This is a genomic window from Streptomyces sennicomposti, assembly GCF_019890635.1.
Classification (GTDB): Bacteria; Actinomycetota; Actinomycetes; order Streptomycetales; family Streptomycetaceae; genus Streptomyces; species Streptomyces sennicomposti.
Window position 1 is genome coordinate 114,141 of record NZ_JAIOAB010000008.1, and the last position, 48,868, is coordinate 163,008.

Annotated in this window: 38 protein-coding genes and 2 pseudogenes (1 of these 40 running past the window's edge); 21 read left to right on the forward strand and 19 right to left on the reverse strand. The window is 73.2% G+C overall.

The features are described 5' to 3' along the window. Positions 1 to 1,348 carry the 3' portion of an AlkA N-terminal domain-containing protein gene (locus tag K7787_RS07570; protein WP_282107233.1) on the forward strand. It extends 200 nt beyond the left edge of the window, so the window shows 1,348 of its 1,548 coding nt (coding positions 201-1,548); its start codon lies off the left edge, out of view; its stop codon occupies positions 1,346 to 1,348. Positions 1,349 to 1,357: 9 nt separating this feature from the next. Beyond that, on the forward strand, positions 1,358 to 1,843 hold the full coding sequence (locus K7787_RS07575) for a methylated-DNA--[protein]-cysteine S-methyltransferase (RefSeq protein ID WP_223000917.1): 486 nt from the start codon (positions 1,358 to 1,360) through the stop codon (positions 1,841 to 1,843). A gap of 33 nt (positions 1,844 to 1,876) precedes the next feature. Here the strand turns inward: K7787_RS07575 and K7787_RS07580 are convergent, their stop codons facing one another. Then, positions 1,877 to 2,308: a DUF7144 family membrane protein gene (locus K7787_RS07580; protein ID WP_223000918.1), complete on the reverse strand. Its 432-nt coding sequence runs from the start codon at positions 2,306 to 2,308 to the stop codon at positions 1,877 to 1,879. Positions 2,309 to 2,483: 175 nt separating this feature from the next. Between K7787_RS07580 and K7787_RS31645 the strand changes: the two are divergent. Further along, positions 2,484 to 2,620, forward strand: a pseudogene (locus K7787_RS31645) (DUF2191 domain-containing protein); the annotation flags it as partial. 86 nt (positions 2,621 to 2,706) lie between these two features. Here the strand turns inward: K7787_RS31645 and K7787_RS07585 are convergent. Beyond that, positions 2,707 to 3,207, reverse strand: a complete 501-nt coding sequence (locus K7787_RS07585; RefSeq protein ID WP_164391609.1) for an NUDIX domain-containing protein — start codon at positions 3,205 to 3,207, stop codon at positions 2,707 to 2,709. Between the two features lie 188 nt (positions 3,208 to 3,395). On the opposite strand from K7787_RS07585, the gene K7787_RS07590 reads away from it, so the two are divergent. Continuing rightward, entirely contained in the window at positions 3,396 to 4,532 is a 1,137-nt protein-coding gene (locus tag K7787_RS07590; protein WP_078625032.1) for a glycerate kinase, read from the forward strand. 262 nt (positions 4,533 to 4,794) lie between these two features. On the opposite strand, the gene pssA is transcribed toward K7787_RS07590, so the two are convergent. From pssA to K7787_RS07635, 9 genes are all read right to left on the reverse strand, one after another. Then, a complete protein-coding gene (gene pssA, locus K7787_RS07595; RefSeq protein WP_019985128.1) occupies positions 4,795 to 5,613 on the reverse strand; it encodes a CDP-diacylglycerol--serine O-phosphatidyltransferase in 819 nt (272 codons plus the stop codon). Between the two features lie 22 nt (positions 5,614 to 5,635). Next, positions 5,636 to 6,292, reverse strand: a complete 657-nt coding sequence (locus tag K7787_RS07600) for a phosphatidylserine decarboxylase (protein WP_009191445.1) — start codon at positions 6,290 to 6,292, stop codon at positions 5,636 to 5,638. Positions 6,293 to 6,463: 171 nt separating this feature from the next. Continuing rightward, complete coding sequence (locus tag K7787_RS07605; protein WP_223000919.1) at positions 6,464 to 7,669, reverse strand: acyl-CoA dehydrogenase family protein; 1,206 nt, start codon at positions 7,667 to 7,669, stop codon at positions 6,464 to 6,466. Positions 7,670 to 7,671: 2 nt separating this feature from the next. Continuing rightward, complete coding sequence (locus K7787_RS07610; RefSeq protein WP_009191447.1) at positions 7,672 to 8,184, reverse strand: MaoC family dehydratase; 513 nt, start codon at positions 8,182 to 8,184, stop codon at positions 7,672 to 7,674. 5 nt (positions 8,185 to 8,189) lie between these two features. Continuing rightward, positions 8,190 to 9,155 (reverse strand): HpcH/HpaI aldolase/citrate lyase family protein, encoded by a 966-nt coding sequence (locus tag K7787_RS07615; RefSeq protein WP_009191448.1) that lies wholly within the window; start codon positions 9,153 to 9,155, stop codon positions 8,190 to 8,192. After that, on the reverse strand, positions 9,152 to 11,200 hold the full coding sequence (locus tag K7787_RS07620; protein WP_169439175.1) for an ethylmalonyl-CoA mutase: 2,049 nt from the start codon (positions 11,198 to 11,200) through the stop codon (positions 9,152 to 9,154). The genes K7787_RS07615 and K7787_RS07620 overlap by 4 nt, the downstream gene beginning before the upstream one ends. A gap of 16 nt (positions 11,201 to 11,216) precedes the next feature. Then, a complete protein-coding gene (gene ccrA / locus K7787_RS07625; protein WP_009191450.1) occupies positions 11,217 to 12,554 on the reverse strand; it encodes a crotonyl-CoA carboxylase/reductase in 1,338 nt (445 codons plus the stop codon). A 589-nt stretch (positions 12,555 to 13,143) separates the two neighbouring features. Beyond that, complete coding sequence (locus K7787_RS07630) at positions 13,144 to 13,971, reverse strand: TetR family transcriptional regulator (protein ID WP_009191451.1); 828 nt, start codon at positions 13,969 to 13,971, stop codon at positions 13,144 to 13,146. A gap of 136 nt (positions 13,972 to 14,107) precedes the next feature. Then, entirely contained in the window at positions 14,108 to 15,913 is a 1,806-nt protein-coding gene (locus K7787_RS07635) for a 3-hydroxyacyl-CoA dehydrogenase family protein (RefSeq protein ID WP_223000920.1), read from the reverse strand. Between the two features lie 436 nt (positions 15,914 to 16,349). Here K7787_RS07635 and K7787_RS07640 point away from each other — a divergent pair, with 436 nt between their 5' ends. Next, a complete protein-coding gene (locus K7787_RS07640) occupies positions 16,350 to 16,925 on the forward strand; it encodes an adenylosuccinate lyase (protein ID WP_043261493.1) in 576 nt (191 codons plus the stop codon). 4 nt (positions 16,926 to 16,929) lie between these two features. Here the strand turns inward: K7787_RS07640 and K7787_RS07645 are convergent, their stop codons facing one another. The 4 genes from K7787_RS07645 to K7787_RS07660 form a co-directional block, all read right to left on the reverse strand. Next, the gene (locus tag K7787_RS07645) at positions 16,930 to 17,430 is read right to left on the reverse strand and encodes a GNAT family N-acetyltransferase (RefSeq protein WP_223000944.1); all 501 of its coding nucleotides are present in this window, start codon (positions 17,428 to 17,430) and stop codon (positions 16,930 to 16,932) included. 247 nt (positions 17,431 to 17,677) lie between these two features. Next, positions 17,678 to 19,288: an alpha/beta hydrolase gene (locus K7787_RS07650; protein ID WP_223000921.1), complete on the reverse strand. Its 1,611-nt coding sequence runs from the start codon at positions 19,286 to 19,288 to the stop codon at positions 17,678 to 17,680. 198 nt (positions 19,289 to 19,486) lie between these two features. Beyond that, positions 19,487 to 20,014 carry a DUF3761 domain-containing protein gene (locus K7787_RS07655; protein WP_019985138.1) on the reverse strand — a complete coding sequence of 176 codons (528 nt, stop codon included), beginning with the start codon at positions 20,012 to 20,014 and terminating at the stop codon, positions 19,487 to 19,489. Between the two features lie 228 nt (positions 20,015 to 20,242). Continuing rightward, positions 20,243 to 21,442: an Rv2578c family radical SAM protein gene (locus K7787_RS07660; protein ID WP_247720651.1), complete on the reverse strand. Its 1,200-nt coding sequence runs from the start codon at positions 21,440 to 21,442 to the stop codon at positions 20,243 to 20,245. Positions 21,443 to 21,644: 202 nt separating this feature from the next. Here K7787_RS07660 and K7787_RS07665 point away from each other — a divergent pair, with 202 nt between their 5' ends. The 7 genes and pseudogenes from K7787_RS07665 (at position 21,645) to K7787_RS07695 (ending at position 32,899) form a co-directional block, all read left to right on the forward strand. After that, complete coding sequence (locus tag K7787_RS07665; protein WP_019985139.1) at positions 21,645 to 22,088, forward strand: SRPBCC family protein; 444 nt, start codon at positions 21,645 to 21,647, stop codon at positions 22,086 to 22,088. Between the two features lie 158 nt (positions 22,089 to 22,246). After that, the gene (locus K7787_RS07670) at positions 22,247 to 24,709 is read left to right on the forward strand and encodes an MFS transporter (protein ID WP_223000922.1); all 2,463 of its coding nucleotides are present in this window, start codon (positions 22,247 to 22,249) and stop codon (positions 24,707 to 24,709) included. Between the two features lie 245 nt (positions 24,710 to 24,954). Beyond that, a pseudogene (locus tag K7787_RS07675) lies at positions 24,955 to 25,788 on the forward strand (hypothetical protein); the annotation flags it as partial. 604 nt (positions 25,789 to 26,392) lie between these two features. Further along, the gene (locus K7787_RS07680; protein WP_223000923.1) at positions 26,393 to 29,269 is read left to right on the forward strand and encodes a bifunctional glycosyltransferase/CDP-glycerol:glycerophosphate glycerophosphotransferase; all 2,877 of its coding nucleotides are present in this window, start codon (positions 26,393 to 26,395) and stop codon (positions 29,267 to 29,269) included. Beyond that, positions 29,266 to 30,399: a glycosyltransferase gene (locus K7787_RS07685; RefSeq protein WP_223000924.1), complete on the forward strand. Its 1,134-nt coding sequence runs from the start codon at positions 29,266 to 29,268 to the stop codon at positions 30,397 to 30,399. Before K7787_RS07680 ends, K7787_RS07685 begins: the two co-directional genes overlap by 4 nt. Positions 30,400 to 30,508: 109 nt before the next feature. Next, positions 30,509 to 31,939, forward strand: coding sequence for a glutamate decarboxylase (gad, locus tag K7787_RS07690; protein WP_223000925.1), 1,431 nt, complete (start codon positions 30,509 to 30,511; stop codon positions 31,937 to 31,939). 90 nt (positions 31,940 to 32,029) lie between these two features. Next, a complete protein-coding gene (locus tag K7787_RS07695; protein ID WP_223000926.1) occupies positions 32,030 to 32,899 on the forward strand; it encodes a class II glutamine amidotransferase in 870 nt (289 codons plus the stop codon). 194 nt (positions 32,900 to 33,093) lie between these two features. On the opposite strand, the gene K7787_RS07700 is transcribed toward K7787_RS07695, so the two are convergent. Next, complete coding sequence (locus K7787_RS07700) at positions 33,094 to 34,182, reverse strand: C40 family peptidase (protein WP_223000927.1); 1,089 nt, start codon at positions 34,180 to 34,182, stop codon at positions 33,094 to 33,096. Between the two features lie 229 nt (positions 34,183 to 34,411). Between K7787_RS07700 and K7787_RS07705 the strand changes: the two genes are divergently transcribed. From K7787_RS07705 to K7787_RS07730, 6 genes are all read left to right on the forward strand, one after another. Then, complete coding sequence (locus tag K7787_RS07705; protein WP_009191469.1) at positions 34,412 to 35,245, forward strand: M55 family metallopeptidase; 834 nt, start codon at positions 34,412 to 34,414, stop codon at positions 35,243 to 35,245. Continuing rightward, positions 35,238 to 36,542 (forward strand): M20/M25/M40 family metallo-hydrolase, encoded by a 1,305-nt coding sequence (locus K7787_RS07710; RefSeq protein ID WP_223000928.1) that lies wholly within the window; start codon positions 35,238 to 35,240, stop codon positions 36,540 to 36,542. The genes K7787_RS07705 and K7787_RS07710 overlap by 8 nt, the downstream gene beginning before the upstream one ends. A 131-nt stretch (positions 36,543 to 36,673) precedes the next feature. Further along, positions 36,674 to 38,626, forward strand: a complete 1,953-nt coding sequence (locus tag K7787_RS07715; protein WP_223000929.1) for a prolyl oligopeptidase family serine peptidase — start codon at positions 36,674 to 36,676, stop codon at positions 38,624 to 38,626. After that, the gene (locus K7787_RS07720) at positions 38,623 to 39,546 is read left to right on the forward strand and encodes a S66 peptidase family protein (protein WP_019985150.1); all 924 of its coding nucleotides are present in this window, start codon (positions 38,623 to 38,625) and stop codon (positions 39,544 to 39,546) included. Before K7787_RS07715 ends, K7787_RS07720 begins: the two co-directional genes overlap by 4 nt. A 141-nt stretch (positions 39,547 to 39,687) precedes the next feature. Next, positions 39,688 to 41,484: a CocE/NonD family hydrolase gene (locus K7787_RS07725; protein ID WP_223000930.1), complete on the forward strand. Its 1,797-nt coding sequence runs from the start codon at positions 39,688 to 39,690 to the stop codon at positions 41,482 to 41,484. Between the two features lie 28 nt (positions 41,485 to 41,512). Next, on the forward strand, positions 41,513 to 42,064 hold the full coding sequence (locus tag K7787_RS07730; protein WP_009191474.1) for a GNAT family N-acetyltransferase: 552 nt from the start codon (positions 41,513 to 41,515) through the stop codon (positions 42,062 to 42,064). Here K7787_RS07730 and K7787_RS07735 read toward each other — a convergent pair. Further along, positions 42,036 to 42,383 (reverse strand): DUF6204 family protein, encoded by a 348-nt coding sequence (locus K7787_RS07735; RefSeq protein WP_009191475.1) that lies wholly within the window; start codon positions 42,381 to 42,383, stop codon positions 42,036 to 42,038. The genes K7787_RS07730 and K7787_RS07735 overlap by 29 nt on opposite strands. A 163-nt stretch (positions 42,384 to 42,546) precedes the next feature. On the opposite strand from K7787_RS07735, the gene K7787_RS07740 reads away from it, so the two are divergent. After that, positions 42,547 to 44,511 (forward strand): DUF5107 domain-containing protein, encoded by a 1,965-nt coding sequence (locus K7787_RS07740; RefSeq protein WP_223000931.1) that lies wholly within the window; start codon positions 42,547 to 42,549, stop codon positions 44,509 to 44,511. A 12-nt stretch (positions 44,512 to 44,523) separates the two neighbouring features. On the opposite strand, the gene K7787_RS07745 is transcribed toward K7787_RS07740, so the two are convergent. Beyond that, positions 44,524 to 44,871 carry a VOC family protein gene (locus tag K7787_RS07745; protein ID WP_009191477.1) on the reverse strand — a complete coding sequence of 116 codons (348 nt, stop codon included), beginning with the start codon at positions 44,869 to 44,871 and terminating at the stop codon, positions 44,524 to 44,526. Positions 44,872 to 44,981: 110 nt separating this feature from the next. On the opposite strand from K7787_RS07745, the gene K7787_RS07750 reads away from it, so the two are divergent. After that, the gene (locus K7787_RS07750) at positions 44,982 to 45,515 is read left to right on the forward strand and encodes a phage holin family protein (protein ID WP_223000932.1); all 534 of its coding nucleotides are present in this window, start codon (positions 44,982 to 44,984) and stop codon (positions 45,513 to 45,515) included. A gap of 101 nt (positions 45,516 to 45,616) precedes the next feature. Here the strand turns inward: K7787_RS07750 and K7787_RS07755 are convergent, their stop codons facing one another. After that, positions 45,617 to 46,573 carry an LLM class F420-dependent oxidoreductase gene (locus tag K7787_RS07755; protein ID WP_019985155.1) on the reverse strand — a complete coding sequence of 319 codons (957 nt, stop codon included), beginning with the start codon at positions 46,571 to 46,573 and terminating at the stop codon, positions 45,617 to 45,619. Positions 46,574 to 46,809: 236 nt separating this feature from the next. On the opposite strand from K7787_RS07755, the gene K7787_RS07760 reads away from it, so the two are divergent. After that, positions 46,810 to 48,868 (forward strand): NAD(P)/FAD-dependent oxidoreductase (locus K7787_RS07760; RefSeq protein WP_247720669.1); only part of this gene is annotated, 2,059 nt, incomplete at its 3' end.

Below are 48,868 nucleotides of genomic sequence, written 5' to 3' on the forward strand. Positions count from 1 at the left end.
GGCCTGCAAGCGCTGCCGGCCCGACACCAGCCCCGGCTCCCCGGAGTGGAACCACCGCGCCGACCTCGTGGCCCGCGCCATGCGGCTGATCGCCGACGGCGTCGTGGACCGCGACGGCGTCCCCGGCCTCGCCGCCCGCCTCGGCTACAGCACCCGCCAGATCGAACGCCAGCTCCTGGCCGAACTCGGCGCCGGACCCCTCGCGCTCGCCCGCGCCCAGCGCGCCCAGACCGCCCGGCTGCTGATCGAGACCACCGCCCTGCCGATGGCGGAGATCGCCTTCGCCGCCGGCTTCTCCTCCATCCGCTCCTTCAACGACACCGTGCGCGAGGTCTTCGCCCTGTCACCCAGCGCACTGCGCACCCGCGCACCCCGGCCCACCGCCACCGACCTCCCGAGTCGGCCCGCCGCCGCCGACCTGCCGCGCCGGCCCGCCGCCGGCCGGCCCCGCGCCGCCGTCCCCGGCACCCTCTCCCTGCGCCTCCCCTTCCGCGCCCCCCTCAACCCGGACAACCTCTTCGGCCACCTCGCGGCCACCGCCGTCCCCGGCGTCGAGGAATGGCGCGACGGGGCGTACCGGAGGACCCTGCGCCTGCCCCACGGACCCGGCATCGCCGCGCTCACCCCGAGGCCGGACCACGTGGCCTGCCGGCTCACCCTCGCCGACCTGCGCGACCTGCCCGTGGCCATCAGCCGCTGCCGCCGCCTGCTCGACCTGGACGCCGACCCGGTCGCCGTCGACGACCAGCTGCGCACCGACCCCGTACTCGCCCCGCTGGTCGACAAGGCTCCCGGCAGACGCGTGCCGCGCACGGTGGACGAGGCCGAGTTCGCCGTCCGGGCCGTCCTCGGCCAGCAGGTCTCCACGGCCGCCGCCCGCACCCACGCGGCCCGCCTGGTCACCGCCCACGGCGAACCGGTGGACGACCCCGAGGGCGGCCTCACCCACCTCTTCCCCGCCCCCGAGGCGCTGGCCGCGCTCGACCCCGAGTCGCTGGCCATGCCCCGCACCCGGCGCACCACGTTCACCACCCTCGTGCGCGAACTGGCCGGCGGCGGCATCCGCCTGGGTGTGGAGAGCGACTGGCAGGAGACCCGCGCCCGGCTGCTGGCGCTGCCCGGCTTCGGCCCCTGGACGGTCGACGTCATCGCCATGCGCGCCCTCGGCGACCCCGACGCCTTCCTCCCCACCGACCTCGGCATCCGGCGCGCGGCGGCCGAACTCGGCCTGCCCGCGACGCCCGCCGCCCTCACCGCACGCGCGGCGGCCTGGCAGCCCTGGCGCGCCTACGCCGTGCAGTACCTGTGGGCCACCGACAGCCACCCGATCAACTTCCTGCCCGTCTGAGGACGCACCATGAAGCAGCACACCGTCATCGACAGCCCCTACGGCCCGCTCACCCTCGTCGCCGACGACGGGGTCCTGTGCGGCCTCTACATGACCGACCAGCGCCACCGGCCCCCGCAGGAGACGTTCGGCCGTCCCGCCGCCACGGCCGCCTTCCACGCCGCCGGGGAACAACTGGCGGCCTACTTCGCGGGCGAGTTGAGGGAGTTCACCCTCGAACTCAGCCTGACCGGCACCCCGTTCCAGCGCCGGGTGTGGGAGGAGCTGCGCCGCATCCCCTACGGCGCGACCCGCTCGTACGGCGAACTGGCCACCGCACTCGGCGCGCCGGGCGCCTCGCGCGCCGTCGGTCTCGCCAACGGCCGCAATCCCGTCGGCATCATCGTCCCCTGCCACCGCGTGGTCGGCGCGAACGGCAGCCTCACCGGCTACGGCGGCGGGCTGCCCCGCAAGCAGCGCCTGCTGGACCTGGAGACCGGCTCGGCCCTCTTCTGACCGACCGGCCTCCCGGCCGCGCGGGGGCCGTGCTCACCGGCCCCCGGCCGCCCCGGCGGCGCCCCTGGCCAGGGCCCACACGATCACCAGGTCCAGGACCATCACGACGATGGACCACACCGGGTAGTACGGGATGAACATGAACTGGGTGATCAGGCTGACCCCCGCCACCGCGATGCCGGCCCCCCGGCCCCAGCTCCTGCCGGCCAGGATCCCCATGCCGGCGACGACCAGGGCCAGCCCGATCGCGAGATGGAGCCAGCCCCAGGAGGTCAGATCGAACCGGTACGCGTAACCGGGCGGGGAGAACAGGGTGTCCTGCGCGATGCCGGTGACGCCGAGGAGGATGCTGAGCGGGCCGCTCAGCATGAGCGCCGCCCCGGCGAACAGGGCCGCGCTGTCGATCGTCCCGCCCCTGCCGGGCCCGTCCCGCTCCGGGCGCGTCCTGCCGGAAGTCGTTGCCATGGTCTTCGCCCTCCTGTCCTGCGCGGCCGCCGTGGCACACGGCTCTGCGCGAGGCGAACCACGCTCCCTTGCCAGCCTGACCGCGATTCCCCGCCGCCGCGACCGGGCGGGGCGGCCAGGTGCGCGAAACCGCGCTCGGGAGGCCCTTCCCGGCCACAGCACCAGCGTCCCGGGCATGGCCAAGGCCTCTGTCCCGCTCGACGCCGATCTCGTCGTCGAGGCCATGGTGCTCGCCGGTGCGGGCAGGCCCCAGGACGCCGTCGAGCCGGCCGTCCGCGCCCTGCGTCGCACGCGGGCATCGCACGCGGGCCAGGACCGGGACCGCCGCGCACGACGAGGCGCTGCGCGAGGTGGACGGCAAGCCCCGCCAGGTGGACGGCCGACGCCGGGCCTGCCGGTCAGCCGGCGCGGTGGCCGTTCTCCAGCTCCGCCGTGCCGCCGCCCTCGGTGAGGACCTCCAGAGCGGCCAGGACGCGGCGGCCGGTGGCGCCCGGCAGATGGGCGGCGAGGTCGCCCCGGTCGACCAGCCGCCAGGACAGCAGCTCCTCCTCCTGGAGCCGGATCGCCTTCAGCTCCTCCTCGGCGAGCACGCCGCCGTCGAAGAGGTACGCCACCAGCGGCGGCCGGCCGGCGCCGGGCACCCAGTCCACGGCGAGCAGACGGCCCAGCTCGCGGTCGAGGCCGATCTCCTCCAGGGTCTCGCGGCGCGCGCCCTGGCGCGGGGTCTCGCCCGTGTCCGACTCGATCGTGCCGCCCGGCAGCGCCCACCCCTCCCGGTAGTTCGGTTCGACCAGCAGCACCCGCCCCCGCTCGTCGCGGAAGAGGGCGGCGGCGGCGGAGAGGACACGGGGCAGGCCCGCGATGTACGTGGCGTAGTCCGGGATGTCTGGAGTGCTCATCCTGGAAGGGTATCCAGCCGGACCCCCCGCCCCACCTGCTTGTGCCGGCCCGCACGCTGTCCGCGCTTCTCAGGGGGCGGGCGGGGCATGACGGCGGGGGCGGTCGCCGGTTATGGTCGCAGCGGCGCGACTGGCCCCCGTGTGCGGGGCCCGGAGAGCAAGGGGAACGCAAGGTGGCGGACGCTGCAGTGCACGGCACCCGTGGGGTGCTGATTGCCGCGGACAAGTTCAAGGGCTCGCTGACGGCCGTGCAGGTCGCCGAGCGGGTGACGGCCGGGCTGCGCCGGGTCGTGCCGGACCTGGAGGTGGAGGCGCTGCCGGTCGCCGACGGCGGCGACGGCACGGTGGACGCGGCGGTCGCCGCCGGGTTCGAGCGCCGGGAGGTACGGGTCGCCGGTCCCCTCGGCGACGAGGTGACGGCCGCGTTCGCGCTGCGCGGCGACACGGCCGTGGTGGAGATGGCCGAGGCCAGCGGGCTGCAGCGGCTGCCCGCCGGGGTCTTCGCGCCGCTCACCGCCTCGACGTACGGCTCCGGAGAGCTGCTGCGGGCCGCGCTGGACGCGGGCGCGCGGACGATCGTGTTCGGCGTCGGCGGCAGCGCGACCACCGACGGCGGCGCGGGCATGCTGGCGGCGCTCGGGGCGCGGTTCCGCACCGCGTCCGGAGAACCCGTCCCGCCCGGCGGCGGGGGACTGGCGTCCCTCGCGAGCGCGGATCTGTCCGGGCTGGACGAGCGGCTCGCCTCGGTCGAGTTCGTGCTCGCCAGCGACGTGGACAATCCGCTGACCGGGCCGAAGGGCGCGCCCGCGGTGTACGGGCCGCAGAAGGGCGCCTCGCCGGACGACGTGGCGGCGCTGGACGCGGCGCTCGCGCACTACGCGAAGGTGCTGGAGGAGACGATCGGGCCGAAGGCCGCCGAGTACGCCGCCTCGCCGGGGGCCGGCGCGGCGGGCGGCATCGGGTACGGCGCGCTGATCCTCGGGGCGCGGTTCCGCGCCGGGATCGACGTGATGCTGGACGTGCTCGGCTTCGCGCCGGCGCTGGAGCGGGCCTCGCTGGTGATCACCGGGGAGGGGTCGCTGGACGAGCAGACCCTGCACGGCAAGGCCCCGGCCGGGGTGGCCGCGGCCGCGCGGGCGGCGGGCAAGGAGGTCGTCGCGGTGTGCGGGCGGCTGGCGCTGCCGGCGGAGGCGGTGGGGCGGGCCGGGATCCGCCGGGCGTATCCGCTCACGGCCGTCGAGCCGGACGTGGCGAAGTGCATCGCGGACGCGGGCCCCATCCTGGAACGCGTCGCGGAACAGATCGCCCGGGACTTCCTGAGCTGAGGGGGGGGGCTGGGCGCCGGGGATTCTCGCCCCCGCCGCCCCTACCTGTCCCGTACCCGGGGGCTGCCGCCCCCAGCCCCCGCCGTTCAGGGCGCGCGCTGAGTGTGCCAGGGCGCGCCGGAGACTCAGCGAGTCGGGTGGCGGTGGGCATAGGCCGGGGGTCTGGGGGGCGGAGCCCTCAGGGACGAGCACGCGCCACGCAGAAGGGCCCCGGACCGAACCGGTCCGGGGCCCTTCTCAGGTGTGCGTCACGAGCGGAGCGTCACGGCAGCTGCGCCGCCCGCGCCTCGCGACGGTTGTCGCGGAAGTTGTTCACCCGGCGTGCCGTGGCGAACAACGGGATCACCGCGCCCATGACCAGCTGCAGCGCACAGCCGGTCTGCAGGAGCAGCTGCCCGCTGGGGGCGTCGAACGCCCACCCGGCGAGCAGCCCCATCGACAGCACGATCCAGGCGAGCATCGCACCGGCGAGCCGGCCCCGCGGCTTGGGGTACTCCACGCGGCTCACCATCAGCCACGCCGTGCCGAGGATCGCCAGCAGCGTCGCCACGAAGGGCAGCTCCAGCAGCACGATGGAGACCACCGTCAGCGCCCCGAAGGGCGAGGGCATGCCCTGGAACATGCCGTCCTTCAACGTCACGCAGGAGAATCTCGCGAGCCGCAGCACCACCGCCAGCAGCACCACGATCGCCCCGAGCGCGGCCACCCTCTGGTGCGCGTCGTCGGCGACCATGCCGTAGACGAGGACGAAGTACGCCGGGGCCAGACCGAAGCTGATCAGGTCGGAGAGGTTGTCCAGTTCCGCGCCCATGGGGGAGGAGCGCAGCTTGCGGGCCACCAGTCCGTCGAACAGGTCGAAGACGGCCGCGCACAGCATCAGGATGACCGCCGTGGCGGCGCTGTGCCGGGCCATGCCGTTCTCCTGGCTCCCGGTGAGGTGCGGGATCAGGATGCCGGTGGTGGTGAAGTACACGGCCATGAAGCCGCAGGTCGCGTTGCCCAGGGTGAGGGTGTCCGCTATCGACAGCCGGAGCGAGAGAGGCATCTCCTCCTCGTCGTCCAGCTCGTCGGCCTCGGGCACCCAGCCGGCCTGGGTGTCTGGATCAATCACGGTCAATGCGAGTCACCCCAGCCACGGTCTTCTGACCGACCTCGACGGCGACCTCCACGCCCTCGGGCAGATAGAGGTCCACCCGCGAGCCGAAGCGGATCAGGCCGACCCGCTCGCCCTGCTCGACCTTGGTGCCCGACGGGATGTACGGGACGATGCGGCGGGCCACGGCGCCGGCGATCTGGATCATCTCGATGTCACCGAGTTCGGTGTCGAAGTGCCAGACCACCCGCTCGTTGTTCTCGCTCTCCTTGTTGAACGCCGGGACGAACCCACCGGGGATGTGCTCGACCGAGGTGACCGTGCCGGCGAGCGGGGCGCGGTTCACGTGGACGTTCAGCGGGCTCATGAAGATGGCGACGCGGGTGCGGCCGTCCTTCCACGGCATGATGCTCTGCACCACTCCGTCGGCGGGCGAGACGACCCGGCCCTGGGTGATCTCGCGCTCGGGGTCGCGGAAGAACCACAGCATCCCCGCCGCGAGCGCGGTGGCGGGGACGGCCACGGCCTTGGCCACGCCCGAGCGGCGGGCGCGGACAAGGCTGACGGCTGCGGTGGCGACGGTCGGCAGAAGCCACGGCGATGCTCCGCGCGCGAGGCGTACGCCGGCGAGGCTGTCGCGAGGTGCAGAGGTTTGGCTGTGGGGCATGGATGACCTTCGTAGCGGATGATGCCGCGCTGTTCGACGGGGGACGGCGGCTTTCCGCGATCGTAGCGGTTAAGGGCCACAACTGGGTAAGCCGGGAAGCCGAGTCGGCGGCCGGTAACCGCTGACGGGGTGTGATCTTCTTCTCGGCGAAAACACCCCGTACGCGGACAATCAGCCTTGGAACCGATACTCTTCGAGCAGCCTGCGGCCGATGATCATTTTCTGGATCTCGGCGGTACCTTCACCGATGAGCAGCATCGGCGCCTCGCGGTAGAGGCGCTCGATCTCGTACTCCTTGGAGAAGCCGTATCCGCCGTGGATACGGAAGGCGTCTTCCACGACCTCCTTGCAGTACTCCGAGGCCAGGTACTTGGCCATACCGGCCTCGAGGTCGTTGCGCTGCCCGGAGTCCTTCTTGCGGGCCGCGTTCACCATCATGGCATGCGCGGCCTCGACCTTGGTGGCCATTTCGGCCAGTTTGAACTGAATGGCCTGATGCTGGGCGATCGGCTTGCCGAAGGTGCTGCGCTGCTGGGCGTACCGCACACCCAGCTCGAAGGCACGCTGCGCGACACCGCAGCCACGGGCCGCCACGTTCACCCGGCCGACCTCGACGCCGTCCATCATCTGGTAGAAGCCCCGGCCGGTGACCCCGCCGAGCACGCGGTCCGCGGGAATGCGCAGGCCGTCCATGATCAGCTCGGTGGTGTCGACGCCCTTGTAGCCCATCTTGTCGATCTTCCCGGGGATGGTGAGGCCGGGCCGGACCTCGCCGAAGCCGGGCTCCTTCTCCACCAGGAAGGTCGTCATGGACCTGTGCGGCGCGGTGCCCTCGGGGTGACCTTCGTCACTTCGGACCAGGACCGCGACGAGCGACGAGGTGCCGCCGTTGGTCAGCCACATCTTCTGGCCGGTCAGGACGTACTCGTCGCCGTCCTTGACCGCCTTGGAGGAGATGGCCGACACGTCCGAGCCGAGCGCCGGCTCCGACATCGAGAACGCGCCCCGGATGTCGCCGGCCGCCATCCTCGGCAGGAAGTGGTCCTTCTGCTCCTGCGTGCCGTGCTGCTTGAGCATGTACGCGACGATGAAGTGGGTGTTGATGATTCCGGACACCGACATCCAGCCGCGGGCGATCTCCTCCACGCACAGCGCGTACGTCAGCAGAGACTCGCCCAGGCCCCCGTACTCCTCGGGGATCATCAGGCCGAAGAGGCCGAGTTCCTTCAGTCCGTCCACGATCTGCTGGGGGTACTCGTCGCGGTGCTCCAGCTCGGTCGCGACCGGGATGATCTCCTTGTCCACGAAGTCGCGGACGGTGGAGAGGATCTCCTGCTGGACGTCCGTGAGGCCGTGGGTCTGGGCGAGACGGCTCATCTCTACTTCTCCTGCGCCTTCAGCTCCGGGCGGCCGGGCTGCTCGCCGCCGCGCTCCTTGATGTACGTCTCGGTCGGCACCATCACCTTGCGGCGGAAGACGCACACGAGGGTGCCGTCCTGCTTGTAGCCCTTGGTCTCGACGTGCACGATGCCGCGGTCGTTCTTCGACTTCGACGGCCACTTGTCCAGCACGGTCGTCTCGCCGTAGATCGTGTCGCCGTGGAAGGTCGGCGCCACGTGCCTGAGCGACTCGATCTCCAGGTTGGCGATCGCCTTGCCGGAGACGTCCGGGACGGACATGCCGAGCAGCAGGGAGTAGATGTAGTTGCCCACGACGACGTTCTTGCCGAAGTCGGTCGTCGACTCGGCGTAGTTCGCGTCCATGTGGAGCGGGTGGTGGTTCATGGTGAGCAGACAGAAGAGGTGGTCGTCGTACTCCGTGACCGTCTTCCCGGGCCAGTGCTTGTAGACGGCCCCGACCTCGAACTCCTCGTAGGTGCGTCCGAACTGCATCGCGCTCAGGCCTCCGGGATCTCGAACTTCGACGTGCGCCGCATGCCGGCCGCCCGCCCCTTGCCCGCGATGACCAGGGCCATCTTGCGGCTGGCCTCGTCGATCATCTCGTCGCCGAGCATCGCCGAGCCCTTCTTGCCGCCCGCCTCGGACGTGCAGTACTCGTACGCGTCCAGGATCAGCTCGGCGTGGTCGTAGTCCTCCTGGGAGGGCGAGAACACCTCGTTGGCCGCGTCCACCTGGCCGGGGTGCAGCACCCACTTGCCGTCGAAGCCGAGCGCGGCGGCGCGGCCGGCCACCTCGCGGAAGCCGTCGACGTTGCGGATCTGGAGGTAGGGGCCGTCGATCGCCTGGAGGTCGTTGGCGCGCGCGGCCATCAGGATCTTCATCAGGATGTAGTGGTAGGCGTCCGCCGGGTAGCCGGGCGGCTGCTCGCCCACGACCAGCGACTTCATGTTGATCGACGCCATGAAGTCGGCCGGGCCGAAGATGATCGTCTCGATGCGCGGGGAGGCCTGCGCGATCTCGTTGACGTTGTTGAGGCCCTGGGCGTTCTCGATCTGCGCCTCGATGCCGATCCGGCCGACCTCGAAGCCCATGGTCTTCTCGATCTGGGTGAGCAGCAGATCGAGGGCGACGACCTGCTGGGCGTTCTGCACCTTCGGCAGCATGATGCAGTCGAGGTTCGGGCCGGCCCCCTCGACCACCGTCACGACGTCCCGGTACGTCCACTCGGTCGTCCAGTCGTTGACGCGCACGACCCTGGTCTTGCCCGTCCAGTCGCCCTCGTTGAGGAACTTGACGATGGTGTGCCGCGCCTCGGGCTTGGCCAGCGGCGCGCAGGCGTCCTCCAGGTCCAGGAAGACCTGGTCGGCGGGCAGGCCCTGCGCCTTCTCCAGGAAGCGCGGGTTGCTGCCGGGGACCGCCAGACACGAGCGCCGCGGGCGCAGGCGGTTGACAGGCGTCGTCATGCGGGGACCTCCAGGGGGTCGAGCTTGTTCGCTTTCCGGATCTCGTCGACGATCGCGCCGATGATGCCGGTGATGTCGAAGTCCTTCGGGGTGAAGACGGCGGCCACGCCGGCGGCCCGCAGGTCTTCGGCGTCACCGTTCGGGATGATGCCACCGGCGATCACCGGAATATCTGTGGCACCGGCCACACGCAGCCGCTCCAGCACGTCCGGCACCAGCTGCGCGTGCGAGCCGGACAGGATGGACAGGCCCACCGCGTGCACGTCCTCGGCCAGGGCGGCGTCCACGATCTGCTCCGGGGTGAGCCGGATGCCCTGGTAGACCACCTCGAAGCCGGCGTCGCGGGCCCGCACGGCGATCTGCTCGGCACCGTTGGAGTGGCCGTCCAGGCCCGGCTTGCCGACCAGGAAGCGCAGTTTGCCCACCCCGAGGTCCTGGGCCGTCAGCTCCACCTTGCGGCGCACCTCCGACAGGGCCGAGCCCGCCTCGGCGGTGACCGCCACCGGCGCCGAGGACACCCCGGTCGGCGCCCGGAACTCGCCGAACACCTCGCGCAGCGCCCCGGCCCACTCGCCGGTCGTGACGCCCGCGCGGGCGCACTCCAGGGTGGCCTCCATCAGGTTCTCGGTGCCCTTGGCGGCCTCCTTCAGCCGCTCCAGCGCCTTGCAGGGGCGCGGGTGGTTGAAGGGCGGCTGGTAGCGGGTGTCGCGCCAGTTCTGCAGCGCGGCGATCACCCGTGCCTCGACCGCCGGGTCGACCGTCTGGATCGCGGTGTCCAGATCGGCCGTGAGCGGGTTGGGCTCGGTGCCCTCGAAGATGTTGACGCCGACGATCTTCTCCTGGCCCGACTCGATCCGGGCCCGGCGCTCGGCGTGCGAGGCGACCAGCTGGGACTTGAGGTAGCCGGACTCCACGGCGGCCATCGCGCCGCCCAGCTCCTGGATGTGGTCGATCTCGGCGAGCACCTCCTCGACCAGGCCGGCCACCTTCGCCTCGATCACCTTCGAGCCCTCGAAGATGTCGTCGTACTCCAGCAGGTCGCTCTCGTAAGCGAGCACCTGCTGGATGCGCAGGGACCACTGCTGGTCCCAGGGGCGGGGCAGGCCGAGCGCCTCGTTCCAGGCGGGCAGCTGCACGGCGCGTGCGCGGGCGTCCTTGGAGAGGGTGACGGCCAGCATCTCCAGCACGATCCGCTGGACGTTGTTCTCCGGCTGCGCCTCGGTCAGCCCGAGGGAGTTGACCTGGACGCCGTAGCGGAAGCGGCGGTGCTTGGGGTTCTCGATGCCGTACCGCTCGCGGGTGATCTTGTCCCAGATGCGGCCGAACGCCCGCATCTTGCACATCTCCTCGACGAAGCGCACGCCCGCGTTCACGAAGAAGGAGATCCGCGCCACCACGTCGCCCATGCGCTCCTCGGGCACCTGGCCCGAGTCGCGCACGGCGTCCAGGACGGCGATCGCGGTGGACATCGCGTACGCGATCTCCTGCACCGGCGTGGCCCCGGCCTCCTGCAGGTGGTAGCTGCAGATGTTGATCGGGTTCCACTTCGGGATGTGGGAGACCGTGTACGCGATCATGTCCGTCGTCAGCCGGAGCGACGGCCCGGGCGGGAACACGTGCGTCCCGCGCGAGAGGTACTCCTTGACGATGTCGTTCTGGGTCGTGCCCTGGAGCTTGGTGATGTCCGCGCCCTGCTCCTCGGCGACGACCTGGTAGAGCGCCAGCAGCCACATGGCGGTGGCGTTGATCGTCATCGAGGTGTTCATCTGCTCCAGGGGGATGTCCTGGAACAGCCGGCGCATGTCACCGAGGTGCCCGATCGGCACACCCACCCGGCCGACCTCGCCGCGGGCGAGGATGTGGTCGGAGTCGTAGCCGGTCTGCGTCGGCAGGTCGAACGCCACCGACAGACCCGTCTGACCCTTGGCGAGGTTGCGCCGGTACAGCTCGTTGGACGCCTCGGCCGTGGAGTGACCGGCGTACGTGCGCATGAGCCACGGCCGGTCCTTCTCCCGCCGGTCCCCGGCAGGCTGACGCTCAGTCATGTATGACCTCGGTGTCTCAGATGTTCCGGAAGCGGTTGATGGCGTCGAGGTGCTCGGCGCGCATCTCCTCGTCGCGCACGCCCAGGCCTTCCTCGGGCGCCAGGCACAGCACGCCGACCTTGCCCTGGTGGACGTTGCGGTGCACGTCGTGGGCGGCCTGGCCGGTGTCCTCCAGGGAGTACACCTTCGACAGGGTGGGGTGGATCTTGCCCTTGGCGATGAGGCGGTTGGCCTCCCAGGCCTCGCGGTAGTTCGCGAAGTGCGAGCCGATGATCCGCTTCAGCGACATCCACAGGTAGCGGTTGTCGTACTCGTGCATGTAGCCCGAGGTGGACGCGCAGGTGGTGATGGTGCCGCCCTTGCGGGTGACGAAGACGGAGGCGCCGAAGGTCTCGCGGCCGGGGTGCTCGAAGACGATGTCGATGTCCTCGCCGCCGGTCAGCTCGCGGATGCGCTTGCCGAAGCGCTTCCACTCCTTGGGGTCCTGGGTCTTCTCGTCCTTCCAGAACTTGTAGCCCTCGGCGTTGCGGTCGATGATCGCCTCGGCGCCCATCGACCGGCAGATCTCCGCCTTCTGCGGGCTGCTGACCACGCAGATCGGGTTGGCGCCGCCGGCCAGCGCGAACTGGGTGGCGTAGGAGCCGAGGCCGCCGCTGGCGCCCCAGATCAGGACGTTGTCGCCCTGCTTCATGCCGGCGCCGTTGCGCGAGACGAGCTGGCGGTAGGCGGTGGAGTTGACCAGGCCGGGCGCCGCGGCCTCCTCCCAGCTGAGGTGGTCCGGCTTCGGCATCAGCTGGTTGGACTTGACGAGGGCGATCTCGGCGAGGCCGCCGAAGTTCGTCTCGAAGCCCCAGATGCGCTGCTCGGGGTCGAGCATGGTGTCGTTGTGGCCGTCGGACGACTCCAGCTCGACGGACAGACAGTGCGCGACGACCTCGTCGCCGGGCTTCCAGGCGTTGACGCCGGGGCCGGTGCGCAGGACGACGCCCGCGAGGTCGGAGCCGATGATGTGGTATGGCAGGTCGTGCCGCTTGGCCAGCTCGTTGGTGCGGCCGTAGCGCTCCAGGAAGCCGAACGTGGACAGCGGCTCGAAGATCGAGGTCCACACGGAGTTGTAGTTCACCGAGGAGGCCATGACGGCCACCAGGGCTTCGCCCGGGCCGAGTTCGGGCAGCGGCACCTCGTCCAGGTGCAGCGACTTGCGCGGGTCCTTGTCGCGGGTGTCCAGGCCCGCGAACATCTCCGTCTCGTCCTTGTGCACGGTGATCGCGCGGTACGACTCGGGGAGCGGCAGAGCGGCGAAGTCGGCGGACGTGGCGTCCTTCGACTGGATCGCGTCCAGGATGTCCTTCACGGTCACGGTGTTGCCTCCGGCGATGAGCGCCCTGAGGGAGGGGCGCTGAGGGGTACGTCGGTGCTGCTGGGTGTTTCGGGAGGGGCGCCGTCGGTTCGGCTCGGTGGTGCGTGGCAGCGCTTTGTGGCGCGGGAGGGTGCCTGTGACGCAGGCGTCCGGGCGGGCAGGCCATCGGTCTGCCGGGACAGCCGGCGTGCGTGCGGTTCGCCGCACTCCGGCCGCTCGGACCTCTTCAACGTATGACACCGCGTGTCAGCTGGCAAGGCACTGAGTGCCAGGAATTCCGCTCAGGCGAAATCTTTACGTAACAAATGAGCGATGATCGATCGAACGGCATGTCGGAGCCCCCAGAAAAGGGCCTCTGACATGCCAAAACGGCCACCCGGAGGGGTGGCCGTCATCACAGCGGGGGTGGGTATTCGGGCGGGGACTTGCGCGGGAACTTCCGGCGGCGGGCCGGCGGGTGGCAGGGCCGCAGGCCCGCCGCCTGCCAGGGGCGCGGGGAACTGCGCGCCCAGCCACAGACCACCCGCACCCGCCCACGAAACCGGACCCCACCGCCCCCTGGGCGCCCGGCGGACAACACCTCTCAGCGGCTCTTCAGAGCCTCCTCGATCGTCCGCATGACCTCGTCCAGCGGAGCATCCGTACGGGCCACCGTGACCAGCACCTCGCCCTGGTGGGACACCGTCGCCCCGGAGGGCCCCGCGGGGGCCGCCGACGCCGGCGGAGTGCTGCGCCCCGCCCCGATCCCGGTGCCGAACGTCTTGCGGACGATCGCGAAGGCGTGGTCGAGCTGCGCCTCCACGTCGCCCTGCCCGTCCGCCCTGAGCCAGCGCCGCAGCACGTGGTTGTGCGCGGTGACCACCGCGGAGGCGGCGACCTCGGCCAGCAGCGGGTCGTCGTTGGCGTCGTCGGCGTGCGCGCGCTCGTCGAAGTGGCCCAGCAGATAGCGCGTGAACAGCCGCTCGTAGCGGGCCACCGAGGCGATCTCCGCCTCGCGCAGCGTCGGGACCTCGCGGGTCAGCTTGTAGCGGGCCACCGAGATGTCCGGCCGCGCCGCGTACATCTTCATGACCTCCTTGATCCCCCGGCACACCGTGTCGAGCGGGTGCTCGTGCGCGGGCGCGGCGTTCAGGACCGCCTCGGCGCGGATCAGGGTGTCGTCGTGGTCCGGGAAGATCGCCTCTTCCTTGGAGCGGAAGTGGCGGAAGAAGGTGCGGCGGGCGACCCCGGCCGCCGCGGCGATCTCGTCGACCGTGGTCGCCTCGTACCCCTTCGTCGCGAACAGCTCCATCGCGGCGGCGGCCAGCTCCCGGCGCATCTTGAGCCGTTGGGCGGCGGCGCGGGAGCCGGCGGCGCTCTCCGGCGCGTCGGACGTGGCGGGGGTGCGTGAGGACTTGGCGGGCTGGGGCATGACCCGAACGTACTGCATGTGCGCGGCCCGGTGCGCGGCTCCCCGGCTTCCGCCGCCCCCGGCGGCCGGGGGCGGGGCGGCTGGCTCCAGCAGACCACCCCACTCCCGGCCGTCCGGCGGCCGGTCGCCGGACGGCTCAGCGGCGGGCATATTCGCGGAAGCCGCGGCCCGTCTTGCGGCCGAGGCAGCCCGCGGCGACCAAGTGCTCCAGCAGCGGCGCCGGCGCCAGGCCCGGGTCGCGGAACTCGCGGTGCAGCACCTTCTCGATGGCCAGCGAGACGTCCAGGCCGACCACGTCCAGCAGCTCGAACGGCCCCATCGGGTAGCCGCCGCCGAGCTTCATCGCCGCGTCGATGTCGTCCAGCGTCGCGTAGTGCTCCTGCACCATCTTGATCGCGTTGTTCAGGTACGGGAACAGCAGCGCGTTCACGATGAAACCGGCCCGGTCGCCGCAGTCCACGGGGTGCTTCCTGATCCGCCCGCACACCTCGCGGACCGTGGCGTGCACGTCCTCGGCGGTCAGCACCGTGCGCACGACCTCGACCAGCTTCATGGCCGGGGCCGGGTTGAAGAAGTGCATGCCGATCACGTCCTGGGGACGCGAGGTGGCGCGGGCGCAGGCGACCACCGGCAGCGAGGAGGTGGTGGTGGCGAGCACCGCGCCCGGCTTGCAGACCTTGTCCAGCGTCGCGAACAGCTGCTGCTTGACGGCCAGGTCCTCGGCGACGGCCTCCACGGCCAGGTCCACGTCGGCGAAGTCGTCGTAGGAGCCCGTCGCCGTGATCCGGTCCAGGGTCTGCGCGGCGGCCTCGGCGGTCAGCCGGCCCTTGTCGACGGAGCGCGAAAGCGACTTGCCGATACGGGCCTTGGCGGTCTGGGCCTTCTCCGCGCTGCGCGCGGCCAGCACCACCTCGTAGCCGGCCTTGGCGAAGACCTCGGCGATGCCGGAGGCCATGGTGCCCGACCCGGCCACGCCCACCGAGCGCACCGGGCGGCCGGCGGCGAGCGCGCCGCCCTCCAGCGGGGTCAGCGCGTCCCGCACGACGGTGGCGCTGCCCGGGGCCTCGTAGGTGTAGAAGCCGCGGCCCGCCTTGCGGCCGGTCAGCCCGGCCTCGCTGAGCTGCTTGAGGATCGGCGCGGGGGCGTGCAGCCGGTCGCGCGACTCGGCGTACATGGCCTCCAGGACCGTACGCGCGGTGTCCACGCCGATCAGGTCCAGCAGGGCCAGGGGGCCCATCGGCAGACCGCAGCCCAGGCGCATCGCGGCGTCGATGTCCTCGCGGGAGGCGTACTTCGCCTCGTACATCGCGGCGGCCTGGTTGAGGTAGCCGAACAGCAGCCCGTCGGCGACGAACCCGGGCCGGTCGCCCACCGCGACGGGCTCCTTGCCCAGTTCCAGGGCGAGGTCGGTGACGGCGGCGACGGCCTGCGGCGCGGTGAGCACCGAGGAGACCACCTCGACCAGCTTCATCGCCTGCGCCGGGTTGAAGAAGTGCAGGCCGAGGACGCGCTCGGGGTGCGCGGAGTCGGCGGCCAGGCGGGTCACCGACAGGGCGTTGGTGCCGGTGGCGAGGATCGCGCCGGGCCGCACGACGGTGTCCAGCTCGCGGAAGATCTGCTGCTTGATCTCGTACGACTCCGGGGCCACCTCGATGACCAGGTCGGCGTCGGCGGCGGCGGACAGTTCGGTGGCGGTGCGCACACGGGCGAGGACGTCCGCGCGCTCCTGCCCGGTCAGCCGGCCGCGCTCCACGGCGCGGGCGGTGGAGGCCTCCAGGGCGGCGACGCACTTGGCGGTCGCGGCCTCGCTGACGTCGATGCCGACGACCTCGCGGCCGGCCCGGGCGAGGACTTCGGTGATGCCGGCGCCCATGGTGCCGAGACCGACCACGGCGATCGTCTTCAGCGGGGACAGAGGGCTGTCGGAGAGGGGAGCGGCCATCGCGGGACTCCAGGAATGAGGGGTGACGACTGGGAACGCGACCGGGTGCGCCGAGGGGCGCACCGGGTGCGTGAGGGAATTTCGGGTGCGGGTGTTCCGGGCTACGAGCGCACACGCCCGGCGCCGGTCGCCGCGGGCGCGCACACGCCCGGGCAGCGGCGGGAAGCCGACCGGCTCTGTCCCGAAGCCGGGTCGTACTGCGGTACAGCGGTACTTGTCGTACGAGTCCTGCGGAGTCGTACGCCGTACCTGGTGCACCGAACCGACAGCACTCGCGGCGGCTGCGTCACCAGGCCGCTGCGAGGCGGTGCGAGTGGGTAACTCGCTCGTCTGAGCTTAACCCGTGGGTAACGAGCGCGCCACCCCCCTGACTTCGCGGTCCGGGTCTTCGTCATCCGGGTCCCGCGCCGCCCGCCGCGCCCCTACGCTGGCCTTCGTGGACGAAGAGTTGCGATCACTCACGGAGCGCTTACGGCAGGAGTCCGGCGACACGGCCGCCTTCCGGCATCTGGCGGCCGCCGAGGACCCGGACGAGCTGGCCGAGGTCCTCACCGCGCCCGGGCAGCCGCTGTGGGCGCGCGAACTGGCCGCCGTCCGGCTGGGGGCCGCGGGCGACCGGCGGTCCTTCGAGGCCCTCGTCCTGCTGCTGAACCACCGCGACCCGCAGCGCTGCGCCGCCGCCGCGTACGCCCTGGCCCGCCTCGGCGACCCGCGTACGGCCCGGGCGGCGGCGGCCCTGGCCACCAACGAACTGCGCGTCGCCTACGCCCTGCACCCGGTGCGCCTGCTGACGCGCCTGCGCGCGCCCGAGTCCGTGCCCGCGCTGATCACCACCCTCCAGCGCCGGCTGCGCCCCCACGACCCCTACCGCCGGGTCGCCCTCGCCTGCGTGGAGGGCCTGGGCGCCCTGGGCGACCCCCGCGCCCGCCCCGTCCTCACCGAGGCCCTGGCCCACCCCGCCCTTGCCGAGGCGGCGGTGCGCGCCCTGGCCGTCCTCCCGGCGCGGGGGTGAGGGCTCAGCCCCGCAGGTCCGTCGCGTACCGCACCTCGGGCACGGTGACGCCGTCCGCCTCGAACGGTTCCTCGGCGCCGTCCGCCCGGAACCCGGCCCGCTCGTAGAAGCGCCGCGCCCGGGTGTTCCCCTTGAGCACCCACAGGAACATACGCGGACGGCCGTCGGCCGCGCAGCGGCGCACCGCCTCCGTCAGCAGCGCCCGCCCGGCCCCCCGGCCCTGGTGCCCGGGGGCCACGTAGAGGGCGTACAACTCGGCGTCCTCGGTGCGCACTTCGCCGTCCCGGTACGGCCCGTGGCAGGCCCAGCCGACGACCCGTCCGGCCTCCTCGGCGACGAGGTCCACCCGGTGCGCGTCACCCCGCGCCACCCGGGTGCGATGGCGCTCGGCGTCGCGCTCGACGCTCAGCGCGTCGAGGTACGACCGGGGTATCAGCCCCCGGTAGGCGTCGCGCCAGCCCTGGACGCGTATCTCGGCCACGCGCTCGCAGTCGGTGGCCGTCATCCTCCGGACGGCAGGGGAGAGCCCCGCGGCGGGGGAGACGCCGGAGGGGGCGGGGAACCTCGTCGGACCGGTCATGGGTCCATGGTGGACCACGGGTCTGACAACGGGTCTGACAGCGGGTCAGTGGTCGACCACGGACCCGGACGCGACGACGGTCCCCGCGCCCTGCGCCCCCGACGGGCCGCCAGGCCCAGGTCTGACGGCCCGTCGGGGGCGGGGTCGTGGGCGGGGGTGGCCGGAGGGGCGCTCAGCCGTGGAAGCGGACCAGGGTGTGCAGCAGCGCGCCCGGTGAGGTCTCGCCCTGGCCGCCGGCGGCCGTCTTGGTGGCCGTGGTCTTCGCCGCCCCGGGTTTCGGGTCGGGGAGCTTCTGGCAGACCGCGTCGGCCGTCGCGCCGGCGCGGCCGCGCGGCACCGTGCCGTCGGTCAGATACGCCGTCAGGTACTGGTCCAGGCAGGAGTTTCCGCTGAGCGTGATGCCGTGGTTGCCGCCGCCCTGCTCGACGACCAGGCTGGAGCGGGCCAGCAGACGGTGCGCCGTCACGCCGCCCTGGTAGGGGGTGGCCGCGTCGTTCGTCGCCTGGAACAGCAGCACCGGCGGCAGCTCGGCGTTGGCGATGTCCACGGGGCGCTCGGGGGCGGTCGGCCAGAAGGCGCAGGGCGCGTTGTACCAGGCGTTGTTCCAGGCCATGAAGGGCGCCTTGGCGTACACGGCCGCGTTGTCCTTGCGCCACTGCCGCCAGTCCCGCGGCCAGGACACGTCACGGCACTGCACGGAGGTGTAGACGCTGTAGCCGTTGTCGCCGGAGGCGTCCACGGCGCCGTAGGTGTCGTACGCGTCGACCAGCGGGCCGGTCTTCTTGTCGTTCACGTACGCCGCGAACGCCTTCGCGAGGTCGGGCCAGTAGCCGTTGTAGTAGCCGCCCGGCATGAAGGTGTCCTCCAGCTCCGAGGCGCCGACCTTGCCGCCGGCCGGCTTCTCGGCGAGCGCCGCGCGCATGGCGTACCACTTGGCCTCGACCCGGGCCGGGTCCGTGCCGAGGTGGTACGTCGCGTCGTACTTGGCGATCCAGGCCATGAGGGCGCGGTGGCGGGCGTCGAAGGCGTAGTCCTGCTGGATGTTGTCGTCGTACCAGACGCCGGTCGGATCGACCACGGAGTCCAGGACCAGCCGGCGCACCCGCTGGGGGAAGAGCTTCGCGTACACCGCGCCGAGATAGGTGCCGTAGGAGTAGCCGAAGTAGTTGATCTTCTCGGCGCCGAGGGCGCGGCGGATGGAGTCCATGTCGGTCGCCGCGTTGACCGTGTTGATGTACGGCAGCAGGTTCGCGTGCTTCTTGCCGCAGGCCGCCGCGTAGTTCTTCACGCGGTCGAGGTTGGCCCGCTCCAGGGCGGGCGTGCTCGGCACCGAGTCCGGGCGCACCGGGTTGAAGTAGCCGGGCGCGCAGTCCAGCGCGGGCTTGCTCGCGCCCACGCCGCGCGGGTCGAAGCCGATGACGTCGTACTGGGCGGCGACGGACTTCGGCAGCGAGGACGCCACGAAGGCGGCGAGCGAGAGCCCGCTGCCGCCGGGCCCGCCGGGGTTGACCAACAGGGGGCCCTGGTACGTCTTCGCGGTGTGCGGCACGCGCGACAGGGCCAGGGTGATCTTCTGCCCGGAGGGGCGCGCGTAGTCCAGCGGCACCTGGACGGCCGCGCACTCCAGGGTCGGGTAGTCGGCGGTGCCGCACTTCTTCCAGCCGGCCCTGAGGGCGGGGGCGGCGACCGCGGCGTGCGACGGGCCGGCCTCGGCGGGGGCGGCCGTGACGGAACCGGCCAGGACGACGACGGCACCGCACAGCACGGCAGCGCGTTTTCTCATGGGTCCTCCGGGGGCGGGGCGGCTGCGGACCGCGGGGCTCGCGATCCTCGCCGCATCGTCCCGGAAACGACCCCCGGAAGAACGTGTTCCGACCATTCTTGACCCGATCGCTCCGAGCGATGCGCTCGAACGATCTCAGCTGACCGCGTGTCGAAACGGTTCAGACGAGTAGTGGGCCCACTCGCCGGACGAGGGTGCCTACTTGTAGAAGATGGCCACGCCGCCGTGGTGCGAGCAGGCGCCCTGGTGGTGGGCGGCGTACGAGTAGGTGCCGTCGTTGCACTTGGCGGTGGCCCCGTTCCCGCCGCCGGAACCGCCCGACGAACCGGAGCCGCCCCCGGACCCTCCCGACGACCCCGAGCCGCCGCTCCCGGACGAACCGCCGCTGCCGCCCGAGTTCGCGGCGGCCGCGTGCGCGGTGACGGTCACCTTCACCTCGACCGTCTTCGTCGCGGTCACCGTCGGCACGGCCGTCGGCGTGGCGGTCACCGTCTCGGTCGCGGTGGCGGTGGGAGCGGCGGTGGCCGTGGCCGTGGTGGTGACCGTGGCCGCCGGCTGCACCTTGGCGGCGGCGGGCTTCGCGTCCTTCCCGCTGTCCTGCCCGCCGGCGCCGATGCCCGCGCCGACGAAGAGGGCGAGTCCGAGCGCGGGCAACGCGTACCGCTTGCGCGCCCACTTGGGCGCTGGCCGGACCGGCTGCGGCGGCATGGCGTACGGATTGGTCATGTGTCCCCCCAGGGAAGGTGACCGGCGCCGACGGGGCCGGTGGCTGGGCACGCCGCGTCGGTACGGCGGCCACCCGCGCACGGCGTCCGGGCACCTCGACGCCCCGGCGACACCGGCGAGCGTCCATACTACCCGCACTATCTCCACATCATCTACACAACGCTGGTACCCGGTGGCCCCTCTGAATCGGCGTCACTCCCGAGGCGTGGCCGCCGCCGTTCCTCGCCGTCAGATCAGCGAGAGCTGCACCGGCTCCGGGGAGGCGGGGGCGGGGGGCGACGGGGGGATGCGGCGGTGGGAGGTGCGGTGGGTGGGGCCTATGCCGTATTCCTGGGCCAGGTCGTGGACCTGGCGGGTGATGCGGCGCTGGTACCACTTGGGGGCGTAGGCGCCGTCGGCGTAGAGGCGTTCGTAGCGGCGGACCAGGTGGGGGTGGTGGTGGGTGAGCCAGGCCGTGAACCACTCGCGGGCGCCCGGGCGCAGATGCAGGGTCAGCGGGGTGACGGAGGTGGCGCCGGCCGCCGCGATCGCCCGTACCGTCGCCCGCAGCTGGTCCGGGTGGTCGCTCAGGAAGGGGATCACCGGGGCCATCAGCACACCGCAGCCGATGCCGTGCTCGCCGAGGGTGCGCACCACGTCCAGGCGGCGTTCCGGGGCCGGGGTGCCCGGCTCCACGGTGCGCCACAGCTCGGGGTCGGTGAAGCCGACCGAGACCGAGACGCCCACGTCGGTGACCTCGGCCGCCTGGACGAGCAGGTCCAGGTCGCGCAGGATCAGGGTGCCCTTGGTCAGGATCGAGAAGGGGTTCGCGTAGTCGCGCAGCGCGGACAGGATGCCCGGCATCAGGCGGTAGCGGCCCTCGGCGCGCTGGTAGCAGTCGACGTTCGTGCCCATCGCGATGTGCTCGCCCTGCCAGCGGCGCGAGGCGAGCTGGCGGCGCAGCAGCTCGGGCGCGTTCACCTTCACCACGATCTGGCTGTCGAAGCCGAGGCCCGTGTCCAGGTCCAGATAGCTGTGCGTCTTGCGGGCGAAGCAGTAGACGCAGGCATGGGTGCAGCCGCGGTACGGGTTGACCGTCCATTCGAACGGCATCCGGGAGGCGCCCGGCACCCGGTTGATGATCGAACGGGCCCGGATCTCGTGGAAGGTGATCCCGCGGAACTCGGGTGTGTCGAAGGTGCGGGTCGTGACCGCGTCCGCGCCGAACAGCGCGGCGTCGGCCGGGCGGCCGCGTCCGGTCTCCGGCCTGTCGTCGGGGTCGGCGGTCTCGGGCCTGCCGTCGGGGTCGGCGGTCTCGAGCCTGCCGTCGGGGTCGGCGGGGTCGCCGGGGGCCGCGGAGTTCGCGGGGGCGGCCCGGTCCCGGGGGCCCGCGTGGTCGGCGGGGCGGTCGGAGTCCGCGGGGTTCGCTGTGAGGTTGTCCCAGCGCATGACGCCTCCTCGGTTGCACTGGCCTCAGAATAGAACACTTGTTCCCTTGATCGTGCGGACGACCGTTCGGGCGCTGTTCGGACGCCGTTCGCGACCGTCCCGCAAGGCACCGCGATCACTTGCCGCACCCCGATTTGGGCGGCCGGGGAGCGGGGTGGTTGGCTTGGTCCAACCCTGACAACGGATGTCCTGGAGGAACCCCATGGCGCAGGTCGAGGCCACTACGGAGCGGGTCGTCGCGGCGGACGCGGAGAAGGTGTTCGACGCCCTCGCCGACTACAGCGGCACCCGCGAGAGGCTGCTGCCCGAGCAGTTCAGCGAGTACGAGGTGCGCGAGGGCGGCGACGGCGAGGGCACCCTCGTCCACTGGAAGCTCCAGGCCACCAGCAAGCGCGTGCGCGACTGCCTGCTGGAGGTCACCGAGCCCACCGACGGCGAGCTGGTGGAGAAGGACCGCAACTCCTCCATGGTCACCACCTGGCGGGTCACCCCGGCCGGCGAGGGCGGTTCCCGCGTCGTCGTCACCACCACCTGGCAGGGCGCCGGCGGCATCGGCGGCTTCTTCGAGAAGACGTTCGCCCCCAAGGGCCTCGGCCGCATCTACGACGCCCTGCTCGCCAAGCTCGCCGCCGAGGTCGAGAAGTAGTTCCGCGCCTCAACTCCCCGTAGAAAAGCCTCTGTTGGGCCGTCACCGGTTCGGGTGATCTCACCGTTGTCCGGAGATATGCCGTAACTCGTCGCACCTGCCCGTAGTTGTCGCTTCACGCGCGGAAATTGCGCGGCAGGTCGACGAGGGAGAGGTACGTGGGCGGGATCACTCTGGTGCAGGACGAACCGGTGGCGGCGCCCCCGGACACCGGCGCCACCCCACCGGACACCCCCTCCGCGCCCCCCGATCCCCGCGCCGAAGCGCCTGAGGCCGCCCCCGCCCTCAGCCCCCGCCGGGTGCGGCTCGTCTTCGTCGGGCTGATGCTCGCGCTGCTGCTCGCCGCGCTCGACCAGATGATCGTGGCCACCGCCCTGCCCAAGGTGGTCGGCGAGCTGCACGGCCTGGACAAGATGTCCTGGGCCATCACCGCCTATCTGCTCACCGCCACCGTCGGACTGCCCGTCTACGGCAAGCTCGGCGACCTCATCGGCCGCAAGGGCGTCTTCCAGTTCGCCATCCTGGTCTTCGTCATCGGCTCCGCGCTCGCCGGCCGCGCGCAGACCATGGACCAGATGATCGCCTTCCGCGCGGTGCAGGGCATCGGCGCGGGCGGGCTCATGATCGGCGTCCAGGCCATCATCGCCGACATCGTGCCGCCCCGGCAGCGCGGCCGGTTCATGGGCCTCATCGGCGCCGCCTTCGGTCTCGCCTCCGTCGCCGGCCCCCTGCTCGGCGGCTACTTCACCGACCACCTCTCCTGGCGCTGGTGCTTCTACGTCAACGTGCCCTTCGGCCTGATCACCCTGGCCGTCGTCACCGCCGTGCTGAAACTGCCCAGGCCGCGCGTCAGGGCGCGCTTCGACGTCCTCGGCGCGCTGCTGCTCGCCGCCGCCTCCACCTGCCTGGTCCTGCTGACCAGCTGGGGCGGCACCGAGTACGCCTGGAACTCGCGCGTCATCTGGGGTCTCGGCGCGGGCGCCGCCGCGGCCGCCGTCCTCTTCGTCGTCGCCGAGCACTTCGCCGCCGAACCCCTCATCCCGCTGCGGCTCTTCCGCGACTCCGTCTTCAACGTCAGCGCCCTGGTCGGCCTCGTCATCGGCGTCGCCCTGTTCGGCGCGGCCAGCTACCTGCCGACCTTCCTCCAGATGGTGGACGGCGCCTCGGCCACCGAGTCCGGCCTGCTCATGCTGCCCATGATGGGCGGCATCGTCGGCGCCTCCATCGTCTCCGGGCAGCTCATCAGCCACACCGGCCGCTACCGGCTCTACCCCCTGCTCGGCGGAGCCCTCTCCGCCGTCGGCATGTGGCTGCTGTCCCGGCTGGAGACCGACACGCCCCGCCTGCACTACAGCCTCTGGATGGCCGTGCTCGGCGCCGGCATCGGCCTGGTGATGCCCGTCCTGGTCCTCGCCGTGCAGAACTCCGTGCGCCCCGCCGACCTCGGCACCGCGACCAGCGCCAACAACTACTTCCGGCAGATCGGCGGCAGCGTCGGCGCCGCCGTCTTCGGCACCCTCTTCGCCGGCCGCCTCACCGACGCCCTGCGCGACCGCCTCCCCGCCCGCGCGGGCGCGGCCCTGCCCGACGCCGAGTCGATCACCCCGCAGGCGGTGCGCGCCCTCCCGGCGGGCCTGCGCGACGCCTACATCCAGGCGTACGCCGACGCCATGCCGCGGATCTTCCTCTACCTCGTGCCGGTGCTCGTCCTCGGCACGGTCATCGCCTTCTTCCTCAAGGAGAAACCCCTGGTGTCCCACAACACCCCCGCCCCGTCCGCCTTCGAGACCGACACCGCGCCGCTGCACACCGCCGCCCCCGTCCGCGACAACGCGGTGCCGCCGGCCCGCGCGCCGTACCCGGCGGGCGTCCCCGTGTGCGGCACCGTGCAGCACGCCGACGGCACCGTCGTACCGCGCGCTGCGCTCACCCTGATCGACATCGCGGGCCGGCAGATCGGGCGCGGCGCGAGCGGCGAGGACGGCCGGTACGCGCTGTCCACGCCCGGCACCGGCTCGTACGTGCTGATCGCCGCCGCCGGCGGGCACCAGCCGCAGGCGGTGTCCGTGACCGTCGGCGAACGGCCCGTCGAACTCGACGTCGTCCTCGGCGGCGCCGGACGCCTCGCCGGCACCGTGTGCACGGCCGACGGCACCCCCGTACGGGACGCCACCGTCACCCTCACCAACGTGCACGGCGAGGTCGTCGCCACCACCCGCAGCGGACGCGAGGGCGGCTACGTCATCACCGAGCTGGTCGCCGGCGAGTACACCCTCGCCGCCAGCGCGCCCGCCTTCCGCCCGGCGGCGCTGCCCGTCAGCGTCCAGGCCTCGCGCGAGACCCGCCAGGACGTGGAGCTGGCGGGCGGCGCCGTGCTGCGCGGCACCGTCCGGGCCAGCGGCGGCCGGCCGGTCGAGGAGGCGCGGGTGACGCTGCTCGACGCCGCCGGGAACGTCGTCGACACCCTCACCACCGGCGCGGACGGGACGTTCCGGTTCGTGGACCTGTCCTCCGGCGAGTACACCGTCATCGCGGCCGGCTACCCGCCGGTCGCCACGGTGCTCCAGGTGGCGGGCGGCGGCCGTACGGAGCGGGACCTGCAGCTCGGGCACGAGGACTGAGCCGGCCGGCGGCGGGGCGCGACCGCTCCGTGCGGCACGCCCGGCCGGCCCGGCGCGCGACGCCCGGCCGGCCCGTGGAATTGCACGGTGGGCGCGTGAAATCGCACGGTCGGCGTGCGGTTGACGGCGGCCGGAGCGGGCCGCGGCCAATTCCGGAAATCGCCGCGCGTCGCGACCCGGCCGCGCCGTACCGTGGTGGGCGGGGGAGCAGATCGTGCGGAGCCGTGGGGAGAGGGGCCTGCGCCATGGACCGTGGCACCGAGAGCAACGCGCCTCGCGGCCGCCCGGAGGGGAGCGTCGCCGTCGCGGGGCGCCCCGCCGCCCGCCGGGTCGCGCCGGCCGTGGCCGTGGTGGGCCGTGACCGCCTGGTGTCGCACTGGAGCCGGGGCGCCCGGGAGATGTTCGGCTTCCCCGAGGAGGAGGCGATCGGCCGCCCCGCCACCGATCTGCTGCCCGTCTCCGGCGCGCTGCCCGACGAGGACGACGAGCCGCCGGACCCGTGCCGCCGCGCCTACGGCGGACTCGGGTCCGCATGGGGGCTCTCGCCGGACGGACTCCGGTCAGGACCGGCGCTCTCCCTGGACGGACTCCGGTCAGGACCGGAGTTTTCCCTGGACGGGCTGGGGCCAGGACCGGAGCTTTCTCTGGACGGGCTCGGGTCCGGACCGGCGTTCTCTCGCGGCGGGCCGCTGTCCCGTCCGGCCGCGGGCCGTGCCCGGCTGACCGTCCCCGGGCGGGACCGCCTCGACGTCCTGTGGTGGGCGTACCCGCTGGTGGGTCCGGGCCGCGCACGGCTGCTGGTGCTCGCCGCCGACGCGGACGGCCTGCGCGGCGACCCGGCCGCCGGGGCGTCGCGGGCGCACGGCGCCGCGTGGGACCGCTGGGCCGTCGAGCGGGTCGTCCCAGCCTTCGCCCCGCACACCGACTTCCCCCGCGCCGGGGAACCGGCCCGCGGGCTCCCGGAGGCCCTGCCCGGCCTGAGCGTCGGCGAGAGCGCCCGCATCGCCTCCCAGGTCCTCGAACTCGGCTGCCCGGTCCTGGAGTTCCGTCACGGCGACCGGGTGCCCGTCGTCTGGGACCCGGACGTCCGGGCGGCCACCGGTTCGCCGCGTTAGCCGCCCGGCCCCCGCCGGTCCCCCCTCCAGCGGGCGGGCGGCCCGGGCCGGATTCACATGTCTCTCCGTCCTTCCTCGCCCGCCGGGCACCTCGGCCGAGGCGTGCACCGCGTCGGACGAGGTGTGCGTTCGGTGCGGGTTCGTCGTGGGGTGTGCGTCAGATGTGTGAAGGCGGATGTGTGAAGGCGAACGGGAAGCCGTGGAGCGAGGAGCCCGAGCGGGGGCTCGCGAGGGTCGGCGGCGCAGCGCGCCCGGCCCTTGGCAGTCGCCGCCGAGCCGAGAATCCCGTGCCCATGACGCCGCCGGCCGGGGCGGTGCGGGCGGCGGGGCCGCCGTCCCGGCTCGCCTTCCGCGCCGCGGGACCGGTGGGACGGCCGGCCAGGCGCCGCGTGGCCGTGCGCGTACGGTGATGGTCCGGCGGCGACAGGGGGGCTCAGCGTGTCCGGCCAGTGGCGTATTGTCGCATTGACGTAGTTTGAGGGGGGTGGGGGAAGGTCGCTCCCCCTACTGCCTGTAGGGTTACGTCCACCCCGCCACACCCCGAACGGAACAGAGACGAGAGGTGGCCGTGTCGACCGTCGCGCCCGATCCGGACGTCAGTGTTGTCGTCATCGTCTACAACGACCAAGACAGACTTCCGACGGCCGTAGGTTCCGTCCTCGAGCAAACTTTGCGCAATGTCGAGGTGGTCATCGCCGACGACTGCTCGACGGACGGCTCCTTCGAGGTCGCCCAGGCGCTCGCCGCCGCCCACCCCGGCAAGGTCCGCGCGATCCGGCTGCCGGAGAACAGCGGCGGCTGCGGAGAGCCCCGCAACCAGGGCGTCAAGGTCGCCCGCGGCCGGTACGTGATGTTCCTCGACAGCGACGACACGCTGGAGCAGAACGCCTGCCGCAACATGGTCGACGCGGCCGACCGCACCGGCGCCGACCTCGTCTCCGGCCTGTGTGTGCGGGTTCACACCGACAACCGGCACGGCAAGCGGACCCCCTGGTACCCGTGGCTGTACCGCAGCACCCGCACCCTCGACTCCGTCGCCGAGCTGCCGGACCTGTTCGTCTTCGACACCCTGTCCACGAACAAGTGCTACCGGCGCGGCTTCCTGCTCGACAACGACCTCGCCTTCCCGCGCGGCATCCACTACGAGGACCTGCTCTTCTCCGCCCAGGCCTATCTGGCCGCCGAGCGGATCACCCTCATCCCCAACACGGTCTACCACTGGAACGTCGTCCAGAAGACGGCCGTGAAGTCGATCAGCAACCGCCGCGGCGAGATCAGCAACTTCGCCCACCGGGTCGAGATCCACCGCCGGATCGACGCCATCCTGGACCGCCAGGGCCAGGACGAGCTGAAGCTGCGCAAGGACATCAAGTTCCTCAAGCACGACCTCGTGCTCTACCTGCGCGAACTGCCCTTCCTGGACGACGACTACCGGCACCGCTTCGCCGAACTGGCCCGCGACTACATCCAGGACTTCCCCGAGGCGGCGTACGCCGAACTCGACAAGATCCACGCCATCTGCGCCCAGTTGCTGCTGCGCGAGGACTGGACCGACCTGATGCCGGCCATCGACGCGCTGCTCAACCGCGGCAAGATCGCCACGCCGCTGGTCGAGCGCGACGGCCGCGTCTACTGGACCGGCCGCCACCTCGAGGACCCCGAGATGCGCGCCGTCCTCGACGTCACCCCGCTCGGCTACCACGCCAAGCGGCTGAACCAGATGTTCCTGCGCAACCGGCTCACCGAGTACACCGTCCACGGCGGCGAGGTCACCCTGGCCGGCCGGATCGTCAACCCGCTGCACACCATCCCCGCGGACGCCGAACTCAGCGCCGAGCTGGAGTTCAAGGCCCGCCGCCGCAGCCTGCAGACCTTCCGCTTCCCGGTGCCCGCCCCGCGCCACGAGGGCGAGGCCGTCACCTGGCGCGCCGAGGTCCCGCTGGCCCGGCTGCTCAGGCCGCTCGGCATCATCGACGACGTCTGGGACGTACGGCTGCACCTCACCGCCGACGGCAAGCGCACCACCAGCAGGCTCACCGTCGGCGCCGTGGACCTGGAGGACGCCCGGTCCGTGCCGGTGCGGCCGCGGCTCACCCGGCTCATGGCCGACCGTCTCGAAGCCCAGGTGTCCGCCAAGGGCCACCTCGCCTTCCGGCTCACCCAGGAGGGCAAGTTCGCCCAGGCCGGCCGCGCCGCCGTCGAACGCAACCTGCACGGCCGCCCCGCCCGCGCCGCCAAGAGCGCCTACCGCAAGGCGCGCGCCGTGCGCCGCGAACTGAACTCCGGCGCCCGCAAGCTCCAGGTCTACGAGCGGATGCTGACCAGGCTGCCCGTCCGCAAGGGCACGGTCGTCTTCGAGAGCCACCTCGGCAAGCAGTACAGCGACAGCCCCCGCGCGATCTACGAGGAGCTGCGCCGCCGCGGCACGCCCGTCACCCCGATCTGGTCCTACGCCGGCGACCGCCCCAGCGGCTTCCCCGAGGACGCGGAACTGGTGCGCCGCTGGTCGTGGCGGTACCTGAAGGCGCTCGCCCAGGCCGAGTTCTGGATCGACAACCAGGGCTACCCGCTGCGCCTGACCAAGCGCCCCGAGACGACGTACATCCAGACCTGGCACGGCTCCGCGCTGAAGCGGATGGGCTTCGACGAGCCCGGCCTCAGGATGCTGTCCGAGGCCGAGCAGCGCGCCTACCAGCAGGCCCTGGACCGCTTCGACCACTTCGTGGTCCGCGGCGAGCACGACGTGCGCACCCTCGCCCGCGCCTACCGCATCCCCGAGCACAAGCTGCTGCGCACCGGCTACCCGCGCAACGACGCGCTGGTGCGGGCCCGGGAGAGCGAGACGCAGGACCCCCAGGCGCTGCGGCTCGCCGAACGCCTCGGCATCGAGCCGGGCAAGCGGGTGCTGCTGTACGCGCCGACCTTCCGCAGCCAGCCGGGCGGCAAGGTGCGCACCTTCGAATTCCCCTTCGACGTCGAGGAGTTCGCCGCCCGGTTCGGCGACGACTGCGTCCTGCTGGTCCGGGCGCACTACCTGAACCGGCTCACCCTGCCCCCCGCGGTCGCCGGCCGGGTGATCGACGTCAGCGGCGAACCGGACATCACCCCGCTGATGCTCCTCGCCGACGCCCTGATCACCGACTACTCCTCGGTGATGTTCGACTACGCGCTCCTGCGACGGCCCATCGTCTTCTACGCCTACGACTGGGAGGAGTACGCCGAGGACACCCGCGGCACCTACTTCGACCTGCTCGCCGAGGCGCCCGGCCCTGTCCCGCGCACCCCGGACGAACTCTTCGCCGCGCTCGGCGACTTGGCCGGCCTGCGCGTGAAGTACGAGGCGCGGCTGAAGGAGTTCGTGGACAAGTACGGTGAGTACGACCGCGGGGACGCCGCGGCGCAGATCGTGGACCGTTTCTTCGGCCCCGCGGGAGAGGCCCGATGACCCAGCGCGACATCTTCTTCGTGGCCAACGAGGTCAACGAACTCGGCGGCGTGGGCCGCTGGCAGACCCAGCTGGCCGGCCTGCTGGCCGCCCGCGGCCACCGGGTCACCGTCGTCGGCATCGCCCCGGCCAACCACCCGATGGACCTCGGCGAGCAGCCCCCGTTCCGCACGGTCACGCTGTACGCCCGCCGGCCGCCGGGCCGCCCCCGCCCGCGCCGCCCGCTGGGCTCCCTCGACCCGGCCGTGCGCCGCCACGAGACGCACATGCGCGCCGCCGCCTCCCGGCTCACCGGGCTGTTCCGCGCGGCGGCGCCGGGCGCGGTGATCATCGTGCCGCAGGTGTGGGCGATGGAGTGGGTGGCGCTCGCGGACACCGCCGGGCACCCCGTGATCGGCATGACCCACGAGTCCTTCGAGACCTGCCGCAAGTCGTCCCGCTTCGCCCGGGTGAAGCGGTACTTCAAGGACGTCGACCGGCTGCTCGCCCTCACCCAGGAGGACGCCGACCGCTGGGTGGGCGAGGGCCTGAACAACATGGGCTTCATGCCCAACCCGCTGCCCGTCGTGCCCGGCGAGCCCTCGCCGCGCACCGCCAAGGTGGTGGCGAGCATCGGCCGGCTCTCCCACGAGAAGGGCGTCGACCTGCTGCTGGACGCCTGGGCCGAGGCCGTGGCCAAGCAGCCCGGCTGGACCCTGCGGATCTACGGCAAGGGCGAGGCCGAGGACGAACTGCGCCGCCGCTGCGCCGAGTCGGGCCTGGAGGACTCGGTGGACTTCGCCGGGCAGACCGACGACGTGCCCGGGGCGCTGCGCGCCTCCTCCCTCTTCGTCCAGTCCTCCCGGGGCGAGGGCTTCCCGCTGGTGCTGCTGGAGGCGATGGCCACCGGAGTGCCGTGCGTGGCCTTCGACTGCGCGCCGGGTGTGCGCGAGATCGTCGCCCATGAGGAGGACGGGCTGCTGGCCCGCCCCGGCAACACCACCGAACTCGCCCGTCATCTCGTACGGTTGATGTCCGACGAGCGGCTGCGCGACGCGATGGGCGAACAGGCCCTGCGCAGCGTGCGCCGCTTCGACCCGGACACCATCACCCGCCGCTGGGAAGAGCTGTTCGACTTCCTGGAGCGCTGACCGAGGCGCACCGGCCGCCCGGCTCCGGCCCGGCGGCCGGGACACCGCGGCCGGTGCGGCATCCCACCAGGCCCGCCGGCGAGGCCGGCGACGTACTTCAGGAGCGCGCATGACGGTGAGGCACCCCCACGGCGGCCACGGCGAGAGCCGCGATCTGGCGGTCAACCCCGTCTTCAGCCGGGAACCCCTCCGGGTGCCCCGGTACGCGATGCCGGACGGCGAGATGGAGCCGTCCACCGCCTACCAGGTGGTGCACGACGAGCTGATGCTCGACGGCAACGCCCGGCAGAACCTCGCCACGTTCGTCTCCACCTGGGCCGAGCCCGAGGCGCGGCGGCTGATGGACGAGTGCGCCGAGAAGAACATGATCGACAAGGACGAGTATCCGCAGACCGCGGAACTCGAGATCCGGTGCGTGCACATGCTCGCCCGGCTCTGGCACGCCCCCGACCCGCGCGACGCCGTCGGCTGCTCCACCACCGGCTCCAGCGAGGCGGCCATGCTCGGCGGCCTCGCCCTCAAACGCCGCTGGCAGGAGCGGCGCCGCGCCGAGGGCAGGCCCACCGACCGGCCCAACCTGGTCATGGGCGTCAACGTCCAGATCTGCTGGGAGAAGTTCGCCGACTACTTCGAGGTCGAGCCGCGCTACGTCCCGATGGAGGGCGACCGCTACCACCTCACCCCCGAGACGGCCGTCGAGCTGTGCGACGAGAACACCATCGGCGTCGTCGCCGTCCTCGGCTCCACCTTCGACGGCAGCTACGAGCCCGTCGCCGGCATCGCCGCCGCCCTGGACGACCTCCAGGCGCGCACCGGCCTCGACATCCCCGTCCACGTCGACGCCGCCTCCGGCGGGATGATCGCGCCTTTCCTCGACCCGGACCTCCACTGGGACTTCCGGCTGCCGAGGGTCGCCTCCATCAACACCTCCGGCCACAAGTACGGACTGGTGATGCCCGGTGTCGGCTGGGCGCTGTGGCGCGACCGGGAGGCCCTGCCCGACAGCCTGGTCTTCCACGTCAACTACCTCGGCGGCGACATGCCGACCTTCGCGCTCAACTTCTCCCGGCCCGGCGCCCAGGTCGTCGCCCAGTACTACAACTTCCTGCGCCTCGGCTTCGACGGCTACCGGCGCGTGCAGCGCACCTGCCGGGACGTCGCCACCCGGCTGGCCGCCGAGATCGCCCGGCTCGGGCCGTTCGAGCTGATCACCGACGGCGGTGACATCCCGGTCTTCGCGTTCCGGGTGCGCGAGGACATCGACCGCTTCAGCGTCTTCGACGTCTCCGCCGCGCTGCGCGAACGCGGCTGGCTGGTGCCCGCGTACACCTTCCCGAAGAACCGCACCGACCTGGCCGTGCTGCGCATCGTGGTCCGCAACGGGTTCAGCCACGACCTGGCCGACCTGCTGCTGGACGATCTGCGCCGCATCCTGCCGAGGCTGGACAAGCAGAGCGAGCCGCACCGCGACGCCGACGACGCCGGCGGCTTCGCCCACGGCGCGGAGACCAAGAACCCGCGCCGCCCCGGCCGCGACTGACCCCACCGCCCCGGGCCGGTCGCTCCGGGCCGGAGCCGCCCGCCCGCCCCCGGTCCGTCCCGGCCGTACCCCCCACCACCGGAGGACGCCATGTGCCGTCTGTTCGGCCTCAGCAGCGCGCCGCGGCGCACCCGCGCCACCTTCTGGCTGCTGGACGCCCCCGACAGCCTCAGCCGCCAGAGCCACCGGGAGCCCGACGGCACCGGCCTCGGCCGCTTCACCGCGGACGGCGTGCCGCGCGTCGACAAGGCCCCGATCGCGGCGTACGAGGACCGGGCGTTCGCCGAGGAGGCGCGGCGGGTGGAGTCGGCGACCTTCGTCGCCCACATCCGCTACGCCTCCACCGGCGGCCTGGACGCCCGCAACACCCACCCCTTCGAGCAGGACGGGCGGCTGTTCGCGCACAACGGCGTCATCGAGGGCCTGGACCGGCTCGACGCCCACCTCGGCGACGACCGTTCCCTGGTGCGCGGCGACACCGACTCCGAGCGGTTCTTCGCCCTGATCACCCGGGAGACCAGGAACCACGGCGGCGACGTCACCGCCGGGATCGAGCACGCCGCCCGCTGGATCGCCCGGAACCTGCCCCTGTACGCCCTCAACCTCGTCCTCGTCACCCCGGACGAACTGTGGGCGCTGCGCTACCCCGACACCCATGAGCTGTACGTCCTGGACCGCGAGCCGGGCGGTCTGCACGGCGACCGGCACCTGGACCACAGCGGCAGCCACGGGCGGATGCGCGTCCACTCCGAGACCCTGACCGACCGGCGGGCCGTCGTCGTGGCCAGCGAACGCATGGACGACCATCCGGGCTGGCGGCTGCTGGAACCGGGCGAACTCCTCCATGTGGGCCCCGGCCCGAAGGCCGCCGGCCGGGTCGTCCTGACCGAACCGCCGGTCCACCGGCTCACCCTGGACGATCTGCGCCCCGACGCGGCCGCCTCCCAGCGGGCCGTCTAGGGTCTTTCGTTTGGGTCAGGCCGGATCAGGGAGCGGGGTCTGGTGCCGTGCCTCGCAAGGCGGAGGAGGGCGTCATGGCGGAGCCATGGCAACCGACGACAACGCCGCGAGGTGCGGTGCCAGACCCCGCGAGCCCGGCATGACCCAAACGAGAGGCCCTAGCGCGCCGAGGGCGCGCCGGGAGGCGTGTCAGGTCAGACGCGGACGCCGAACATGAACGGGCCGCCGATGGTGCTCATCGACTCGTAGCGGACGACCGTGCCGCTGCGCGGGGCGTGCAGCACCTGGCCGTTGCCCGCGTACAGGCCGACGTGGTGGATGTCGTTGAAGAAGAAGACGAGGTCGCCGACCTGGAGCTGGCTCTGCGAGTAGATCCGGGTGCCGATGGTGGCCTGCGCCTCGGAGGTGCGCGGGATCGACACGTTCGCCTGCGCGTACGCCCACGAGGTCAGGCCCGAGCAGTCGAAGGTGGACGGGCCGGCGTGGGACCACTGGTACGGGCTGCCCAGCTTGCTCTGGGCGGCGGCGAAGGCCGCGCCGGCCCGGCCGGTGCCGGCGGCCGGCGTGTGGCCGCTCTCCCCGGTGTCGCCGGAGCCGCCGGTGCTCCCCGCGCCGCCGTTCAGCCCGGGGCGCTCGGTGCCGCGGGTGGCGCGGTCCTGCTCGGCGGCCAGGGCCGCCTTCTCCTGCGCGGTGAGCGAGTTGAGCAGCTTCTGCGCCTCGGCGAGCTTGCCCTGCACCGCCTGCTTCTGGCTGCCGAGTTCGGTGCGGGTGGCGGAGAGGTCCTTGAGCTTGGCGGTGGCCTCCGCGCGCTGCTGGGCCAGTTCCCGCTGCTTGTCCTGGATCCTTCTCAGCGCGTCGGCCTGCTGGCCGCTGACCCGGTCGAGGGTGGTGGCCTTGTCCAGGTAGTCGTCCGGATCGGCGGACAGGAACAGCTGGAGCGAGGGGTCGATACCGCCGGTGCGGTACTGCCCGGCCGCCATCGAACCCAGGCCGTCGCGCAGCTCGTTGAGATCCTGCTGGCCGCGGGCGACGTTGTCCTGGATGGTGGAGATCTCCTTCTGGAGCTTCTCCTGCTTCTCCTTGGCCCCGTTGTACTTCTCGGTGGCCTGCTCCGCCTCCTCGTAGAGCTTGTCGACCTTGGACTTGACCTCGTCCTTGCTCGGCTTCGCGCCGGGCGCCGCGTTGGCCGCCTGTGCGCTGATCGCCACGGCTGCCGCCGCCGCGGTCGTGAGCACGGTCACCCGTGCGCGGCTGGGCTGTCGGGGTCGACGGTGGGACGCCACGGAAGCGCTCTCCTTCTTCTGGGTGAGTACCCGATCGGAAGTTCGAAGCCCGACCCTAGTGACCTGATCGTGATGAATTCAATTCCTCCCCCCACGAAATCCCACCATGTCCTTCATTACTTGCACCCGACTCACCACGAACCGAACGCTCCCCACCCCGCCCGGCGGCCGCTCGACCTGCTCTCCGCCTCATAGGAACTTCCCCGGCCGACGCGTAACGTGAGGCACCATGAAGATCCTCATCAGCGCCGACATGGAAGGCGCCACCGGTGTCACCTGGCCGGGCGATGTGCTGCCGGGGACGCCGCAGTGGGAGCGGTGCCGGTCGATGTTCACCTCCGACGTCAACGCGGCCGTGCTCGGCTTCTTCGACGGCGGCGCCGACGAGGTGCTGATCAACGAGGCCCACTGGTCGATGCGCAACCTGCTCCTGGAGCGGCTGGACGAGCGGGCGCAGATGCTCACCGGACGGCACAAGTCGCTGTCCATGGTGGAGGGCGTGCAGCACGGCGACGTGGACGGCATCGCGTTCATCGGCTACCACGCGGGCGCCGGCATGGAGGGCGTCCTCGCGCACACGTATCTCGCCAACCAGATCACCGGCGTGTGGCTGAACGACGTACGGGCCAGCGAGGGGCTGCTCAACGCACAGGTGGCCGCCGAGTACGGGGTGCCGGTCGTCCTCGTCACCGGCGACGACCTAGCCTGCGAGGACGCGCTCGGTTACGCGCCCGAGGCGCTGAAGGTGGCAGTGAAGGACCATGTGTCGCGCTACGCGGCCGTGTGCCGCACCCCCGCCCGCACCGCCGCCGACATCCGCGCCGCGGCGAAGCAGGCCGCCGAGCTGGCGGTGCGTCATGAACCGGCGGAGGCGGGGCCGTTCACCGTGGCGGTCGAGTTCGACGCCGAGCACCTGGCGATGGCCGCCACCGTCGTCCCCGGCGTGTCCCGCATCGGGGAACGGAAGGTGGCCTACACCAGCGCCACCATGTACGAGGGCATCCGCACCTTCAAGGCGGTCACCACGATCGCCTCGGCCGCCGTGGAGGAACAGTATGGCTGACGCACTGGCACTGGACGAGGTCGTCCGGTTCACCTCCGACCTCATCCGCATCGACACCACCAACCGGGGCGGCGGCGACTGCCGGGAGCGCCCGGCCGCCGAGTACGCCGCCGAACAGCTCGCCGGGGCGGGCCTGGCCCCGCTGCTGCTGGAGCGCACCGAGGGCCGTACCAACGTCGTCGCCCGGATCGAGGGGACCGACCCGTCGGCGCCCGCGCTGCTCGTCCACGGCCACCTCGACGTGGTGCCCGCGCGCGCCGGGGACTGGAGCGTCGACCCCTTCTCCGGCGAGGTCCGCGACGGTGTCGTGTGGGGCCGGGGCGCGGTCGACATGAAGAACATGGACGCGATGATCCTCGCCGTGGTCCGCGCCTGGGCCCGGCAGGGCGTGCGCCCGCGCCGCGACGTGGTGATCGCGTTCACCGCCGACGAGGAGGACAGCGCCGAGGACGGCTCGGGCTTCCTCGCCGACCGGCACGCCGAGCTGTTCGAGGGCTGCACCGAGGGGATCAGCGAGTCCGGGGCGTTCACCTTCCACGACGGCACCGGCCGGGAGATCTACCCGATCGCGGCCGGTGAGCGCGGCACCGCCTGGCTGCGCCTGAGGGCGCGCGGCCGGGCCGGCCACGGCTCCCGCGTGAACACGGAGAACGCGGTGACCCGGCTGGCCGCCGCCGTCGCCCGCATCGGCGACCACGAGTGGCCGCTCAGACTCACCCCGACCGTCCGCGCGGCGCTCACCGAACTCGCCGCGCTGCACGGCCTGGAGCCCGATCTGCAGAACGCGGACGCGCTGCTGGACAAGCTCGGCCCGGCCGCGGAACTGGTGGCGGCGACCGTCCGCAACAGCGCCAACCCCACCATGTTCGAGGCCGGTTACAAGGTCAACGTCATCCCGGGCGAGGCCGTCGCCCACGTCGACGGACGGTTCCTGCCCGGCGGCGAGGACGAGTTCCGCGCCACCCTCGACCAACTGACGGGCCCGGACGTCGACTGGGAGTTCCTGCACCGCGAGACGGCGCTCCAGTCGCCGGTCGACTCGCCGACGTTCGCGGCGATGCGCGCCGCCGTCAAGGAGTTCGCGCCCGAGGGCCATGTGGTGCCGTACTGCATGGCGGGCGGCACCGACGCCAAGCAGTTCTCGCGGCTCGGCATCACCGGGTACGGGTTCTCGCCGCTGAAGCTGCCCGATGGCTTCGACTACCACCACATGTTCCACGGGGTGGACGAGCGCGTCCCGGTGGAGGCGCTGCACTTCGGCGTCCGCGTCCTCGACCGCTTCCTGCGGTCCGCCTGAACGCGGAGGCGGCGCCTCCATCCGGAGGCGCCTCGACGCCGTGGCGCCGGAACTCCGGGGCGTGCGAACTCCGAAGCGCCCGGGCTCCGTAGCGTCCGAACGCCCTGGCATCCGAACCTGAAGGGGAGACAGTGCAGATACTGCCGTACGGTTCCTGGCCCTCGCCCGTCGACGCGGCCCTCACCGCCGCCCACGACGGCCGGCCGGAGTTCGCCGGTTTCGTCGGCGACGAGGTCTGGTGGACCGCGCCCCGCCCGGCGGAGGGCGGCCGGCGGGCGCTGGTGCGGCGCGCCGCCGACGGCGGGGAGTCGGTGCTGCCCGCACCGTGGAACGTGCGCAGCCGCGTCATCGAGTACGGCGGCCGGCCGTGGGACGGGGCGCTGCGCGACGGCCAACCGCTGCTGGTGTTCGCACACTTCGCCGACCAGCGCCTGTACGCCTACGAGCCCGGCGGCGAGCCGCGTCCCCTCACCCCCGTCTCGCCCATCGGCGGCGGACTGCGCTGGGCGGAGCCGCAGGTGCTGGTGGAGCGCGGCGAAGTCTGGTGCGTGCTGGAGGAGTTCACGGGCGAGGGAGCGAGCGACGTACGGCGGGTGCTCGCCGCCGTGCCGCTGGACGGCTCGGCCGCAGAGGACCGCGGCGCGGTGCGCGAACTCACCGGCGCACGGCACCGGTTCGTCACCGGACCGCGGCTGTCCCCGGACGGCCGGCAGGCCGCGTGGCTGGCCTGGGACCACCCCCGGATGCCGTGGGACGGCACGGAACTGCTGACCGCCGAGATCACCGCCGACGGACGCCTCGGCGCGCCCCGCACCGTCGCCGGCGGCCCCGACGAGTCGATCGCGCAGGTGGACTGGGCCGCCGACGGCTCGCTGCTGTACGCGAGCGACCGCAGCGGCTGGTGGAACCTCTACCGCGACGGCCGGCCGCTGTGCCCGCGCGAGGAGGAGTTCGCCGGACCGCTGTGGAAGCTCGGCCAGCGCTGGTTCGCGCCGCTGGAGTGCGGCCTGATCGCCGTCCTGCACGGACGCGGCGCGGCCGCGCTCGGCATACTCGACCCGGAGACCGGCGAGATCGCCGACGTCCCCGGGCCCTGGACCGAGTTCGAGCCCACCCTCGCGGTGCGCGGCGACCGGGTGGTCACGGTCGCCGCCGGCCCGCACCGCGCGCACGAGGTCGTGGAGCTGGACACCCGCACCGGGCACACCCGGGTCATCGGCGCCGCGCACCGGGACGCCGTCGATCCCGCCTACCACCCCCGGCCGCTGGCGCGCACCTTCACCGGCCCGGACGGCCGCGAGGTCCACGCGCAGGTCTACCCGCCGCACCACCCCGAGTGCGCCGCCCCCGAGGGCGAGCTGCCGCCGTACGTGGTGTGGGCGCACGGCGGGCCCACCAGCCGCTCCCCGCTCGTCCTCGACCTGGAGATCGCCTACTTCACCTCGCGCGGCATCGGCGTGGCCAAGGTCGACTACGGCGGCTCCACGGGGTACGGCCGCGCGTACCGCAACCGGCTGCGCGAGCAGTGGGGCGTCGTGGACGTCGAGGACTGCGCGGCCGTGGCCCTCGCCCTCGCCGAGGAGGGCAGCGCCGACCGCGCCCGGCTCGCGATCCGGGGCGGCAGCGCGGGCGGCTGGACGACCGCCGCCTCCCTGACCGGCACCGACGTCTACGCCTGCGGCACCATCCTCTACCCGGTGCTGGACCTGACCGGCTGGGGCTCGGGGGAGACCCACGACTTCGAGTCGCGGTACCTGGAGACGCTGGTCGGGCCGATCGACCAGGTGCCCGAGCGGTACGCCGAGCGCTCGCCCGCCACCCACGCCGACCGGCTCACCGCCCCGTTCCTGCTGCTCCAGGGCCTGGACGACGTGATCTGCCCGCCGGCCCAGTGCGAGCGGTTCCTGGCCCGGCTGGCCGGGCGGAAGGTGCCGCACGCCTATCTCACCTTCGAGGGCGAGGGCCACGGGTTCCGGCGGGCGGCGACCCTGGTGCGGGCGCTGGAGGCCGAGCTGTCGCTGTACGCTCAGGTGTTCGGCCTGGACGTGGCAGGCGACCTCCCGACCCTGGAGCTGGAGACGTGAAGGAACTGGTCCGTCCCGCGCGGCTCGCGCCCGGCGCCCGGGTGGCCGTCGTGGCCCCCAGCGGCCCGGTGCCCGAGGAACGGCTCCAGGCCGGTCTGGACGTGCTGCGCGGCTGGGACCTCGACCCGGTCGTCGCACCGCACGTGCTCGACCGGCACGAGAGCTTCCCCTACCTCGCCGGTTCCGACGCCGGCCGGGCCGCCGATCTGCAGAACGCCTGGTGCGATCCGGCCGTCGACGCGGTGCTGTGCGCCCGCGGCGGCTACGGCGCGCAGCGGATGGCCGATCTGCTGGACTGGGACGCGATGCGCGCGGCCGGGCCGAAGGTGTTCGTCGGCTTCAGCGACATCACCGCCCTGCACGAGGCCTTCGCCACCCGCCTCGGCCTGGTCACCCTGCACGGCCCGATGGCCGCCGGCGTGGACTTCGTCAAGAACGCCCGGGCGCAGGACCACCTCCGGGCGACCCTGTTCGCGCCCGAGACGGTCCGTGTGATCGCCTCCGGCGGCGCCGCCCTGGTCCCCGGCCGGGCCCGGGGCGTCACGCTCGGCGGCTGCCTGGCCCTGCTCGCCGCCGAACTCGGCGTCCCGCACGCCCGGCCCTCGGCGGCCGGGGGACTGCTGTGCCTGGAGGACGTGGGCGAGGACACGTACCGCCTGGACCGCTACCTCACCCAGCTGCTGCGCGCCGGATGGCTCGACGGGGTGCGCGGCGTGCTGCTCGGGTCGTGGGAGAGCTGCGAGGGACCCGACCAGGTGCGGGCGCTGCTCGCCGACCGGCTCGGCGGCCTCGGGGCGCCCGTCGCCGAGGACTTCGGGTTCGGGCACTGCGAGGGGGCGTTGACGATCCCGTTCGGCGTCGCGGCGGAACTCGACGCGGAGGACGGCACGTTGACGCTGGAGGCCCCGGCGCTGCGCTGAGGGACGGCCTGATTACGCGGAACTGATGACACGTCAGGACACCCCGCGGCGGTGTTTGACGAGGTCCGGCACGTGTCCCAGCATGAGGGCAGCCGGTACTTACCGGTAGGTAAGTACCGGCTGCCCCGCTGTGGAGGTCCTGTGTCCCGTCGCGCGCCCGGAGTCCGCGCCGCCCTCGCCGCCGCCCTCGTCACGGCGCTCGCCGCAGCGCCGGCCCTCGCGGCGCCCACCGCGCTCGCCGCCCCCGCGACGACCGGTGAGTACGGCGTCACCGCCCTGCGGTTCACCGTCCGCGCGGGCGACCGCACCTGCGCGATCGACGCCGACGTGTACCGGCCCGCCGGCGTGGACCGCGCCCACCCGGCGCCCGCCGTGCTCACCACCAACGGCTTCGGCGGCAGCAAGAACGACGGCTCGACGAACGCGACCGGCGCGGCCCTCGCCCGGCGCGGCTATGTGGTCCTCGCCTACTCGGGCCTCGGCTTCGGCCGCTCGGGCTGCCTGATCTCCCTCGACCACCCCGGCATCGACGGCCGCGCCGCCTCCGGGCTGATCGACTTCCTGGCCGGCGCCCGCGCCGCCGACGACGGCGCCCGCGCCGACTACGTCACCCTCGACCGCCCCGGCGACCCGCGCGTCGGCATGGTAGGCGGCTCCTACGGCGGTGCGGTCCAACTCGCCGCCGCCGCCGTGGACCACCGCATCGACGCGCTCGTCCCGATGGCCACCTGGAACGACCTGGCCCGCTCCCTCGCCCCGAACAACGCGCTCGGCGCGGGAGGAGTCCCCGGCGCGTTCAAATGGCAGTGGACCGACGGCTTCTACCTCGTCGGCGAGAGCCGGCCGCTCCTCGAGCCGTCCCTCGACCCCTCCCGGATCAACTCGCTGACCTGTCTGCACTTCGCGACCGGCTTCTGCGACACCGTCCGCACCCTCAACTCCGGCGCCTTCCCGCCCGCGAGCACCGCGCGCCTGCTCGCCTACGCCCGCGGCGTCTCACCGGCGTCCTACCTGGCCCGGGTGACCGCGCCCACCCTGCTGGTCCAGGGCCAGGCCGACACCCTGTTCAACCTCGACGAGGCCACCGCCACCTACCGGGCGCTCAAGGCCCACGGCGCCGAGACCAGGATGATCTGGCAGTCCTGGGGCCACAGCGGCGGCGTCACCGGCCCCGGCACCGGCGAACTCGACCTGGCGCGCGGCGACCTGGAGTCGAGCTACGTCGGCAGACGCGTCCTCGCCTGGTTCGACCGCCATCTGCGCCGCCACCGCGGGACGGGCCCCGGACCGGAGTTCGCCTACTACCGCGACTGGATCGCCGACCCGGACCACACCTACGCCACCGCCGACCGCCTCCCCGCGCTGAACCGGACCCTGTACCTGTCGGGCGACGGCACCCTCGTGACGAACCCCCGCCAGATCGTCCGCGGCAGCCGCTCCTACGCCAACCAGCCGCTGCCCAGCAGCCATTCGGAGAGTTCACTGGCCGCACTCACCGGGCTGCCCGACCCCGCGCCCCACGACACCGAGGGCACGTACCTCGGCTGGACCAGCGCCCCGCTGGAGCGCGCCCTCGACGTCGTCGGCGCTCCCCGCGCCACCCTCAGGGTGCACTCGCCGGCCGCCGAACAGGCCCAGCGCTCCACCGACGCCGCCGACCGGCTCGTCCTGTTCGCCAAGCTGTACGACGTCGCGCCCGACGGCACCCAGTCCCTCGTGCACCGGCTGATCGCCCCCGTACGCGTCCCCGACGCCACCCGGCCCTTCACGGTGGCCCTGCCGGGCATCGTCCACCGCTACCAGCCGGGCCACCGGCTGCGGTTCGTGATCGCGGCGAGCGACGACGCCTACTTCGGCAACCGGGGGATCAAACCCGTCACCGTCACCGCCGCGCCCGGCGACGCCGGCACCCTCCGGCTGCCCATCGTGGGCGACTGAATCCGGCCGACCGGATTAGGGTGGCGGCATGCCGCACACCGCCTCCCCGTACCTCGCCGAAGGCCCCCGCGTGGGCATCCGTCACTTCACCCAGGACGACGCCGCCGAGTTCACCGCCCGCGTCCGCGAGAGCCTCGACCTGCACCGCCCGTGGCTCTTCCCGCCGGCCACCGCGGAGGCGTACGCCGCCTACGCCGGACGGCTGATCGAGGACGAGGACCGGGCCGGCTACCTGGTCTGCGACAGGGACGACGGCGCGATCGCCGGCTACATCAACATCAACAACATCGTGCGGGGCGCCTTCCAGTCCGGCGCGCTCGGCTACGGCGCCTTCGCGCACGCCGCCGGACGCGGACTGATGAAGGAGGGCCTGAACCTCGTCATCGGCCACGCCTTCGGCCCGCTGGGACTGCACCGGCTGGAGATCAACGCCCAGCCGGGCAACACCGCCTCCCTCGCCCTGGCCCGCTCCTGCGGATTCCGCCTGGAGGGCTACTCGCCCGGCATGCTCTACGTCGACGGAGCCTGGCGCGACCACGAACGGTGGGCGCTCACCGCCGAGATGCGGACTTCCGGTTGATCTTCATCGTGTCGAGGTCCGTCGCGGTCGAGCGCAGCTCCCCGAAACCGTAACCGAGTTCCCGCAGCGTCGTCTCCGCGCGGTCCTCGGCGATCGCGGCGGCCATCTCCTCGCCGTCGGCGGCGTCGGACACCACCACGTAGCGCATCGAGAAGTGCTTCAGCGGCGCCGCCTCGTACGACAGCGAGCCCTCCTCGGTGAACCGCATGCTCGTCAGGCCGTGGTCCGCCGCCTCGGCCAGCAGCCGTTCCCGCGCCCGCTCGGTCAGCCCGTCCCAGGCGCCCCGGACGATGACCCGGTAGGTGTGCTGCTCGCTCATCGGTCCTGCTGCTCCTCGTCGCGTTCCGTCCCCGTGCCGAAGGACCGACTGTACGCGGCCCGGACCGCGCCGCCCACCTGATTTGAGCCCCGTTCCCGATCCGCCGCCTTTGCGCAATCCTGACCGCCACCGCCCCTGGTCAGCTCACCGGCGACCGGGTTCCATGGTGATCGTGACGACGATCCGACATGAGGTACTCACGCTGCCCGCCGCACCGCTCGGGCCGGACAACCCGCTGCCGGCGCTGCGCCCGCTCGACGAGGTCCACCGCATCGAGGACCGGGACAGGGCGGGCCTGCCGCACGACATGGCCCGGCAGATCGGCTACGCCCCGCTGCACAGCCTGCTCCCCGCGCCGGTCCGCGACGGCTACGGCAGAACCCGCCAGGACCGCACGATCGACGCCCTCGTCCTCGAGAACGACCGGCTGCGCGCCACCGTGCTGCCCGGCCTCGGCGGTCGGATCGCCTCCCTCGTCCACCTGCCCACCGGCCGTGAACTCCTCTACCGCAACCCGGTGTTCCAGCCTGCCAACTTCGCCCTGAACGGCGCCTGGTTCTCCGGTGGCGTCGAATGGAACATCGGCGCCACCGGCCACACCACCCTGTCCTGCGCACCCCTGCACGCCGCCCGCGTCCCCGCCCCCGACGGCGGCGCCATGCTGCGCCTGTGGGAGTGGGAACGGCTGCGCGACCTGCCCTTCCAGGTCGACCTGTGGCTGCCCGACGGCTCCGACTTCCTGCACGTGGGCGTCCGCGTCCGCAACCCGCACGAGCGGCCCGTGCCCACGTACTGGTGGTCCAACATCGCCGTCCCCGAGGAACGCCGGGTGCTCGCCCCCGCCGAGGAGGCCTGGAACTTCGGCTACGAGCGCCGCCTGCGCCGGGTCCCCGTCCCCGCGTACGACGGCGTGGACCGCACCTACCCCCTCAACAGCCCGTACGCCGCCGACTACTTCTACGAGGTCCCCGACGGCCGCCGCCGCTGGATCGCCGCGCTCGACGAGCACGGCGACGGGCTGGTGCAGACCTCCACCGACGTGCTGCGCGGCCGCAAGCTGTTCGTGTGGGGTTCCGGCGCCGGCGGCCGGCGCTGGCAGGAGTGGCTCACCGAGCCCGGCACCGGCGGCTACTGCGAGATCCAGGCGGGCCTGGCCCGCACCCAGCTGGAACACGTACGCCTGGAGGCGGAGAGCGAGGTGGCCTGGCTGGAGTCCTACGGTCCGCTCGACGCACCCCCGCCGGCGGGGGAGTGGCGGGCCGCCGTACGGCGCACCGAGCAGCGGCTGGAGGCCGTACTGCCGCGGGCCGCCGTGGACGCCGCCTACGCCGCCTGGAAGCCGTACGCCGACGCCGAACCGGAGGAGATCCTGAGCACCGGTTCCGGCTGGGGAGCGCTCGAAGTGCTGCGCGGCGGCTGGAAGCTGCCCGGCACGCCGTTCGCCGAGTCGGCCATGGGCGAGGAGCAGGAACCGTGGCGGCACCTGCTGCGCGTCGGCTCCCTGCCCGAACCCGAACCGTCCGGGCCGCCCGGACCGAGCCTGGTCGCCCCGCACTGGCGCGACCTGCTGGAGACGGCGCCCGCGACTCCGGCCGCCGAGTACCACCTCGGCGTCGCCCAGTGGCACGCCGGCGACCGGGCGCAGGCGGTGCGCAGCTGGGAGCGGGCGCTCGAACTCGCCCCGGCGCACTGGCCGTCGCTGCGCTGTCTGGCCGTGGCCGACCGGGACAGCGAGCACCACGAGCGCGCCGCCGACCGCTACCGGCAGGCCTTCGACGGCCTGTGCGCGGGGCGTCCGGGCGACGACGAGCGGTGGACGGCGGCCGCCGCCGCGCTCGGCCGCGAGGCGATCGAGGCGCTGCTGCGGGCCGGACGCCCGGCCGAGGCCCGCGCGGTGTGGGACCGGCTGGACGCGGCCACCCGGGCCCGCGGCCGGTTCCGGCTGATCGAGGCGGAGCTGCTGCTCGCCGAGGGACACGCCGAGCGGGCGCGGGCCGTCCTCGCCGAGGACTTCGAGGTCGCCGACCTCAGGGAGGGCGACGAACGGCTCGGCCAGGTGTGGCGGCGGTCGGGCGGCGGCGAACTGCCCGCCCGCTACGACTTCCGGATGCGCCCCGACCCCTCGTGACCGGCCGTGCGCTCAGACGCGGCGGTCCACGTACTCGTACACCGCGCCGTCCGGGTGCACGGCGATGAGGTTGCGGCCCGCCGGCGTCGCGACCGGCCCGGCGACGACCCGCGCGCCGAGTTCGGTCAGCACCCGGTGCGCGTCGTCCAGGTCCTCGACGGCGATGGTCGCCGCGACCTTGCGCAGCACCTCCAGTTCCGCTTCGGGCCCGCTCATCAGCAGGAAGCAGCCGACGGCCGCCACCTGCACGCCGGCGCGCTCGAAACGCAGGGCTGTGCCGCCCGCCAGACGTTCGTAGAAGGGGACCGCGGTCTCCAGGTCGTCGACACAGACGCGCAGGCTGGCTCCGAGAATCTGCATGCGGACGAGCCTAGTTGGTGCGGGCGGCCCGGCAGGAGAGTGTCCCGGCATCGCAACGCCCGTCCGGTGACGGCGAGTTACGGCCTGCCCGGTACGGGTACTCGCCGTGGATGGAGCGCTTGGATCACCTTGAGCACCTTGACGAGCACCTGGTCGAAGAGCTGGCGCGGGTGGCGCGCGAGACGGTGCGCGACGAACTGCGCGAGCAGACCCGCCGACGGCGGCGCACGGCCGTGCTCTACGCCACCTCCGGCGCCGCCGCACTGTACGCGGGCGCGGCCGTCGCCCTCGCCGTGGGACTGGCCCTGGCGACCGCCCTGCCCGGCTGGGCGGCGGCGCTGATCACCGCGGCCGTCTTCGGCGCGGTGGCGTACGCGCTGCGCGGCGCGGCCCGCTCCGGCGCGGGGCGGCCGCGGGTGCCGAACGGGACCGGGCCGCAGGGGCACGCCCCGGCCGGACCGGACGCCGCAGGGGCGAGCGGCCTCGCGGACGGGACCGGCGGCCTCGCGGGAAGGACCGGTGATCTCGCGGCCGACGCCGGTCGCGGGCACGGCGGCGGCGCGGGGCGTCCTGCGGTGCCGCCGAAGCCCGCCGTCCCGCCCGCCGTGCCGGTCCCGGCACGGCGGGACGGCCGCGAGTCCTGACGCCGGAATCCCCGACTGGACGGGTACCGGAAGTCCCGAACCGGACGGGTAGGGGCGCCCGTCGGCTCGAGCCGACGGGCGCCCCTACCCGACTCCCGCTCTCACTGCGGCAGTTGCGGCAGCACCTTCGTGCGGTAGAAGTCGAAGAAGCCGCGCTGGTCGGCGCCGATCTGGTTGACGTAGACGCGGTCGAAGCCGGTGTCGGCGAACTCCTTCAGGGCGGCCACGTGCTGGTCGGCGTCGTCGCCGCACACGACGTTCTCGCGGACCATGTCCTCGGTGACGAGCGGCTTGAGCTGCTCGAAGTGGCGGGGACTGGAGAGCACCTGGCCCATCTCGCCGGGGAGTTGCTCGTTGTACCACAGGTCGTGCACGGTGCGGACGCACTCCTCGCGGTCGGCGCCGAAGCACACCTTCGTGCCGCCGCTGACGAGTTTGGCGCCGCCCCCGCCCTTGCGGTACTGGGTGACCATCTCCTCGTCCGGCATCATCGTGATGTAGCCGTCGCCCACGCGCGCCGCCAGCGCGGTCGCCTTCGGGCCGAACCCGGAGACGTCGATCGGGACGGGCTCCTCGGGCACGGTGTAGAGGCGGGCGTTCTCCACGGTGTAGTACGTGCCGTGGTGGGTGACCTCCTCGCCGGTCAGCAGCCGGCGGATCACCTGCACCGCCTCCTCCAGCATGTCCATCCGCACCCCCGCGGGCGGCCAGCGGTCGCCCAGGACGTGCTCGTTCAGCGCCTCGCCGGTGCCCACGCCGAGCCGGAACCGGCCCTCGGTCATCACCGCGCTGGTCGCCACCGCCTGCGCCACCACGGCCGGATGGATCCGCACGGTCGGACAGGTCACCGCGGTCTCGATGGGCAGGGACACCGCCTCGGACAGCGCCCCGATCACCGACCACACGAACGGGCTCTGGCCCTGCGCGTCGTTCCACGGGTGGTAGTGGTCGGAGATCCACAGCGCCTGGAACCCGGCCTGCTCGGCCATTCTGGCCTGCTCGACGAGGTCCGCCGGACCGTACTGCTCGCACGAGAGGAAGTAGCCGTACTCGGGCATGGAGGGACACCTCCGGGACATGGGCGGGCGGGGGACGCGCTGCCGAGTACCCGGCGCGGACGGCGGAAACCGGAGGCGGGGCGCCCGCGGACCGGTCCTGAGGCACCGCGCCCGGCCTGCTGCGGCGGCCCCGCGGCCGGGGCGGCGCACGTTTGGCCGACCCGGCCAGGGGGACGCGGAAAGTTCCGCACCAGGCACGACCGCGCCGGAGGCCAACCGTGGGGCGACCCCGCATCCTGATCGTCGGTGCCGGCTTCGCCGGATACCGGGCGGCCCGGGCCCTGTCCCGGATGTCCCGGGGCAAGGCCGACATCACCCTGCTCAACCCGACCGACTACTTCCTGTACCTGCCGCTGCTGCCCCAGGTCGCCGCCGGCGTCCTGGAACCGCGCCGGGTCACCGTCTCCCTCTCCGGGACGCTGCCCGGGGTACGGCTCGTCCTCGGCGAGGCCGACGGCATCGACATGGACGCGCGCACCGTGCACTGCACCGGGCCCGAGGGGCGCGCCGGCACCCTGGCGTACGACCGGCTGGTACTGGCGGTCGGCAGCGTCAACAAGCTGCTGCCGATCCCCGGCGTCGCCGAGCACGCGCACGGCTTCCGCGGGCTGCCCGAGGCGCTGTACCTGCGCGACCACGTCACCCGGCAGGTGGAACTCGCCGCGGCGGCCGGGGACCGGGAGGAGTGCGCGGCGCGCTGCACGTTCGTCGTCGTAGGCGCCGGTTACACCGGCACCGAGGTCGCCGCGCAGGGCAAGACGTACACCGACGCGCAGGTACGCCGCCATCCGCTGCGGCAGGGCCTGCGGCCGCGCTGGCTGCTCCTGGACGTCGCGCCGCGCGTCCTGCCCGAGCTGGACGAACGGCTCTCGCGCACCGCCGACCGGGTGCTGCGGGAGCGGGGCGTCGACGTGCGCATGGGCACGTCCGTGCGGGAGGCGACGCACGAGGGGGTGGTGCTGACGGACGGCGAGTTCGTGCCGACCCGCACGCTCGTGTGGTGCGTGGGCGTACGGCCCGATCCGCTGGTGGAGAGCGTGGGGGAGCCGCTGGAGCGGGGGCGGCTGGTCGTGGACCCGTTCCTCCAGGTGCCCGGGCGGCCGGAGGTGTTCGCGTGCGGGGACGCGGCGGCGGTGCCGGATCTCGACCGTCCGGGCGAGTTCACGCCGATGACGGCGCAGCACGCCTGGCGGCAGGGCAGGACCGCCGCCGTCAACGTCGCCGCCTCGCTCGGCGTCGGGACGGCGCGGCCCTACCGCCACCGCGACCTCGGGTTCGTGGTGGACCTCGGCGGGGCGCGGGCCGCCGCGAATCCGCTGGGCGTCCCGCTGTCGGGCCTCGCGGCCGGCGCGGTCACCCGCGGCTACCACCTGGCGGCGATGCCGGGCAACCGGGTGCGGGTGGCCGCGGACTGGCTCCTGAACGCGGTACTGCCGCGCCAGGCCGTCCAGTTGGGCCTCGTACGGTCCTGGTCGGTCCCGCTGGAATCGGCGTCCCCGGAACTGGCCCGCGTCCCGGGCGGCCCGCCCCGCGAGGCGGAGGGTCCGGGCGGGTCCGGTGAGGGTCCGGGCGGGTCCGGCGCGGGCGCGGACGCCTCTGCCGTGGGTGCGGACGAGTCCGGTGACACCGGCGGCGTGCCGATCACCGAGATCATCGACAACACGGAGAAGGCCCAACTGGCAGGCGCGGAGCCGCCCCCGCACCCCGCACGGAACGGACCGCGCGAGCAGCCCGCGCCGGGCCGCCCGGGCGATGAGCCCGCACGTGGCCGGACGAACACCGAGCCCGCACCCGCCGAGCCGCGAGCTGAGCCCGCGAGCCGACCGGGCGGTGATCCCGCCAAGAGCCGGCCGGGCGGGGAGTTCGCGAAAACCCGACCAGGTCCGGAACCCGCGAAGAACCAACCGGGCGGCGAGCCCGCGAAGAATCAGCCCGGCGGTGAGCCCGCCAGGAATCAGCCCGGCGGTGAGCCCGAGGCGCCTCGGGCGGGTCCCCCGCCCGTGCGGGAGCAGGCGGGCGGCACGTCCGGGCGGGACCGTCCGGACGCCGGGCCGAGGCGGAACCGGCGCGGCGGCGGGTCCGGCCGGAACCGGTCGGCCGCCCGGCAGGCGAAGGCGCAGCCGGGCCCCGGCGCCGCGCGCGGCGGTTCCCGAGAGCAGCCGACCCGGAGCGGCCCGGGCGACGAGCCGGCCGAGGGCCGGCCTCCCGGCGGACCCGCCGGAGAGCCGCGCGTGGGCCGCGGAAGCGCCGCGCCGTACCCCGGGCGCGGTTCCGGTCACGGCCCCGCCCCTGGTC

What these genes read in the sequence shown, in the direction of transcription:
- K7787_RS07575 (WP_223000917.1), top strand. Translation starts at nt 1,358, where the DNA reads ATGAAGCAGCACACCGTCATCGACAGCCCCTACGGCCCGCTCACCCTC.
- K7787_RS07580 (WP_223000918.1), bottom strand. Translation starts at nt 2,308, where the DNA reads ATGGCAACGACTTCCGGCAGGACGCGCCCGGAGCGGGACGGGCCCGGC.
- K7787_RS07585 (WP_164391609.1), bottom strand. Translation starts at nt 3,207, where the DNA reads ATGAGCACTCCAGACATCCCGGACTACGCCACGTACATCGCGGGCCTG.
- K7787_RS07600 (WP_009191445.1), bottom strand. Translation starts at nt 6,292, where the DNA reads ATGCCCCACAGCCAAACCTCTGCACCTCGCGACAGCCTCGCCGGCGTA.
- K7787_RS07605 (WP_223000919.1), bottom strand. Translation starts at nt 7,669, where the DNA reads ATGAGCCGTCTCGCCCAGACCCACGGCCTCACGGACGTCCAGCAGGAG.
- K7787_RS07610 (WP_009191447.1), bottom strand. Translation starts at nt 8,184, where the DNA reads ATGCAGTTCGGACGCACCTACGAGGAGTTCGAGGTCGGGGCCGTCTAC.
- K7787_RS07615 (WP_009191448.1), bottom strand. Translation starts at nt 9,155, where the DNA reads ATGACGACGCCTGTCAACCGCCTGCGCCCGCGGCGCTCGTGTCTGGCG.
- K7787_RS07620 (WP_169439175.1), bottom strand. Translation starts at nt 11,200, where the DNA reads ATGACTGAGCGTCAGCCTGCCGGGGACCGGCGGGAGAAGGACCGGCCG.
- K7787_RS07630 (WP_009191451.1), bottom strand. Translation starts at nt 13,971, where the DNA reads ATGCCCCAGCCCGCCAAGTCCTCACGCACCCCCGCCACGTCCGACGCG.
- K7787_RS07635 (WP_223000920.1), bottom strand. Translation starts at nt 15,913, where the DNA reads ATGGCCGCTCCCCTCTCCGACAGCCCTCTGTCCCCGCTGAAGACGATC.
- K7787_RS07645 (WP_223000944.1), bottom strand. Translation starts at nt 17,430, where the DNA reads ATGACGGCCACCGACTGCGAGCGCGTGGCCGAGATACGCGTCCAGGGC.
- K7787_RS07650 (WP_223000921.1), bottom strand. Translation starts at nt 19,288, where the DNA reads ATGAGAAAACGCGCTGCCGTGCTGTGCGGTGCCGTCGTCGTCCTGGCC.
- K7787_RS07655 (WP_019985138.1), bottom strand. Translation starts at nt 20,014, where the DNA reads ATGACCAATCCGTACGCCATGCCGCCGCAGCCGGTCCGGCCAGCGCCC.
- K7787_RS07660 (WP_247720651.1), bottom strand. Translation starts at nt 21,442, where the DNA reads ATGCGCTGGGACAACCTCACAGCGAACCCCGCGGACTCCGACCGCCCC.
- K7787_RS07665 (WP_019985139.1), top strand. Translation starts at nt 21,645, where the DNA reads ATGGCGCAGGTCGAGGCCACTACGGAGCGGGTCGTCGCGGCGGACGCG.
- K7787_RS07685 (WP_223000924.1), top strand. Translation starts at nt 29,266, where the DNA reads ATGACCCAGCGCGACATCTTCTTCGTGGCCAACGAGGTCAACGAACTC.
- gad (WP_223000925.1), top strand. Translation starts at nt 30,509, where the DNA reads ATGACGGTGAGGCACCCCCACGGCGGCCACGGCGAGAGCCGCGATCTG.
- K7787_RS07695 (WP_223000926.1), top strand. Translation starts at nt 32,030, where the DNA reads ATGTGCCGTCTGTTCGGCCTCAGCAGCGCGCCGCGGCGCACCCGCGCC.
- K7787_RS07705 (WP_009191469.1), top strand. Translation starts at nt 34,412, where the DNA reads ATGAAGATCCTCATCAGCGCCGACATGGAAGGCGCCACCGGTGTCACC.
- K7787_RS07710 (WP_223000928.1), top strand. Translation starts at nt 35,238, where the DNA reads ATGGCTGACGCACTGGCACTGGACGAGGTCGTCCGGTTCACCTCCGAC.
- K7787_RS07730 (WP_009191474.1), top strand. Translation starts at nt 41,513, where the DNA reads ATGCCGCACACCGCCTCCCCGTACCTCGCCGAAGGCCCCCGCGTGGGC.
- K7787_RS07735 (WP_009191475.1), bottom strand. Translation starts at nt 42,383, where the DNA reads ATGAGCGAGCAGCACACCTACCGGGTCATCGTCCGGGGCGCCTGGGAC.
- K7787_RS07740 (WP_223000931.1), top strand. Translation starts at nt 42,547, where the DNA reads ATGGTGATCGTGACGACGATCCGACATGAGGTACTCACGCTGCCCGCC.
- K7787_RS07745 (WP_009191477.1), bottom strand. Translation starts at nt 44,871, where the DNA reads ATGCAGATTCTCGGAGCCAGCCTGCGCGTCTGTGTCGACGACCTGGAG.
- K7787_RS07750 (WP_223000932.1), top strand. Translation starts at nt 44,982, where the DNA reads ATGGAGCGCTTGGATCACCTTGAGCACCTTGACGAGCACCTGGTCGAA.
- K7787_RS07755 (WP_019985155.1), bottom strand. Translation starts at nt 46,573, where the DNA reads ATGCCCGAGTACGGCTACTTCCTCTCGTGCGAGCAGTACGGTCCGGCG.